This is a genomic window from Bradyrhizobium sp. MI1.4, from assembly GCF_055811315.1.
The window spans coordinates 1-54304 of the sequence record NZ_JBVVPP010000045.1; the positions used below are offsets into that span (position 1 = coordinate 1).

Sequence of the window (54304 nt, forward strand, 5' to 3'; positions counted from 1 at the left end):
TGTGGACCCTTATCCCGGGGTCCCGATTGGATGCCGATCACCCCGAAAACGGGGTCCTTATTCCATGCCGAAACACATCGAAGACAAGTATTCGAGCCACGACCACTAAAAAGCCCGGCACCAGCTGCAGTCCACTGCGCAGGCGTCAGATCGAGTCCTTTGTTGATCGGCAACCTCACGGCTATTTTCTTTCCGAGGGCGGTCCCGGTGAGATCCTCGACTGAAGTTGCAGACTAGTGGTTCCTGGCGCTTTCGTCGACCCGATGGCCGCGGTGCGGGCCTATCTCGAGGCGGAAAGGTCTCCTGAGTTCACAAACGAAGTGCAACACTTCCATCTGGAGGTGTTGCCATGGGGCGGACTTACAAACAGCTCTCCTTGACGATCGATGCGAGATTGCCCGCCTTTCGGCCATTGGCAGCTCGGTCGGGCCCGTCTTCCGCGAAGTCGATTGACACGGCCCCGTCGGCGCCCAGTCCCACAGATCCGTCGCGCGGATCGCGAAGCCCGATCGTGGCCGCCGGCCTCGACGAGGCGGCCTTCTCCGGACATTCGATGCGCGCCGGTTTCATCACGTCGTCGTTGGATAATCGCGTCGATCCGCTGCTGGTCAGAAGTAAGTCCGGCCCAAGAAACTCAAAACGCTGGTGATCTACGACCGCCGCGACAACGAGCTCGAAGATCATTTCGGCGGTGACTTCCTCTAACCTCACGAGAGGCAACCATGAACGCGAAGACGAACGCCAAGCCTCCGGAGATGCGGGCCGATCAGGCGCCGCCGGCAGACGCAAGCGAGGCTGTGACCGAGCTGGGCGGCGTCGAACTCAACGACCGCAAGCGCCCGCGCATAGGCGAGATCAGGGCGGCCGAGGCCGCGTTCCTCGATCTGATCGCCTTTCTCGCGCCCAATGGCAACCCGATCCGCGAGTTCGACCTTTCCAAGACCAAGGTCGAAGAAGCCGCCATGTGGGCGTCAAGGGTGTGGTCGCGCAGTAAAGGGGTCGCACCCGTCTGTTCTGGAGGCATCATGTCAAACCTCTATCGATCTGGTATCTCCGCTTCGGCGAGCTTCCTTCGCCAGCATTCCACTCCTTTCAGGGCAGTCGCTGCTACCCTCTCTCAGGGGAAGAGCACTGCAAGAACGCCGTCGACGAAGGCCTGACACTCAGCGTGTGTTTTGAAGGCGCCCTTGTACTTGCCGAACAGGAAAACCGTTCGGCCGTGTCCCTTTCCGAAGAAGTATTGGCCCACGTGCTGGCCGCTACCATCCTTGAGTTCAATGGTTAGGAGGCTCTGGGCTGATTTGAGGTCCGTTTCGGGTAGCTTAATCTGCACGGTATGTGTCCCCAGGATTGAGCTGCCCCGACAGTTTAGTATGGCCTGCACTGACTATGCATCAGACCGGCCGACTTGCAGGCATCCTTCATGTCTTGATCGCATACGACGTCAGCCTCGCTATGAGCCATACGAAAGATATGCGCTTTGCCGACTGCAGCCTCTGTAAAGATCAGCTTGGAGCCAAGCATGGTCAAGTAGACCTTCTTTCCAAATTTGAGGGAGCGAGGATCGTCCTCAGTTCGGATGGTCAAACGCGATTGCGCTTCATCAAGTGCATCAAGGACGCGAACAACATCGCAGATCCAATAGTCCGGGCCATCGTAGCTACCATGCGGCACTCGCACCGTGCATTGCACAAACACAAAGGCCTCCGGATCAAGCCACTCCAATACTGCTTTTGTCCGACCCGAAATGAGCCACCAGCCGTAGTAGGGCTCCAGGTCAATTGGCAAGCTGCCAGCCGATTTATCAAACACGAACCGCGCAGGCGCGGTAGAAGCCGGCAGACGGAATACCCTGTACGGAGGAAGGATACTTTCGTCCTCGAGCCAATCCCCCCTTTGCCTCCCACGCTGTAGTAGGGACCCATTTCGTAAAAGCTGTGGTTTCGCGCTCTGGGTCGTTTCGCAATAGAAACTGCCCTATCCGCGCCCATGACTACGACCCATTGAACATCATGCCCATTGGGGCACGACGAAGAACGGCCATCAACTGCCAACAAAAAAGCCCGCGGCAACCCCCGCGGGCTCGATCCAAATTCATCTCGATCATGCCATTCTGCCAGTGTTTTGCCCGACGTGTCAAATGACGTATCCTGAATGGGACGCGCGCAACTCTCTCCGCGTATCGTTACAGTCAATTATGCCGAACCATCGGTACAGAAAAGAACGGGCAAGCCTTCGAATCGATCGGAGGCCTGATAACGAGCCGAGAAGCGCTCGCGCGAGTCGCGACCAAACGTATCGCCGTCTTTGACCACAAGCCCGTGCTCAACCAGATAGACGGCAAGACCGTCCACCTTATTGACCAGCGTGGGAAGTGTCAGCTTGTGGGTCTCGAACTCGATTTCACGCTCAGCGAATGCTGACAGCCCCATCGTTACCGCTCCGATGCCTGTCTTTGATCGGAACGGCAATATGTCCACCCACAGTGAGGAAGGATAGTCTGGATACGGCGCAAACGATCGGCTGGACATGTCCAACCATAGATCGGCGGATCGTGCGACCTTGCCATTCCATACAACAGCGCAACATTCCGGCACCGTCGCAATCAATGCGCCGATAGCGGCAGTCGTGAGACGAGCGGCGGGCAACGGACGCTGATTTTGGCCAAGCACAGAGACGATCAGATGCCCTCGATGTCGCGCCGCGGCCGCCTTGGCCTGCGGCCATGTCGTGGAAGCGCGCGACCACAAGCCGGGATCGTCAGGAATGGGCGCCGGCATCGACATGACGGCAACAAGCTCGTTGCCACAGCGAATGAGCGGCGAGTTTGCCTGAGCCTGTTGCGCGTCTCCATTCTCTGCAACCTCAGTTGCCAGTTCAGGATGTCGAGCGCGGAGGGCCTTCGCAAGCGCCGCCATGTCCGGCGTTGCCGGCGTGTCCAAAAGGACCAAAGCGAGCAGTGAATTGCTCATCGGCTACCCCGCACAAATTTTGGGAGCGAGATCAGATACACTGCTCTTCGCCCCGAGGTGAATTTTTGCCTTGCTAGAACAAACGCGAACACTGTCAACTCATCCTCTCGCCCGCATCGGGTGGCGAGCCACACGCACGTTGGTCTGAAATCTTCTCGCGCGTGACGATGACATCGGCTTTGCTGCACTGAGCTGGGCAGCGCTCGAGCCGGCGCAGAGACCACACATTCCACGCTGATCATTCGGCGCGTCCCTTCCCGCGCCAGCTCAGCTCGCTTCTGTCCAAAAGTGAACATTGCCTCAACTTGAGTAACCGGCTCAAACCACTGGACCTGCTCTCGCAATTTAATCCACCGACATATCATATGATATGTCTTCTTCTCAGACGACGGCTGTAAGCTTTATCCATTGGCATCTGCCGGTGATGAGAACGCCCAACAGCGCTCCCGCCCCCACGCGAACGAGGGAGACGTGCATGCAGAAGCGACGACGATTCAAGCAGACCACGACACTCGACGAACGGCTCGCCGCGGAGGCCGCGCGGCTGCGCGAGGAGGCGCGCACGCTCGCGCCGGGGCGCCGCCGCGAGATGCTGCTGCGCCAGGCGCGGCAGGACGAGACCGCCATGCATATTGCCGCCTGGCTGCAATCGCCAGGGCTGAGGCCGCCGACATGACCCAGCAATATCGCGCTTACCTGGTCGGCGACAACGGCGTCTTCCGCTCCGCCGAAGCGTTCGAGGCCGCGTCGGATGCGATCGCCCTCACCTTCGCGCAGCAGTTCACGCGGCACGGCAAGGTCGAGGTCTGGCAGCTCGGCCGCAAGATCGCCGTGCTCGAGCCCGAGTCATCCCCGCCCGGCGTTCTCACGCGTCAATGATCGCGTGATGCCGCAGGCGTCCTGAAGGTCTCGATCGCGAACGAGAACTTGACCTGCATCACGGGACCCCTGGCATCGCGAACGTCGATCGCCATTGTCTGCCTGCCGCCCGCGGCAGGCGCGGAGAGGATAGCATCGCGCGCCATGTCCGCGACCGACTTGGCGGCCTCCGCCTGAACGGCGCGCCAGCTGGCCAGCTCCAAGCCTTCCTCGTCGAGCGCTACACCAGTGTCGTCGCGCAGATCGAAATAATATCGGGGCATTGCAGCATCCTTTGCCCTAATAGGTCCGAAGCGGACAAAGGTTTCCGGAAGTCGCGAAAAAATCTATGCGGGATCAATGGGTTCCGGGAACTTCGCGGTTCCCTCCTGCCGCGTTCGTGCCTCTTCAGGAAGCCGAAAGCGACAGGGCCAAACGACATTCGGCCCCCTCACTCCTCCGCAAGCTTCCCGACGATGTAGGCATCCACCGTTTCCGCGAACGAGCGCTGCACGCCCACCGCAGTGCCATGCTGGTCGAGCGCGTCGCGCTGGAGCACGCGCAGGCCACGGCCGCGCATGCACACCGGCGCGGTGTTCAGATATTGATCGATGGCGCCGGTCGCGAGCGGGATGGCCTTCGGGTCGCCCCTTGCGATCAGAAGCCGCAAGAGGCTCTGGCATTCGGCCAAGCCTGGCATGGGATCAGCGCCTCACGCCTGCCGCGATTTCGCCGGCCGCTTGACCGGCTGGGTGTGGGTGCCGAACAGCGCCAGCAAAAACGCGACTTCTTCCTTCGAACCGACCTGGATCATGATGATCTCCTTTTCGCTAGGTTGGTCGGGCGCAACGGGCGGGGCGTTCGAGACAATCGGGTTTCAGCACTGTTTCAGGCGTGTTTCGTCGCGGCGCGCGATGTCCACGCTCGCCTGAAATAGGAACAGCTTCTGGGATCAAAAAGTTATTCGCGCGTCGGTCCGGATGCACGACCGGCGCCCCCCACGGCCTCAGCTCGCCCCCCGGGCTGGGGCCGTTTCTTTTCGACGCCTTAGTTTCGGCTTTGGCTTTGGCTTTGGTCTCGCCTGGGCGTCTCCCAGAACAGCTTGTTGCACTGGGAGCACCGAAAGATGGCCATCGCGCCGTCCGGTGAACTCACCGCGTCGATGAATGTCATGGGTTTGTTGCACGCAGCACAAATTGGCCGCTGCCTGGTGTCTTGATCCGCCATGCGCGCAAACGCGGGAACGGCGGAAGAGGTTTCTATCGTTCTGGAGGTTCAGGGTGCCAGATCTTCGGAACTTGCTGCTGAAGCAGTGAGATCGATGCCGCGATCTGCTCCCGCGAACGGCGCAGCAATTGTCGTGTCGTTTGGCTTGCATCGAGCTGGTGCATTTTCTGCCGGTCGAGATCCGTCTCGAAGTCCTCGCGGGTGAGCATGACAAGCTCCCGTGTTTCTGCCCATTCGCAGAGTACGTCGAGAGACGATTGAGGACCGTTCATAAGTGAACACAGGGCGGGATGCCCGCCTTCGACCCAGCCGGTCTTCAGGGTCCGCGCTTCTGCGTGACGAGGCGCAGCGCGATGCCGTGCTGCCACGCGCGCACCCTCACCGCGGCTTCACTGCGACCAAGTTCGCCCGCGATCTCGTCCGGCCGCCAACCGGCTTCGGCCAACGCCTTCAGCCGCTCGTGCTCTTCCGCTGTCCACTTCTTCAACAACGGGTAGCGTGATTGCATGGTCGGAAGCTGTCTCGCCTTGCGTGATCGGTGCAGGCGACAAGTGAGCGAAACAGGCGAAGTTCCTATCCGACATTCTTATGCGTTGTTTCCATGAGATCTACAGCGCGCCATCCCGCAAGCGGGCCGACCCCGAGGACGTGCCTCGCTCAGATCCAGACGTCCTCGCGGCACGAATCGCACCGATAGATCAGGACCGAGCGTTCGCGCCTCACGTCGAAGATCGAGGTCAGGCAGCGCGTGCCCCTCTCGCATTTGGGGCACGCCGGCCCCGGCTCGTAATATTGATCCGGCCGCGTTGCCGGGCCTGCTTGCTGTTCACTGCTCATCTCATCCCTCGTTGGAGGATTGAGTTCCAAAGTACCAAAGTGTACATTCGTTCCTATCACGCGGGTGGCGCTTGCGGCCTACGACGCCCCATGATCGCGCGCGCGGATCATCGGCTTCGTCCTGAACCATCAAGCGGGTTTGCCCTGAACGATCAAACCGGCTTGCTGTTGGCGGGCTCTCCCCGCAGTTCATCCAGGCTCTCGACGGTGCAGATGCGCGCGGCGCGGCGGGCCAGTTCGTCGTAGTTTTGCGCCACCTTGCGCAGCACGTCCCGCGTCTCGCGATATTCGCAATTGTCCGCCTTGGTGCGAAATTCTTCCGCCCGCATCCGCCAGTACCGCGGAGGGTGCATCCGCTCGGCGCCCATGGGCCCCTCCCCTCGATTGGTCTGTTCGTGTTCGTTAATGGAGAGCGCGTCCAACAGTTCCCGCGCAGATGTTCTGGCCCCGATCACACGTCCAGATTGCGGCCCGCTGGGACAGCATCTCCCTGGATTGGTCGACTTTAGTTCAAATGCAGCAGGGCGGGTTCGCCAGGATGCAATTGGTTCGCGCCATGCTGGACAATGTCCCCTGCGACCAACGCAATCGGGAAAGGGCCGGAGAGATCATCGATGTATTACGTCGCCACCGCGCTGCTGGTACTATCGGGACTGTTCTACTCCGCGAGCCATCACGAGATCGGCTCGTTCGGCGTCACCATGTGCACCTATGGCAGTACGTTCTGCAACAACCCGCTGATCGTCTTTGCCGGCGCCGCGCTGGCCGGCGCCTGGGGCATGTTCGTCAGCATCAAATAGCCCCGACCGCACGCGCTCAGGAGACAAACGTCTCGCCGGTGCGCGGGTTGCGCACTGGCCGGCCATCGCAGTCCGGTCGCGCTCGGAATGCGTGCAAACGCTGCACCGGGTATTCTTCGATGATGCACTTATACAGGTGTTTTGCCCGACGAGTCAAACGAAATTAGCTTTATCAGAAATCAACGAGGCGCGCCCTACCCGCAGCCGGGGAACCTTGTTCCCTCATTAGCATTTGTGAAGGACGCGCCCCGACCGAGACCCCTCCTGCCATGACCGACGATGCCGTCAGCCCCACGAAATCCGCACCGTCGCTGTTGCAGAGGCTGGGGCCGGGTCTCGTCACCGGGGCCGCCGACGACGATCCGTCCGGCATCGCCACCTATTCGCAGGCCGGCGCGCAATTCGGTTACGGACTGCTCTGGACGGTATTTCTGACCACGCCGTTCATGATCGCCATCCAGCTCGTCAGCGCCCGGATCGGCCGCGTCACCGGCAAGGGGCTGGCGGCCAACGTCATGCAGATCGCGCCGCGCTGGGCGGTGCTGTCGCTCGTCGCCATGCTGGTCGCCGCCAACACCTTCAACATTGCCGCCGACATCGCCGCGATGGCGGAGGCGCTCTCGCTGGTGATAGGCGGCCTCAACCACGAGCACGCGCTGATCTTCGCGGCGGGCTCGACCCTGCTGCAGGTGTTCCTGCCCTATCGGCGCTATTCGCCGGTGCTGAAATTCCTCACCTTGGCGCTGTTCGCCTATGTCGCGACCGCCTTCACCGTGAAGATTCCGTGGAGCACGGCGCTGCTCGCGGCGGTGTGGCCGAAGACGAATGTCAGCGCCGACTATTTCATGATGGTCGTCGCCGTGCTCGGCACCACGATCAGCCCGTATTTGTTCTTCTGGCAGGCCTCGCAGGAGGTCGAGGAGATGAACCAGGGCAAGCGCGACAAGCCGCTGCGCGAGCTGAAGCGCGGCGGCAGTCTCGAGCTGGCGCGCATCCGGGCCGACACACTCTCCGGCATGCTGCTCTCCAACGGCATCGCCTTCTTCATCATCCTCACCACCGCCTCGGTGCTGCACGCGAATGGCGTCACCAACATCAACTCGGCGACGGAGGCCGCCGAGGCGCTGCGGCCGCTCGCCGGCGACTTCACCTTCGCCCTGTTCGCGATCGGCATCATCGGCACCGGCCTGCTCGCAATTCCCGTGCTGGCGGGCTCGGCCGCTTACGGCGTGGCGGAGATCTTCGGCTGGCGCGCGACGCTGGAGGCGAAGCCCGACGAGGCGGTCGGCTTCTACACCATCATCGCCGCCGCCACCATCATCGGCTTCGGTCTGGGGTTCACCGGCATCGACTCGATCCACATGCTGGTCTGGAGCGCGGTGCTCAACGGCATCGTGGCCGTTCCGATCATGGCCATGATGATGCTGATCGTCTCGAGCAAGGCGATCATGGGTCGCTTCAAGGGCCGGTCATGGCTCGTCGCGCTGGGCTGGCTCGGCACCGCGTTGATGGCGCTGGCTGTGCTCGCCCTGCTCGGCTCGTCATTGATCGGCTGACTAGCCTTTGCCTTGCGACAAGGCTGCCGAGATCTGCGAGGCGATGACGAGGGCCGCGAACACGGCCGGCACGCTGATGAAGCGCAGGAATTGGTCGATCGAAAGCATCGCTGTCTCCCCCAAGACAAAAACGTATACGCCCGCCGCGCTATTCCACCCCGTGCGCGACGTGCTGATCGGCCGTCAGAAACTGATCTGAAATGGCGGCTCCACTCATCGTGAGCAGCGCCAGGATCGAAATCACAGCCAGAAATCTCATGGCCGGAGGGTCGATCCCGATTGTGGCCAAAAAAGTCAGAGCATGGCGCCTTTTCAGGACGATCCCGGGCAAGATCATGGCTGTCCCCACCAGATTCCCCGCGTTTCTCGATAGAACGTTCGGAAGGGGCTTCCCTGCACACCTCGCCAGGCTTCACTGCGCAAGGCCGTTAGCCTAACAATCGTGGCTGGACCCGGGCTTGCGCCCGCCAAAGAAAAAAGCCCAGCCGGGCAACAGGGAGCGACATGACCAAATCGTCGAAAGCAACAAGTCTCGAAATTCTCGCCTGCGACGCCGGCTGGAGAAACTACCACTTCGTCAAGCTGACGACCGAGGACGGCATCGTCGGCTGGAGCGAGTTCGACGAAGGCTTCGGCTCGCCCGGCGTCGGTGCTGCGATCCAGCGCCTGTCTGCCCGCGTCGTCGGGCAGAACGTTTTCCGGCACGAGCGCATCTACGCCGAGCTGTTCGCGGCCACCCGCCCTGCCGCCGGCGGCGTGGTGGCGCAGGCGCTCGGCGCGATCGAGAATGCGCTGCTCGATGCCAAGGCGAAATGTCTCGGTGTGCCCTGCTACGAACTGCTCGGTGGCAAGGTCCGCGACCGTGTCAGGGTCTATTGGTCGCATTGCGCAACGTGGCGGATCAATCACCCGTCCTGGTACAAGCCGCCGATTGAGAACCTCGACGGCGTCAAGGCAATCGGACGCGAGGTCCGCGAGAAGAAGTTCACCGCGCTCAAGACCAACATCTTCTCCTATGATGACGGCAAACCGACCGGTTGGCGACCGGGCTTCGGCTCGCCCTTCGCTCCCGAGATCAACGTCGATCGCAAAATCCTGCGCGATCTGCGCATGCATCTGGAAGCGATCCGGGACGGTGCAGGCCCCGACGTCGACATGCTGCTTGACTGCAACTTCAACGCCAAGACCGAGGGCTATCTGGAGATCCTGCGCACCATCGCGGACCTCGACATGTTCTGGATCGAGATCGACAGTTTCAATCCGGAAGCGCTCGGTTACATCCGCAGGCAAAGCCCGCATCCGATCTCGTCCTGCGAGACGCTATTGGGCTTGCGGGAATTCCTGCCCTATTTCCGCGAGCAGGCCATGGACGTCGCGATCATCGACACGCCCTGGAACGGCGTCTGGCAGTCGATGAAGATCGCGGCCGCAGCGGAAGCATTCGAGGTCAACGTTGCCCCGCACAATTTCTACGGCCATCTCTGTTCGATGATGAACGCGCATTTCTGCGCCGCCGTGCCGAACCTGCGCATCATGGAGATCGACATCGATCGCCTGGCGTGGGACCGCGAACTGTTCACGCATGAGCCCGACATTCAGAACGGCCATCTGGTCATTCCGGACCGGCCCGGCTGGGGCACCGATCCGAACGAGGAAGCCCTGCGCGCGCATCCGCCGAAGACCACCGGCGGATTGCTCAACTACGGCCGCAAGGGCTAGAGCGTCTTACGGCGTCACTGGATTGACGGTTGGGGACGTCTTCGGCCCCGGCCGCTCCGGCTCGATCGGGGAGTGCGGTTCGGTCGGGAGAATTTTGGCACCTGCGGCCCGCGCGGCTTCACCCGTGGTTGCGTACATCGCAACATGGGCGGGCTGCGTTTTGGCCCGATTCCATGGTCCGTGATCGACGATGAGCATCGCAGCAATCGTCAACGCGGCCACAATCAACGCGATTACGCCGGGATGGCGAAGCGCTGAGGACATGGAGTTTGCGAAGCGATCCGTTGCCATCGTGGAATCCATAGGCTTTTCCTCTCACAGGTTAATGCAATCGCGTCCTGCGAGTTCCGCCCTTGGCCAAGGCAAGTTCCAAGCGGATACGGAACCTGGTCGTCCCAAGGCGCTCAGTGTTTCACATCCGGCCGCGTATCGCCGACGAACCGGTCGCGGTTCGGCATTTTGACAGCCGCAAGCGATTTGGCATCGAGCGTCGCATCCGCCCCCACCAGCCCGTTCAGGTTCAGGATGTAGCCGGACACCGCATAAACCTCTTCATCGCTCAACGATTGCGGCGCGTTCTGCGGCATCGCGCGGCGGATGTAGTCGAACAGCGTCGGCGCATACGGCCAATAGCTGCCGACCGTGCGGACCGGCTTTGGCGTTGCGATCGTGCCCTGCCCACCGACGAGCCGGTCACCCAGCCCGCCCTCGCCCTTGTCGCCATGGCACGATGCACATTGCTGCGCGAACACCTCGCGCCCATGGCTCACCGAGCCCCTTCCCTTCGGCAGATTGCTGCCGTCGCGCCCGATGTCGATATTCCAGCCCGCAATCTCCGCAGCCGTCGCGGGCCGTCCGAGGCCGTACAGGCTTTGTGCTTGCGCTCCGCTTGCGAGCGCACACAGCACGATGACGACAGCAATGCCGCAAGTCTCACGCCAGCGCATTGGTCACCTCGCCGTCAGCCGCGATGCGCCAAGGCCAGATCGCGTTGTTGTGGTAGAAATAGTTCTCGCCGCGCACCGCGAGCAACTCGGAGAGCGTCGGCTGCACATAGCCGGTTTCGTCGATGGCACGGCTCTGGATCACGGCAGGCTTTCCGTCCCACTGCCAGGGCAAGCGAAAGCGTGTCAACGCACGCGTCAGCACCGGCTCCTGCAATTGCGCGCTTTGCCAACTCTTTCCCTCGTCCACGGACATCTCGACGCGCGCGATCTTGCCATGCCCGCTCCAGGCGATGCCCGTGATCTCGTGGAAGCCGGGCGCGCTCAGACGTTGGCCGCCCGAGGGCCGCGTGATGATCGACTTCGCCTCCATGTAGAACGAAAATTCACGCGCGGTGCCGTCCGGCAGCAGGTCTGTGTATTTCGAGGTCTCCTCGCGCGAGTAAACCGGCTCCGCAGTCACATGCAGGCGCCGCAGCCACTTGACACTCATATTGCCCTCGAAGCCCGGCAGGAAGAGCCGCAGCGGATAGCCCTGCTGCGGACGCAGCCGCTCCCCGTTCTGGCTGTAGACCAGCATGGCGTCCTCGAGGCATTTCTCGATCGGGATGCTGCGCGTCAGCGCAGCCGCGTCGGCACCTTCGGCGACGATCCATTTGGCATCCGGCTTCAATCCGGCCTCCTGGAGCACCAGCTTGAGGCTGAGGCCGGTCCATTCTGCACAACTGACCAGACCCACGAGGTCCGACGCGGTCTTGCCGTAAGGCTTGCTGTAGCCGGGATTGCCGGAGCATTCGAGAAAGTGGACGCGCGATTCCGACGGGAAACGCCTGAGATCATCCATTGTAAAAATCAGCGGGCGCTCGACCAGCCCGTGCAGCATCAACCGGTGCTGGGCCGGATCGATGGTCGGAACGCCGCCATGGTGCCGCTCGTAGAACAGTCCGTTGGGCGTGATGATGCCGTCGAGCTCCTGCAATGGCGTACGGCTGGAGGCCGAGATGTACTGCTTGAGCGTCTTCGAGATGTTCTTGACGACGCCCTTCTCGAACGGTGACGGCGCGCCGTAGGGCTGGCTTCCCATCGGTTCGCCGGGCGCCTTCATCCATTCGGGAATGTTGGGTGGAAGGTTGTCGGTCTCGGCGGCAACCGATGCGCGGGCGCCCAGGACGGTACCACCCGCCACCGCAGCACCGCCGCGCAGAAAGCGGCGGCGAGTCGTCCCCGCGGGTTTATCGTCGGCATCGAACGTGCGGCTCATTTGCGGACCCTCGGCTGAAGCGCGACCCACATGAAACATTCTGCGACGAGCATTTGCAATTCGCACCTGTTTCAAAAACAGGCGATTTCCATCTGGACTGATCTAAATCCGGTGGCGGCGACGGCGGTTATCTTCTTCGCAATGCACAAACGGCTCGTCCGTCACTCGCCCGGCGCGATCGCATTGCTCGGGGTCGGCCGGTCGGCGATCTGCTGGCCGAACAGGCTGCCGATCAGTTCGACCGCGGTGCGCGCGGTGCGGCCACGCTCGTCGAGAAACGGATTGAGCTCGACGATGTCGACTGATCCGACCACGCCGGAATCGTGCAGAAGCTCCATGATCAGATGCGCCTCACGATAGGTCGCGCCGCCCGGCACCGTCGTGCCCACTCCGGGTGCGACGCAGGGGTCGAGAAAATCGACATCGAAGCTGACATGCAGCACGCCGTTGCTAGCCCTGACGCGCTCGATGACGCGGCGGATCAGCACGGCGACGCCGAACTCATCGATCTGGCGCATGTCGACAACCCTGATCCGGCGCGTGCGCATCAACTCCTTTTCGAGCTTATCGATTGAGCGCGCGCCGAACAGGTCGAGCCGATCGGGACCGATCGGGGCACGGGGATCATCGCCGAGCAATCCGTCGAGGCCGGGTTCGCCGCACAGGAATGCCGCCGACATGCCGTGCATGTTGGCGGTGATCGTCGTCTCCGGCGTGTTGTAGTCGGCATGTGCATCGAGCCAGAGCACGAACAGCTCGCGTCCGCGCTCCTGCCAGTGACGCGCCATGGCATTCACAGATCCCATCGACAGCGTGTGATCGCCGCCGAGAAAAATCGGCAGCGCGCCGGTTTTTGCGATCTCGTAGCCTCTGCGGCTCAGGACGCGCGTCCAGCGCTGAATTTCGCGGTAGTGATTGGCCTTGTCTGGGGGCCTGTCGGCGAGGTCCCGGAGCTCGGCCACCGAGAGATCGCCATAATCGACGACCTCGAAATCCAGGCTCTCGAGCAGTGTCGCAAGGCCGGCGGTGCGGAGCGCCGCAGGGCCCATCAGGGTACCGCGCTGCGAAGCCCCCATGTCGATGGGAGCGCCGAGCAAGGCGATGCGCCGGGCTCGATCCGTCGTGGTCCGGTCGGTCACAGCTGTCTCCTGAGATCAGCAAGGTTGAGCCAGCCTAACAGAGATTCGCATCCGTCGTTTCACGGGGGGCGGTCCGCGCAGGGGCGCATCATCTCGGAACAAAAGCTTGCGCGCCGAATTGCTCATTCAAGGCCGGTACCCGCCGTAAAACCACGGCGCCTGTCGCGGATAGCCAAAGGTCATCTGACCCGCTGTTCAAAACGAGCGCTCGCGCGGATAGCCAAAGGTATCGGCCTCCGTCACATGATCAGCCTGGAGGTCGCGCGCTTGAGCACGGAGATCCCGCAGTCCACTTCCCATCCGGGCATGGCCGAGCGCGCCATTGATGCCGCGACGGACGTATCCCGCACCATTGGTCAAGTCGCAGGTGGCCTGCATGCGGCCATCGACCGCATGACCTCTGCAATCGACGACGCACGGAAGCCTGGAAATCCCCTCGCGACCGTCGCCGCAATCACGCGCGAAGCACCGCTTGCCAGCCTGTTCGTTGCTTTCCTGTTCGGCGTCGCCGTGGCACGTCGGCGCTAGAAGGACATCAAACTTGCGCCACTTCGGCTTGGCGCCTGAGAGCTTCCGCGCAACGTCTTTAGCGTTGGGAGGCAAATAGCGCTTCTAGGAGTGCCCTTGGCGTACTTTCGGAAAAATACCCAGCAGGCGTGTCCCCGTCGGTCGCCGCAGAACAGGGCGACCTGCAGCGATTGGATCATCATCGCAATGAGAGCCGGACCTCCCCTCACTAAACCCATCCTAATTGTCGCGCGATAGGCAGCGGCATTTTCGAGTGCCGCAGAATGATTGATCCGCACCAGGTGAATACGATTATCTCCACGACCATTTGCGCATTTTTTGCACATCACCCAGACGCAAAAATTGGAATTGAAGAAGCCAAGCTGCTCGCGAAGCAAATTGCGGATGCTCTCAACGAGGCGGGACTGCAGATTTCTGCCCCCGATCCGGCGAGTCCAGAAGCTGACTAGATGCCGCTGGGCGATCGTCCAGAGCTCATGTGCGCCACTCTTCCTGACCGGAGATCGGCTGACGTTCAGCTGGTTCGTTCCTGGCGCTCAGCCAGTAGGATCCTCAATCACAGCTCCGACTCTTTCGATCCTCTTCGGCACCAGAATTGAGCTGCTTATGACAAGAAGGGCTTGCAGTAGCGGTGCACACCACGGACGAAGGTCGACGCCCGGGCCGCACGTGGGGTAGACCATAAGGCCACCTGCGCCCGTTGGCTGATATCTACTCCTATCGCAGCTGCCGCTAATGGCTCCTGAGTTGTATTGCGGTCTCGACTTTGACGAAGATCAGGTCGCGCTCTCGCCCATCCCAAGTGCGCTCTGTGGATCGACTCCACTGCGAAGCGGGTCATAGGAACAATTCAAAAAACCGTGAGTTTGAATACAAGAAATCCGAAAAGCGAGAAAGCGAGAGAGGGTGATGCGATGACGCGGTCCGTGGAGGAATTAAGACGTGAGTCCGAGCGAAGTCGCGCTCAGTTGGCTGCTACGGTCGATCGGCTGAAAGAGCAGGTCTCCGAGACGGCCGAGGACATCCGCCACAAGGTCTCGCCGCAGCATATCAAGTCGGAAGTATCCGACTACGTCACCCATACGACAAAGGGCTGGGTCGACGGACTGAAACAGCAGCTCATGGACAACCCTATGCAGGCAGTGGCCGCCGGGACCGCCGTGGCGATTCCACTTCTACGCTTGGCGCGCGGTGTCCCCTTGCCGCTTTTGATGATCGGTGCCGGCTTGGCGCTCACCTCGAAAACCGTGCGAGACCGCGCCTCCGAGGTTTCCGGCCCTGCGATGGACAAGGCGGGCGAGGTTTTCGAGGACATGGCGGATCGAGCGCGCGCCATGCAAGGCGATCTCAGGGATCAACTATCTTCCGCCCGCAATCAGGCCGTGAGCATGGCCGACGAGGCGCAAGATTCGACTGCCGGTCTCGCGGCGGATTTACGCGCACGGGCCTCCCAGGCCGCCGAGACGATTGGCGAGAAGCTCAAGAGCGGGGTGGATGCGGCGAAGGACAGTGCCTCCGCAGCTAAGGACGCTGCCGGAAGGGCGCCCGAACAAGCTCGCGCGATCATTAGCGATAATGCCGCGCTAATCGCCGGTCTTGGGGTGGCGATCGGAGCCATTATCGCAGCCGCTCTTCCGGAAACCAAGGTTGAAGCCAAGGCCATGAGCCAGGCGAGCGACGGCGTGAAGCGGGCCGCCGCCGAGGCCGCTCAGTCCGGATTTGACGCGGCCAAAGATGCCGCAATGTCGGCAGCCGACGCGGCAACAAGCAGAGTCGCCGAGGCCGGCCTTGGTGAGCATGCCAGCCGCATGACTCAGAACCTCGCTGACTCGCTCAAGACAGCCGCCGACGACGTCGTCGGAGCCGCTTTCAATCCCTCCCGCAATTCCAATACCTGAAGGAACACACCATGAGCGATCTCGACCTGAGCAGAGGCACGAATTCAAATGAAGATCGGAACGCGGGTTCTCCGAAAAACCTGAAGGACCAAATGGCGGAGGCTGGAGCGACTGTGAAGCAGCGGGCCGACGAGGCCTTCCGGGCAACCGCTGACATCGCCCAGGACAAGTTCAAGGAAGCCGGGGATGCGGCCAAGGACCTTGCTTCGGGGACCATGGACCAGATTCGCGGCCAGGCACGCGAGCAGCAGCGGACTGGAGCCGAGTTCATTGAGCGACTTGCCGGTAATGTTCGGGAAGCGGCTCGCGCCTTCGAGAGCGATGTGCCTTTTGCCGCCCGCGGCATCAACTCCGCCGCGGACTATGTTGAAGATACCGCCGAGAAGATCCGCAACGGCAGCTTCCGCGATCTCCTCGATGGCGCAACCGATTTCGCGAAGCGTCAGCCAGCCGCTTTCCTCGGCGTCTCGGTGCTCGCCGGTTTCGCCGCCGTCCGCTTCTTGAAGGCCTCCGGCGGTGACTCGCCTTCATCGCGGCCTGGAACGAACAGTGGAACGTCCTCGACGCAGGGCGACGAATGGCGCGGAACCACGTCTTCCGCCAAGGCCGGTCACGCATCAATGCAGGGCTCATCGGCGCCCGGCAACAATCCGCAGCGAACAACGTCCTTCAAAGGCGGCAGCGTGTCATGACCATTCAGCATGATATCGAGACAAGCCAGAACGATCTTCGGACCATCTCCACGCTGGTAGCCGAAGCGATGGGCCAGTTCGCCAAGCTGTTCCAGAACGAGATCGACTTGGCCAAGGCTGAACTCAGCGACAGAGCGCAGAAGATAACGGGAGCAGCAGGCCTCCTTGCGGGTGGCGCTCTCCTGGTGATCCCTGCCCTTGTGATGGCGCTGTTGGCGCTGTCCGCGGCGTTGATCTCCGCGGGATGGTCTCAACCGCTTTCCTACCTGACATCCGCGATTGTCGCTGGCGCCATCGCGGGCGTGCTGTTTGCGGTCGGCATCAACCGGCTGGACGCCCGTAATCTTGCGCCGCGGGAGACCATCCGGCAGCTGGAAAAGGACAAGGACACTGTGAAGGGAATGGTCCGATGAGCAGCACGCAAACTGGCTTTTTCGATAGTCTGGTCGCAGCGGCCAAGGAAAATCCCCTCGCCGCCGTCCTTATTGGAGGCGGCGCGCTGTGGCTTATGGCTGGTGACGACAGGATCAAGGGCGCGGCTCGGTCCACGGCGGCTGCCGCGTCCGGTGTGGTCGATAGCGGAGTGAGCACGATGCGGACGACGGCATCGGCGCTCCAGCGCACTGCGGCGCCTCCCACGGCGCCCGAAATGGATCACGTAGGGTCACTCGATGGCGACGATACGTTGCGGTCAGCCAAGGGCGCCGCATCCAGCGTTCTGTCAGACACCGCCGACAAGATGAGGGCCCAGTTTGAGAGCGGCGTAGAGATGGTGCGGGACGGCTTCGCCAAAGTAGGCGACCAGGTTCCGGGCGGCGAAGCCGTCTCAAAAGCAAAGTCGTCGTTGTCTGATATGCTCGAAAAGCAACCGCTGGTGCTTGGCGTCGTCGGCTTGGCCATCGGCGCTGCAGTCGCAGGGGCATTTAGAGCAACCGACATCGAGAATGAGTATGTCGGAGAGACCAGCGATGCTGTGAAGGCCGACCTGAACAGCCGTGTTGGTGCCGTCTCGCAGGCGTTGCGCGAAAACTCCGACACGCTGTTGGCAGAGGTTTCCGATACCGGCGGCGAGGCTCTGGATCGGATCAGGCAGACCGGGATCGATGCAGTCGAAGCAGCCCGTGAAAAGGCCAAGTCGTCCTGATGTGCTGTGGCCACGAAGAGTCGTCGCGACGTCCGCGGCGACTCTTCCGAATTATTCCGCGTAAATCAGTGCATCATCCAGGTGCCCAGCTCGCGCTCCCCGATTCGTGATCAGCGCGCCTCGTAGCAGTAGATCCGCTTCGGGGATGCTGTGCGCGCTGTCGGTAAGGACAGCTCTTGGTCATCGCGACGACCGCTTGTGGTCACAATGCCAAGATCTCAACGTCAGCAACTCTGGTCCGTCATGCCCTGATAAGCGGACCTCTTGGGAGGGGCCGACACTTCGCCGATAGGCCAGATACGGAAGATCGATCAGCTTTCCGGTTTTCCCGTCCCGACACAGCGGCCGTCCTGCGACGGGTGAGCGGTGTTACGGGAACCTTCATCGCAAAGCTCAAGTGTTCAGGCGGCACTGACGGCGGCGCACTCGACTGCGAGGAATTGCCGCTCGAATGCTTCCGCCGGCATCGGACGGCCGAAGAAATAACCCTGGCCCTCCTCGCATCCCATGCTCACCAGGAAGTCGGCCGTCGCGCGATTCTCGATGCCTTCGGCCACGACTGTCAGTCCGAGCTGTTTGCTGAGGCCGATGGTCGACCCGACGATCGCGGCATCGTCGGAATCCGCGAGCAGACCGAACACGAAGGACCGGTCGATCTTGAGCCCGTCGAGCGGAAACTTCTTCAAATAGCTCAGGCTTGCATAGCCGGTGCCGAAATCGTCGAACAGGACGCGGACGCCGAGCTGCTGGATGCGTTTGAACATGTCGAGCACGCGCGCTTCATCATGAAGCAGGATGTCCTCGGTGACCTCGAGCTCGAGCAGCGACGGCGTGAGCCCCGTCGCTTCGAGCATCCCCGCAACCGAATGCGCCAGATCGCCGGAGTGCAACTGCGAGGGCGACAAATTGATCGCGACGCGCACTCTGTCGCCGGACAATTCCCAGGCGCGTGCCTGCCGGCAGGCGGTCTCCATCACCCAGTTTCCGATCCGCTCGGACAGGGCCGAGCTATTGACCACTGGCATGAATTCTCCTGGCGAAACGTAGCCGCGCACGGGATGCCGCCAGCGGATCAGCGCTTCGGCCCCGACCAGGCTGGCGTCGATCAGGCGAACCTGGGGCTGATAGAACAGCTCGAACTCGCCGCGATCGGCGGCAAGTGCCAATTCGCTTTCCAGCGTCAGCCGGTTCTCCAGCTCCTCCCGGATCGCGCTCTCGAAGATCACATGGCTGCCCCGCCGGGTCAGCTTTGCCTTGCTCAGAGCGAGATGGGCATTGCTCAGGAGATCGTCGGCGTTGTGCCCGCCTTCCGGATGGATGGCGACGCCGATGCTGATTCTGACGCGATGCTGCCGCGTGCCGGTCGCAAGCGGCGCTTCGAAGGCGCGCGCGATGCGCTCGGCGAACTCTGCGATTGGCGGGTCGCCATCGGCGCCTTTGCGCACAATGGCGAATTCGTCTCCGCTAAGCCGGGCAACGACAGCGCCGCGCGCCTCGGCTCTCAGGCGACCAGCGACCGCCTGCAGCACGAGATCTCCGGCCGAATGACCCAGCATGTCATTGATGCTCTGGAAGCCGTCGAGCCCGATCACGAGCAGCGCGACCTCGCAAGGGCGCTGCCCCGCATCCGCGATCATGCCGACCAGCCCTGCATGCAGCGTGTTGCGGTTGGCAAGACCGGTCAGCGCGTCGTACTCGGCGAGATATCTGACGCGTTCGGCCTCACGCTTGCGGACCGAGATATCGCGAAGGATGGCTCCGTACTGGAAGCCGTCCGTTCCCTGCCAGCCCGAGAAGCTCGCCTCGACCGGGAAAGTTTCACCGTTCTTGCGCCGCCCTTCGAACTCGACGACGACCGCCCCGCCAGGGACCAGGAGGGCCTGGCGCGCGGCGTCGCGCATGGACGGCCTCGCGTCACCGTCCACCGACACGGCGCACAGCGTTTCGAACGGGCGGCCGATGATCTCGGCGGGCATATAGCCGAAGATCGCACTGGCGCCGGGATTCCACACGGTGATCAGCTGACCTTCGTCGGTGCAAACGAGGCCATCGCCCAGCGACATCGCGATACGATGAAAGCGGCTTTCGGCGATGCGCCCCAAGAGACCGCGGAAATCGATTTCGTCGAGTGCGATCGCCGTCAGATAAGCCACAATCGCGATGTGGAACAACGATGTGTCGATGATGAAGGGCCATCTTGCTTGCACCAGGACCGCCAGCAGCTCGAAAACCGCCCCGGCCGAGATCAGGATTGCGGCGCGAATTCCCGGTCCGAAGCGGCGCCACGAATACACCATCAGCAGGCAGATCCCAGCGAGACCCAGGATCATCCCGGTATCGGAGGTCCAGCGCAGCATCCGGTTCTGGAGGATCGATTCCGCTGCCAGCGCCTGGAGGATGGGTCCGGAGATGATGCGGCCATTCGGAACGCTGAAGCGGTCGCCGAGTTCGAGCGCCGTCGCTCCAATGATGATCTTCTTGTCTCTCAGCTTGTCCAGAGCGGCGGTTTCGCCGCGGAGCACGTCGACATAGGAGACACTCGGAACCGAGTTCGCCCGAATGCTGAAATCGATCAGGAAAGGCGGCCGCCGATTGGCGTTCTGCCCGGCCAGCACGACGGCCATCGATGGCATCACGGCATCGCCGAGCTTCTCGCCGAACGGATAGCGGCGAACGAGCCCGTCGGATTCGATCGCGACATTGACCAGCGCCGGCCACGACTGGTTGCCGAACGGCTTGAGGGGGCGATTGATGTGAGCTGCGCCGCCATTCGGCGCGGGCTGCTTGAAGGACGGCAGGATGGTCGAGCCGCCGGCCTTACGCAACGCGTTGACGAAAGCCTCGTCGGAGGCGGGATCGGATGGCGAGCTGAAATCGACGTCGAAAGCGACGTCCTGCGCCCCCGCGGCCTCTAACCTGTGCAACAATTCCGCGTGCAGCCGGCGCGGCCAGGGCCACACCCCGATCTGGTCGATCGAGGGCGCGTCGATGGCCACCACGACGACGTTGCCGCTCGCGGCACGCGATTGCCATGCGAACCGCAAGTCGGTCAGCGCGTTGCGAAGCGCACCATGCCACCCCGTGGACAGCACGATCGCCAGCGCGGTCACGACTAGAATATGCGGACGATAGCGCGTCACTCCGATCCTCCCGCGCACCTGCTTCTGCAGGTACGCCCCCTCATCCCCTACGAAATCGCCTCAGTGCTTGTTGTGGCCAAAGGCATTGCCGTGGCCATTGCTGCCGTTGCCGCCGCCATTGCCGTTGCCGTTACCGTTGTTGCCCCTGCCGTTGCCGGTGGCGCCGTTGTTGCCGTTACCATTACCGTTGCCGGAATTCCCATTGCCGGAATTGCCGTTACCGGAGTTGCCCTTGCCGGAATTGCCGTTTCCGGAATTGACGTTTCCGGGATTGCCGTTTCCGGGATTGCCGTTGCCAGAGTTGGTCTTGCCACCGGAATTTCCGCTGCCGCCGCCAGAGCCGTCGCTGGACGCACCGGCCGTGGTCGCGGCTATTGTCGTGCTGGCGGCCGAGGAGCTGGTGCTGCCAGCCGTCACGCCGCTGCTCGTGGTGACCGCAGTCTGGCCGGTGCTGTTGGATGCCGTCGTGCTCGCTTTCGAGTCGCTCCAGACCGTCTCGGTGCCGGCGTGCGCGTTGCGCACTTGTCCGGGGGCACCGCCGCCGTGGGCGAGCCCGTGCGTGACCTTGTGGACGTTGAGCTTGACCTCGCCCAGCGAACTCGAGATGCGCACGACGCCGGGCTTTGCAGCACCGCCCTTGGACGCGTGAGCTCCGGCCGCCGGTTGCGATGGCTTGAGCGCGCCGGCCGCCTTGGCGCCCTTGTCGATCGGACCGAGCGCATGGATCGCATGGCCGCTCGCGGCGTTGCGCGGGGCCGACAGACCCGATTTCGGCACCGGGACGCGCTCGATGCTCGGGACGCGCGGCTTGCCGTGCTCGATCGGATTGAACGTTCCGGAGCCGCTCAGAGAGAGGCCGGGCTTGCCATGCTCGAAGACGGTGGCGGCCTGCCCCGGCAGGACCTGGGCGATCTGCCCGGTCTTGAAGTCGGAGACCTCGACCTGGCCGCGAAGCACGCCCACCTTGGTGCTGCCCGCATTCACGGTGACGCTGAACTGGGTACCCTTGACCACGGCGGCAAGATAGGGCGTCTCGACCTCGAAATGCTTGACGTTGCGTTTCTCGACCTCGAGCAGGATCGAACCTGCCTGCTGGATGATGGTGGTCGAGAGACCCTGCTTGGTCTCGGTCGGCAAGCCGACCACCGAGTTGGGAGAGATCAGGATCGTTTCCTCGCCGCGGACGAGCAGGACGCGGCCATTACGTCCGGTGCGAATGGTGTCGCCGGGCTTGAGCGCCTCCTGCTGACTCAAGGACACTTGCTGAGCGCCGCTGGTGGCGACCCAGACCTCGCCGGTGGCCTTGCCAACCGACCAGACGCCATCATCCGCAGCGGATGCGGCGGAAGCCGTTCCCAGCATCAGCGCAGCCGCCAAGGCGCACCGCATTCCAATCTTGTTCAGCATGACGATCCTCAGTCCGCGTTACAGCCGGCCTTGAGGGGTATCCGAAATCACTCAACATAGGATTAGCGGGAAGCGGCCAGCGGAGCGGTCGCGTTAACGGTTCATTGACCATAAAAAACTATGGAAAATCATGTGGCTAACGAACCCTTATAGCAGCAGGGGCACATCTCCGTCGAACTACGGGGACAGGCCCGTCGCGCGCGTTGCGAAGCGGCATCTTGTTACCGCAGCGGTGCTGTTGGCGCCGTTCTTCGCCGGAGCTCCTCAGGCTTTCGCGCAGCAGGCGAACCAGCCGGGTTTCGATCCGCGCCAACCTCAGAAATATTTTGAAAACCAAACCGAGCGGGAATCGCTGAGCCGTCCGCCGGTCAGGCTCCCGACAGTCGACCAGCCCAACACCGGCGGCGATACCAAGCCTCAGTTCATGCTGCGCGGCATCAACGTCAGCGGGGCCCGGGCCGTTTCCCCCGATCGTATCGCCGCGGTCTATCAGCCTTATGTCGGCAAGAAGGTTTCGCAGGCGGATCTCGCCGCGATCGCCGGCGCTATCAGCGATCTCTACCGCGCCGATGGTTTTCACTTGAGCCGGGCGATCGTGCCGCCGCAGGACATTGCCGACGGCCTGCTCCGGATCCAGGTGATCGAAGGCGCCATCGTGCAGGCCGAGCTGAAAGGCGATGGCGCCGAGCAGTTCGGCGTGAGACCGATGCTTGGGCCGGTTCTGGCCGAGCAACCGTCGCGCCTGGCAACGCTGGAGCGCCAGCTCTTTCTCGTCAACGGCAGACCTGGCGTCCGGATCACCGATACCGCACTGGAGGAGATCGGCGGTGCGACCGGCCGCTTCCGCCTCATCGTCTATTTGAAGACGTGGCACGTCTTCTCCTCATTCGGTCTGGACAATCTCGGCTCATCATCAGTCGGTCCGTGGCAGACCTACGCGACCGGCGCGTTCAACTCCTATCTCACACCCGGCGACACGCTGGCGGTCAACCTGTCGACCATCGCCAACGACCCCCGCCAGCTTGGCTTCGCGCGGCTATCCTACGACGCACCTGTCGGCGTCGACGGCGTGCGTCTCGGCGGGTCCGTGCTGTACAGCGCGGTTCGGCCGGGCGATGCCCGCCGCCTCGACAGCGACATCACCACGACCGAGGCCTTCGAGCTGCGTGCCAGCATCGTCCCATTGCAGTCGCAATCCTCCTCGCTGACCCTGACCGCGGCGACGACCTTCAGCAACGTGTCCGAGCATGACCTTTACGGCCCCTGGTACAACGACCACATCAGGACCGCGAGCCTGACCGCAGACTATCGGCTCCAGGATCATTTCGGCGGCACCAATTTCGCGACGCTGACCTACCGCCAGGGCCTCGACATCTTCGGTGCCTCGCATTTCGACGACGACCTGTTGTCGCGCGACGGCGCGTCATCGAACTTCTCCGTGCTGAACCTCTGGTTCACGCGCTACCAGACGCTCAACGACGTCTGGTCGCTCAAGCTCTCCGCTGCGAGCCAGACGGCGTCACGGCCGCTGTTCACCTCGCAGCAATTCTATCTCGGCGGCGCTGCCTTCGGGCGCGGCTATGGCGCAGCTGAGATCAGCGGTGACAACGGTCTTGCCGGCTCGCTCGAACTGCGCTTCGACCAGAAGCTCAATTTCCGCTACTGGACCGGCTATCAGCTCTACGCCTTCGGTGACGCCGGCGCAGTCTGGAACCACGGTTACCGCCTGAGCGAGGGCCTGTCGCTGACCTCGGCCGGAGCTGGCGTGCGGTTCTTCCTGCCGGACGATTTCCAGGCCGATCTCGGCGTGGCCGTCCCCCTGAGCTACCGGGCGCCCGACAACGAGCGCCGCAGCCCGCGCTTCCTGTTTACGCTGTCAAGCGCGTTGCGGCTCTGCTCCGAACGCGGCAAGGGCGGTTGTCTGTAAACGCCCCTGTCCTTCGCGCTGTAGCCCCCGACATGCAGCCCTTTTTTTGACCCCAGGCGCACAGCCTTGCCTAAATTTAATCCCGTAACTTGCTCACGATCGCTCGATCCGGGAGTTCCCAATGGCCATGTTCAGTCAAAAGTGATTTGAGACGGAACCATGAAAAGGGTGTTTGCAGTTCTGGCGTTTCTCTGCGTCCTCGGGGTCGGCCAGTATTTCGTCGTCAGCCGGTTCGCGATCCGCCATGAGGTGTTGACCCTGTTCGACGCCGTCCGCCAGCGGCCGATTGCGGTCGAAATCGCTGTACGGCGCGACTACGAGACCAAGGCCAATCTTGGCCTCTGGAAGCTCCCGCTCGCCATCATCAGCAATGGCAATACCGTCAAGGCCACTGAATATTCCTTCCTGGCCAACGTGCTCGCCGCACGCGGTTATCTCGTCGCCAGCATCCAGCAGGATCTGCCGAGCGATCCGCCGCTGATGACCAAGGCCGGTCAGCAATATGTCGGCCGGCGCGAGGTCTATATCCGCTGCGAGGCCAACATCCTCTTCACCCTGGGCGAGTTGAAGCGGCGGCAGGAGAATGCCGACTACGACCACATCACGCTCGTCGGCCATTCCAACGGTGGCGACGTTTCGATGTATGTCGCCCATCAGCACCCGGAGCTGGTGTCGAAAGTGATCACGCTCGACAATCTGCGAGTGCCATTCGTGCTTAGCGACAACATGAAGATCCTGTCGTTCCGCTCGAAGGATCCGCATTTTGTAACCGATCCCGGCGTGCTGCCGACGCCGGAAGAGGCCAAGGCGCGCGGCATCGACATCATCCATACTGGCGCACAGCATACCGAGATGAGCGATCGCGGTCCCGATGCGGTCAAGGAGAAGATCCAGGCGACACTCGACCGCTTCCTGCGCGACAGCGCCAGCAGCGCGCTCGCCCCGGCCGATACACGAAGCCCGATGATCATGAACCCCGGCGACTATTAGTCCGGCCCCTTTGCGGCAGATCAAGGCTGCCGCAAGCCTACCCCGATAGAAAGAGCCTCGCCATCTCGGAGAGGCACGTGTCGCACTCCATCGAAAGCCTTGATACGAAAAGACTCGATACGACAAGCTTTGGCCTGCCCGCGGCAAGGACGCCGAGATTCGCCCGGCATCTCTATCGCTCGGCTCGCAAGCTGCTGCGGTCGATCATCGCCCGCATCGACCTCTCGCAGTTTCCGGGTTCGTGTTGCGGATGAGGACGGCGTCGCTAGCCAACAACACACAGGGTTGCCCTATGCACCGGCATTTGAGACGAATTTGCCTGCTGGTTGCCGTGGCCTTGAGCGTCGGCACGTCGTCCGCTCTCGCCGCCGACGCAGATCACGGCGCCGACCTTGCGAGGCGCTGGTGCGCCAGCTGCCATGTCGTGGCGAACGGCCAGACTCAGGCGAGCGCCGACGTCCCCTCTTTCGTGTCCGTTGCGCGCAGGCCTGACTTCAGTTCGGAAAGACTCGCCTTTTTCCTGCTAGACCCGCACCCGAAGATGCCGAATTTCCCCTTGAGCCGGATCGAAGCCGCCGATATCGCGGCCTACATCGCATCGCTGCGTTAGCAGAGCGACCGATTGGTCAAGACACCTGCGACAGATGCAAATCCCTGCCTGAGAACCGACAGGGATCAGCGGAAAGGGTGATGGGCGGCGAATGAGGTCCATTCGACGGCCCATCATGGACCAATACCAGTGCGGATATTCACGCCGTGCAAGTCCAATCTGTGGACGCGCCGTGAATACACCGAGAATTAGGACTTGCCCTTCCCCGGTTGCATCAGACTGCCGGTCATCTGGCGCATGTGGTCTCCGGCACTGGTGAACTGGCTGCGCAGGAAATCCGATTGGATTCGCATCGCCTCCTGAAGGTCGGTCGCATGGACGAGCTTGCGGGCATGCTCGAACGCCGACTTCATGTTCTGCTCGGTGAAAGCGAGCGCCTGCTTCGACACGTCCGCCCCCGCGCCCGGAACGGTCGTCATCGATTTGGTGGCGGCTTCGAAAAACATGCCGAATGCCTTTTCCGCCTGGTCAATCGTCTTCTCGGCCAGGTCGCGCAGTTCGGCCGGAACTTCGAGCTTCGGTTCGATCATGGTCGCACTCCTCCCGTTTTCAGAACTGAATACCACACTTGCCGGATCGCCTGCCAGCGTCCAGCCCCGGGGAAGACGTCGCCCGGCGGCCTGCTGTGGCAGGAAAACATAAGGCCGGCGCGCAAGCCGGCTCAGGACAGGGGGTGTTCGGGGAGGGTTTCTTCGGTGGCGAGGTCTTCGACGAGCTTGATGACCTCGAAACGCTGCCGGGGCGCGAGCTTCAGAAAGGCGCGGAGCAGGCGCAGGCTTTCGACGGTGCCGCTTGCAGGCGCGCCGAGCTTGAGGTGCAGCTCAGCTGCGAAATTGAGGTTCTTCATCTCGCACCTATGACAAGCATCGGACTTCGTGATCCAACATCGAGGTCCCAACTAAGAACCCAACGCCACAACTGGATGCCATAACCGGATGCTATGGCGACGGCGCGCCTTCGGCCGGGGGGAAGCCCGGTGTGTTCGCACGCCGAGCTACATGTGCAGCGCGCACACCTGAACAGGTTGCAACTATGTCAAGAAACAACCCCTCCGGCAAGCCTAACGGTTGGCGCAGCGATGCTTCGTCTGCATCGCACCACGGCAATTCCGGATAACAGGAATATGGCCGGCCGTCACCCACCTGCGTCAAGAAGCGGCATCGATCAGGCATACAGCCTCGATTGCCGTCAATCGACGCTGCGTTTCGTGTTGTTTCGGATGTGAATGGACGTTGGTGGACGCGAACCAGTGCTTCTTCAGCGTATACACGTAATTGTTGAATCTGGCGTCGGCGGTTGTATCGTCGACGAAATAGGCGTCGATCTCGCGCTATGGATCGGCAGCCACAGCGCGGCCTTCTGACCAAGAGACAAACTATGACGTTTGGATTTCATCCAAACCCGTCCCCTCGAGCTCTTGGACTTGGACCCGCCTCTTCGCATCAGGATTCATCGGGCCGCATTTGTTTTCGGCCGTGAACCGTTTTCGAGGAGCAAACGACAAAGCGGTGGCGAAACAGTCACGCAAATCACGGGCGCCGTGGCCGATGCATCGATCGATTCGGGCGCCCCAGCACCAAAGGACGACGGCATGCTTTCTCGCTGCGATCTCATCAAGGGCGCCGCAGTCGCGCTTCTCACCTTCTCGACACAAAGCGCGTGGGCGCAGGAGACCAGGATGAACCTGTTCAAGATCGTCACCATCAAGGATGAAATCGTCGTCGGATTGTCGACGGAGGAGCTTCAGGCCCTCGGCGGCAATGATGCGAGCGCCGTTGCACATGCTCTGGCACAGAAGGGCGATCTCACCGTCTGGCAATACAACGTGCATCGCGGTCCGAACGGCGAATTGCAGCAAACGCCGACCGCCAGAATCGGGCTTTTGGCCAACGCCTCGCTGCGGGTCGAGCCCTATGCCACGACCTACCAGATCCTACCGCATCCCTAAGCAGCGGACCGGCGCGCCCGCGACCGTGGTCGCGGGCGCGTTGTCATCTTCGTTGCCCTGCACGCAGTCTCCCCGTTTCCGTCGCAAAGCCATAGATCAGTGCCAGCCGGTCCAGGCATTCACGGAAACGTCGGGCAAAATAGTCGATCCAGCGCTGCGTACGGAGGGCGCGACGCTGGCCGATCTCGTCCATGGTCAGGCCCAGCACCAACACGTCGTGCACTAGCGCAGCGCCGTCTGTGCCGAGTTCGCGCTCGATCCGGTTCAGCCGCAGCACCGCCTGGCGTTGGCTCTCGGTGACCGGCTCGCGCGTACGCGCGCCATCGACATATTCGCGAGTCGGGTCCATTGCCTGAGGGCCTCGCTCGGCCCTCTCCCAATCGTCCTGGAAGGCGCGCCCGCCCCGATACTGCGCCTCGTCGATCTGATGGTGCGCATGCAGCCGGCCGAGCGGATCACTGCGGATCGACCGCACGGCCATGATCTTCTCGCCGGGATCGAGCGCGAGCGGATTGTCCACCTCGACTTCCGCCACCTCCGCATTGAACGGTATCTCACGTGAGCGTCGGTCGTAGACATTCGCCAATTTAAAGGACCTGTTGCGTCGGACACGTGCCACTCGGATACTCCTTGCGAAATTGACGATTGAACGGGCGGTCGTCAGGTCAGGCGGCAGAGACCAGCCTCAGCACGACGGGGCCGGAGACGCGGGCGGATCCAGCTCCGGCGCGGCGCGTCAGGCGCGCATGCGGCGTGCAATAGCTCGAGCCCGGCTCACTTGGATGGCCGCAGAAGGTAATCTCCTCACCGTCCTTGTCGCCGCCATAGGGATAGCGACAGTCCTCGGCAGCGAGTTCGACCAACGGGACCAGGCGCGGCTGGACGCCGACGCAGCGCAATTTGACCTGCGCGGCAGGCTTCATCGCAGATTTCGGCGGCAGGTTCAGTAACGCGGGACGGTGCGGGAGGATAAGACAGGCTCCAGACGGCAGCACCGGCACGATTGACGGGCTCGTCGTCCGCACCTGCACGATCAGCCCGAGCCGCTTAGCGCGGCCGACCACCGCGTTGCGCGTGTAAGCCGTTCCAAACCTTGCGTTAATCTGTCTTCCGATCTTCGCATAAGACATTCCCTTGAGAAAATAGTCGCGAAGCGCGTCGGAGTGCTCCGACGGCCAATGAGCCGGTTCCATGCTGCTGTCCTGTGATGCGCCTCCTCCGATCGCACGACCGCGAGGCGGAGCCTACATTCCGGTATTCCGAAGTCGAAGTCAAGCGATAATTCTGATATTCATAATTGCATCAATTCCGAATTTCGGATTACAAGAGACGGACGATGGACAATCGAGGGAATCACCATGTTGGACGCTGCAATGATCGAACGGGGCCTGGAAAAGACGGGCAAGAGCAAGGGCGGCCTGGCGGCTGCCATGGGCGTACGCCCCGGCGCTGTCTCGGAGATCCTCGGCGGCGAACGCCTGGTGAAGGCTTCGGAAATCATTCCGATCATGGAATATCTCGAGCTCAATCTCGCGCCGATCATGGGCCGCGTCGGGGCCGGTGCCGTGATCGAGCCGGATTATGAGCAGGTTCCCCCCGAAGGCCTTGGCGACATCGCGCTGCCCTTTCCGATCATGGAGGAGACCATCGCATTCGAGATCGTGGGCGATTCGATGCTGCCCAAATACGAGAGCGGCGACGTAATCGTAGTCTACAAGGACCAGCGCCATCCCCTGTCGAGCTTCTACGGCGAGGAGGCCGTGGTCCGGCTCAAGACCGGCGAGCGCTATCTGAAGACCATCGAACGAGGCAAATCCCCCTCCGTCGTCAATCTCAGCAGCTTCAATGCCAAGCAGATCGTCGGCGTGAAACTAGAGTGGGTCGGCGAGATCTGCCTGTCCATGCCCAAGGGGCAGCTGGAGCGGCTGCGCGCCAAGTCGGCGCGCCCGCGCAAGAGGAGCAAGTAGGCTGCAATTTCCGTTTTTACGAAATTCACCTTGACTTGATTCCGTTTTTCGGAAATACTCTGCCGTTCCCGACCATGGGCACGGCAGGATCGTTTCATGCAGTATTTCGTCGTGATGATCGACTATGGGCGCCGCGGCCGCGAGGCAGTGGTCGACCCTGAAATCACCAGGCGCGAGGTCATTTCCCGCGTTGCCTCAGGGGAATATCGGAATATCTCGTTCATCCAGGAAATCGTGGAGAATTCGGTCGAAGACGTGACCGAGGCGATCCTCGCTGAGGCTGCCCTGCCCCGGATCCCGCCCGAAGAGGTCGACCTCCAGGCTCTCCGCCTCGATCACGCCCGCGATCTGCGTAAGCACGAACGGACATAACGCAGGCCCAGGGCCGACCTTTTCCGGTCCGATCGACTCGGAACGGGCTCTGGATTTCTTATTTTGACGCGTTTTCTCTACGCGAACCGGAATCCAGTTCGCTCGAAACGCTCTGCCAGCCTGCGCCACAGCCCGGTCGGAGATCACACCGTGAGGACGGTCGATCCCGTGGTCTTGCGCGCGGCGAGATCGGCATGCGCCTTGGCGGCGTCCTTCAGTGGATAGGTCTGGCGCACCTCGATCTTGACCGCGCCGGACTTGACGACATCGAACAGCTCGCCCGCCATCGCGACCAGGCTTTCACGCTTGGCGGCGTAGGTGAACAGCGTCGGCCGGGTGACGTAGAGCGAGCCCTTCTGCGCCAGCAGACCGAGATTGAGCGGCTCGACGGCGCCGGAGGACGCACCGAACAGCGCGGCGACGCCGAGCGGCGCGAGGCAATCGAGCGACTTCAAGAACGTATCCTTGCCGACCGAGTCATAGACCACCGGCACCTTCTTGCCGCCGGTGATCTCGTCCACGCGCTTCACGAAATCCTCGCGGCTATAGATGATGACATGGTCGCAGCCATGCTCCTTGGCGAGCTTGGCCTTCTCGTCGTTGCTGACGGTGCCGATCACGGTTGCGCCGAGATGCTTGGCCCACTGGGAGAGAATCAGGCCGACGCCGCCGGCGGCCGCATGCAGCAGGATGGTGTCGCCGGCCTTCACCCGATAGGTCTGCCGGATCAGATATTGCGTTGTGAGCCCCTTCAGCATCATCGCCGCCGCGGTCTTGTCGTCGACACCGTCCGGCAGCTTCAGCAGTCGGTCGGCCGGGATCAGCCGCGCCTCGGAATAGGCCCCGAGCGGCGAGGCGCCGTAGGCGACGCGATCGCCGGGCTTCAGATCGGTGACGCCAGGCCCGACCTCCTCGACGACGCCAGCAGCCTCGCTACCAAGCCCACTCGGCAGTTGCACCGGGTAAAGGCCCGAACGATTGTAGATGTCGACGAAGTTGAGACCGACGGCGGTATGGCGGATTCGTGCCTCGCCTGGTCCTGGCTTGCCGACACTGACTTCTTCCCAGACCAGCACTTCCGGACCACCAGTCTTATGAAAGCGAATGGCATGCGTCATGGGCGTTGCTCCCTTATCGTTGAGGTCAAAATCCGAACATCGGATCGAGCTTTGAAATAGGTATTTGGTCCACCCGTCACAGTACAGAGACGTAACAAGAATGTCACAGCGAACGACAAACCTCCGCCGTTCCGCCTCTGTTCGAAAGAGTTGATGTCGGTCTTTCGCCGGCCGGCAGTAGCCTTCGCGCGGGTTTGGAGGTCGTCTGCGAAGGAGAGCCGAGATGCCAGCTTATGTACAGCATCATCAGGATATCGAGATCGCGCCTGTGATTTGCCCTGCTTGCATGGGGTTCCTTCCAATGTATGTACGCGAGGTCGAACCGCATTGGAGTCTTGCCACGATCGACTTCGTCTATGAATGCGCCGATTGCGGCGCCGAGGTCAGACAGACGATCCGCAAGCCGGAGTTGCTGCGGCACTGATCCCGCGGCCGGTTGGCCGCCCGACTATTTGCGTTGAGCGGAAAAAACGCCCATTCGCGCGGGTCTGGCCTCTCCCAAACGAGGCTTGTTCTTTGCCGTGAACGCAGGCAGAACAAGCCTCAATCAAGACCTTTGGGAGCGCCTTTTCGTGGCTGAACAGAAGCCCTCGACAGCGATCGAGGCAGTGGAGAGCGGTCTCGCCGCTCAAGGCTACATCGCGAGCCGGCAGATCGCGACCGCCGTCTATTTGTCGCAACAGATCGAGAAGCCGATCCTGGTCGAAGGACCCGCGGGCGTCGGCAAGACCGAGCTTGCCAAGGCGATCGCGGCCTGGCGCGGCCTGAAGATGATCCGCCTTCAGTGCTACGAAGGCCTCGACGAGGCCAAGGCGCTCTATGAATGGAAATACGCCAAGCAGCTTCTCTACACGCAGATCCTCAAGGACAAGCTCGGAGAAGTCCTTGGCGGCGCGCAGACTTTGCACGCTGCACTTAATCAACTCCACGATTTCGGTGACGTGTTCTTCTCCAAGGAGTTCGTCGAGCCGCGGCCGCTGCTGCAAGCGCTGGAGCAGCCGGGCGGCTGCGTGCTCCTGATCGACGAAATCGACAAGTCGGATGCGGAATTCGAATCGCTGCTGCTGGAAATTCTCTCCGATTTCCAGGTCACGATCCCCGAACTCGGCACCGTCTCCGCGATCACGCCGCCAACGGTGATCCTCACCTCCAACAGCGAGCGCGATCTCGGCGACGCCCTGAAGCGGCGCTGCCTGCATCTGCACATCGGCTTCCCCGAGCAGCGGCTCGAGGAGCGCATCGTCGAGAGCCGCGTCCCCAACATTTCGCAGACGCTGCGGCGGCAGATGGTCGGCTTCATCCACGAAATCCGCTCGCTCGACCTGAAGAAGCTGCCTTCGGTCAGCGAGACCATCGACTGGGCACGCGTGCTGGTGCTCTTGCAGGCCTCGGAGCTCGACACCGAGATCGTCAAGGACACGCTCAACGTGCTCCTGAAATACGAGGCCGACATCGAGGCGGCTCAGCCTCAGATTACGACCTTCATTGCCAAGGCAGCACGTTCCAACGTCTTCGGTTGACCCCGATGCGCGAGAATATCCATCGTTTCTTCCGTGCCGCACGGGGCGCCGGGGTCCATGTCTCGCCGGCCGAAAGCATCGATGCGATGCGTGCGGTCGCGCAGGTCGGCGTCTCCGACCGGACCATCCTGCGCGATGCGCTCCTTCTGACGCTCGCCAAGTCGCAGGACGAAAAGCTCGCGCTCGGAGACTGTTTCGATCTGTTCTTCAGCCAGCCGGAGCCGCGACAGGAACAGCCTGAAGCCGACAGCAACTATGTTTCGGAGGACGCGGATCAATCTCCGTCGTCGGGCGCGGCCAGCGATGCGAGCGCCGGTTCGCCTCCCGCAGAATTGGGGCCCCTCGCGCAGATGCTGCTGTTGCAGGATCGCAACGCGATCACCGCCGCGATCGCCAGCGCCTCAGGTGCGGCCTCCCTATCCGACATCCGCTACTCCACCCAGCGCGGCATCTTCTCCAGCCGCATCCTTGACGCCATGGGGCTCCAGCGGCTGCGCGACGATCTCGACGAGCTGACCGCGACCAATCCGGCACTGGCCGAGCGGCTTCGCGCCGCGCTCGATGCCTTGCGCGAAGCCGTCCGCGACACCGTCGCGCAGGGGCTTGCGCTCTATGCCCGCGAGGAAGCTGAAAACCTCCGCAACGAGATTCTTCGCAACGCGCCGCTTGCCCGCATCGAGCGCCGCCATCTCGCGGAGATGCGCGCTCTCATCCGCCAGATCGCACGTCGCCTGCGCGAGCGCTATTCGAAACCACGCAAGCGCCAACGGCGCGGTCATCTCGACGTCCGCCGCACGCTGCGCCGCAATGCCGCCTGGGGCGGCATCCCCTTTCTCACGGCCTGGAAGCGCAAGCATCGCGATCGGCCGAAGATCGTGGCGCTCTGCGACGTCTCGGGCTCGGTGGCGCAGGTCTCGGATTTCTTCCTGCTCCTGATCCACTCGCTGCACGAGGTGGTCGACGACGTCCATTCCTTTGCCTTCTCCTCGCATCTGATCGAAGTCAGCGACATCCTGGAATCGAAATCGCCGGAAGAAGCGATGGCCGAGATCATGTCCAAGGTCGGCTTCGGCTCCTCCGACTACGGCTCGTCGCTGGTCGATTTCGAGAAGGAGTTTATGAGCACGCTGACGCCGCAGACCACGGTGATCGTGCTGGGCGATGCCCGCAGCAACAATCTCGATCCGCGCGCCGACATCCTGCGCCGCATCTCTGAGCGCTCGAAGCGACTGGTGTGGCTCAATCCCGAAGGACGTCTCGCCTGGGGCTTTGGCGATTCCGAGATGCCGCGCTATGCGACCTTCTGCAGCGTGGTGCGCCAGTGCGCCACCGCGCAGCAGCTCGAGCGCGCGGTGTCCGATATTGTGGCGACTTATCAGTAGGCCTTACCCACAGCCGACGTCAGTTTCGCCCCAGCTCCGTCTGAGCCACATTGCACTCCCGGAAATGATAGGCGATCTCGTCAAGCGCGCGCTGCTCCCATTCCTGAGCTTGCGCAAGCCAGAAAAGCCGGCGCTGCAAATCAAGCGCGGCACGCTCCCGGCACAGGGATTCCTGGATGCGAATTTCGACCAGCCTGTTCATGCACTCCACTCCTGCCGTGTGAAGCCATTCCCCGCGAATCAGCGTAACAGAATCCCGAACCCTTCGTTCTCATGATTTCTGTGCATGTTGCGACGCAGAATGGGACAGCAGCGCTTCCCGTGCAGTGCGGTAGTTCGCGGACCAACATCAAGCCTACATCATCAATATGTGATCGAGGCTCGGACGGTCCTCGTGACCGAGCGGTCTTGACTCTTGTGGCGCAATGGCGTGCAGCAATTTGTGAAGAGAAGTTCTAAACGCCTCACCGAATTCCCGACTCATTGTCGTCGCACGGTCTTCATGCAGCGCCTCTAACAGAGGCGCACGAACGGCACTACGGCTTGAGGCAACATGAGCAACGACATCGACTTCGATCTTTCGCCAGACCAATGGGAGGTTCTGAAGGCGCTTCGCGACCCGGTGTCGAACGGTCGCCTTTCCAAGGCCTATCTCATCGAGAGCCTCGTCAAGTTCGGTCTTGTCGTCGTCTGCGACGGCGTGCCGGTCATGACGCCGAATGGACGCAAGGTGCTGGTACGCGGATCGTGTCGGCTGCTGGATCTCGCGGCGTGACGCGGCCACCCGCGCGCAGAACGTGACTGTGGACCGCAAAATCGTCTGTCCACGTGACCGACGGCACCTGGAACGGTTTCCCGGCGCCGATGCGGATGCCGGTCGCACCGCAAAAAGACCGAATAGACCTCCTCCTCAGCGAAAACCGCGACAATCTGGCACGCTAGTTGCTCCTTTCGACGATCGAGACGTCGTCAAAACGGGGGAGTCACCATGTCGACCATTGCCGCGGCCCCGGCCGCCGAGCCAAAGCCGCTCTACACGTCGCTGTTCGTCCAGGTCCTGGCCGCGCTGATCCTCGGCATCATTCTCGGGGTGGCCGCGCCGGATTTTGCCATCTCGCTCAAGATTCTGAGCGACGCCTTCCTGAAGCTGATTTCGATGATCGTGGCGCCGATCGTGTTCTGCGTCGTCGTGCACGGCATTGCTGGCGCGGGCGACCTCAAGAAGGTCGGACGGGTCGGCGTCAAAGCGCTGGTCTATTTCGAGGTGATGACCACAGTCGCGCTCGTGGTAGGTCTCATCCTGGCCTACACTTTCGGCCCCGGTCATGGCATGAACATCGACCCCTCGACGCTGGACGCCAAGGCGCTCAATACCTATGCCGACAACGCCCACAAGCTTCAGGGCGGCGGCATCGGCTCCTTCCTCCTCAACGTGATCCCGAGCACCTCGTTCGACGCGTTGTCGCGCAACGACGTGCTCCAGGTGCTGTTTTTCGCCGTGCTGTTCGGCGTAGGCCTCGCACTGGTCGGCGGCGAGAAGGGCAAGCTCGTGACGTCGATGATCGATGCCGCCTCGACCGTGCTGTTCCGCGTCATGGGGCTTATCGTCCGCGTTGCTCCACTTGGCGTGCTCGGCGCAGTCGCCTACACCGTCGGCAAATACGGCGTCGGCTCGCTCAAGCAGCTCGTCTCACTGGTGGCGCTGTTCTACGTCTCGGTCGGCATCTTCGTGCTGGGCGTGCTCGGCGGCGTCATGGCGCTTGCCGGTATCAACATCCTCAAATTCCTCGCCTACCTGCGCGAGGAGTTGACGATCGTGCTCGCGACCGCCTCGTCCGACGCCGTGCTGCCGCAGATCATGAAGAAGCTGGAGCGGATGGGCGTGAAGGATTCCGTCGTCGGCCTCGTGATTCCGACCGGATATTCCTTCAACCTCGACGCGTTCTCGATCTACCTGACGCTTGCGGTCGTCTTCATCGCGCAGGCGACCAACACGCCGCTGTCCTTCGGCGACCTCCTACTGGTGCTCGGCGTCTCCCTGATCACCTCCAAGGGCGCGCATGGCGTGCCGGGCTCCGCGATCGTGATTCTGGCGGCGACGCTGAACGCGGTGCCCAGCATCCCTGCGATCGGCCTCGTGCTGGTCTTGTCGGTCGACTGGTTCATCGGCATGGCTCGCGCGGTCGGCAACCTCACCGGAAATTGCGTTGCGACCGTGGTGGTGGCCGCCTGGGAAGGCGACCTCGACCGCGCCAAGGCGGCCAAGGTCCTCGACGGTGGCGAGCTTGTGGACGTGACGGCGGGGTAACGACCGCCGTTCAGTCATTCCACTGGAGGAGCGGCGTTCCATGCGCCCTCCTCCAGACGGAGAGGAAACGCGGAAACCAGGAGTGGGCCACGGCACCCTTGCAGGCCCAGGTGCGATACTTCAGGCCCCGCTCCGAGATCAGTTCCTGATAGCCGCCGTGGACTTCGGTTGCGGTGCGAATGTCCTTCAGAATTCCCTGGGCAGAGGAACGGTAGGTATCGCTGCACGAGAATTCATCATAGTCCAGCATGCGATCCGCGAATTCGACGTTGAACGTCGGCCAGGAGGAACGTCCCTGATAGGCGGGAGCCGCGATCTTGTGGATCATCTTGTTCCGCGGATTATCCGCGGACACCAGGAAGTGGAATGTGCCGGGGATGCGAAAGCGCGGCTCCGCAATGATCAGATCCGCCGTGGCTGCGAACAGCGCGCGCTCGGCCGGCTCGTTCATATCCCAGAAGCCGCGATGCACACTGACGAAATCCAGCGCGACCGAGGACACCGGCGAGCCTCGGGGGCGATCCAGGGAATGCCTGATATAGCCACCCTTGCCGAACAGGCGGAGCAGGTCCCTCTTGTACTGCGCCAGGTCGCGTCCGAGCCGCCGCTTCAGCTCGTTCTCGTCGATGATCCCGAGCCGCACGCCCCACACGAAGGTCGTGTAGACGCAGGCATTGGTGACGAAACGCCTGCGCTCGGCGCGCGTGTCGGTTGCCGCAGAGCGCGGAGCACTGGCATCGCACAGCAAATACGTAGAGCCATCATCATTGAACGGCTCGAGCTCGCTTGCGAGCTGGAGGATCGCGCGCTTCAGATCACCGCAATATTCGGCCAGCAGCAGGCGACCGGCATGCACGCATTGCGACATCGCCAGATAGGATGACGCTCTCTCCTCGGCAGAGATCATCTGCCGCAGGCCGGCCAGAATGCCGAGCAGCGTATCCGAAGGGCGCGAGAAATAGTTCACGCCGAGATACCGGGCGCGCCCAGCCGGGACGATGGTCGTCGTGACGACGTTGGCGCGAACCGCTTCCAGCAGCAGGCGGACGCTCTTTTCGAGCAGACGAGCCCGGCGAACCGCATCCAGCGAATCCATGATGGTGTCGGGGTCGAGGATGTCGGGATAGAACCAGGCAAAGTCGCGCGGATAGTACGCAGAAGCGTGCGGCGCGCCCGTAACGAGAAAGGACTCAGATACCGCAAAAGCACTGTCCATCGAGTGCCGGTAAAGGTCCTCGATAGCCGTGAACGGATGATGCGACTTCCTCAGGAATCGATCACCGAGAAAGTTCACCGCCTGAAGCGCGTTGGCAACGAAGGTCGCCGCCATACCCTGGTAAAATCGGTTTTCGCCATGGGATGGAAAAGAGATGCCGCTGTTCATACGCGCCGTCGAATGTTGTCTCGTGGTCCGGCGGGACGCCGTTACGACGCTAGACCTGTCTGATTCTTATCTCTAGCCGGTGACGTGAGGAGCCGATTTACCCTTGCCGCGGCCGAAATTCTCGATCAGCCCCAGCAACACTCGCGCGCCGGCGTCGGCATCGGCGAGCTCGACATGCTCGTCGGGGTGATGGCTGATTCCGCCGCGGCAGCGAACGAAGATCATGCCGACGTCGGCAATGTCGATCATGGCCATGCCGTCATGCCCCGCCCCGCTCGGCAGCTCGAACACGGAAAAACCTTCCGCTTTGATCGCCTGCGCGATCTGCTCCTTGAGCCAGGGCGCGCAGGGCGCGGTGCGGTTCTCGTGGGTGACGTCGAGCTGAAGTGTCAATTGGCGGCGCTTTGCGATGGCTTCGATCTGCCTCACGACATCGGCGACCGCGCGCTTGCGGTGCATGTCGGTCGGCGCCCGCATATCGATGGTGAACGACACCTCGCCCGGGATGACGTTGGTCGCGCCGGGCCTCGCCTGGATGTAGCCGACGGTGCCGACCAGCCCACCCTCGTCGGTGCGGCAAAACTGCTCGATCGCACCGATGCATTCGGCCGCGCCCGCCAACGCATCGCGCCGGAGCGCCATCGGCACCGTGCCTGCGTGCCCCGCCATGCCGGTCAGCCGCGCGGCAAGCCGTGTCGCGCCCGCGATCGCAGTGACAACTCCGACGGGGAGGTTTTGCGTTTCCAGCACCGGCCCCTGCTCGATGTGCAGCTCGAGATAGGCAAGCAGCTCGCGCCGGGCCCGCGCGGCCGCGCCGATATGATCGGGGTCGAGCCCGAACTGCACCAACGCATCGCGCATCGCGACGCCATCGCTGTCGCGTGTGTTGAGGACGCTTTCGTCAAAAGTGCCGGCCACGGCGCGGCTGCCGAGCAGGGTCGAGGCAAAGCGCACCCCTTCCTCATCCGCAAAACCGACGATTTCGATCGCGAACGGCAGGCGCTTGCCGCGGCGGTTGAGATCGGCGACGCAGGCGATCGCCGTGATCACGCCCAACGGCCCGTCCCATTTGCCGGCATCGCGCACGGTGTCGTAGTGCGAGCCGAGCATCAGGCAGGGCGCGCCCGGCCGCTCCCCTTCGTAGCGCCCGCAGACATTGCCGATCGCGTCGAGACGCGCGCTCATGCCGGCGTCGCGCATCCAGCTCAGGATGAGGTCCGCGGCCTTGCGCAACTCGCCGGTCAGATAGATGCGGGTGAGCTTGTCGCCTTCTTCCGAGATCGCCGCGAGCTCGTTGATTCTTCGCACGATCTCTTCGCCGAGCGAACCATTATGAACGGCGGTACCAGCAGCCATCTCGGCGGGCTTTCCATCTCTTGGGACCGCGGCGACGGCGGTCCTGGCGGCAATCGATTCAAGTTCGGTGCCAGCGAAATCACGCTGTCGACATCGTTCCGATCAGCGCGTGGTTAGCATGAATGCGGTTGCCGGCAGACCACCCGACCCTCGTCATGCACATGTCCAAGCCGGTTAAGACTGCTTAACTCCATTGCATACAATTATAAAATACTGCCTATATTTTCATCTGCTGCTTTCCTGATCAAGCTCGGATCACCGAAAATAGCAAATTGCTCTCAATAACTTAAGTGGAAATCCTCCCTCGGTAGCCTCTGGCACGAAGCTTGCGACAATCTATCCCGGGCTCCGCCAGACCGGCGCAGCGCGAGATGAGGCGGTGCATCCGCCAAGGGGAGCAAGCAATGGAATTTGGCAGGGTCTCACGACGTCATTTGTTGCAGGGCGGCGCGGCCGTCACCCTCGGTGCGGCGACGGGCATTCGTCCGGCCTTCGCGGCCGAGACCACCATCGGATTCATCTACGTCGGCTCGCGGGACGACTATGGCTACAACCAGGCGCATGCGCAGGGCGCGGCGGCGCTGAAGAAGATTCCCGGCCTCAAAGTCGTGGAAGAAGAGAAGGTGCCGGAGACCGACGCGGTCGAGAAGACGATCGAGTCCATGATCAATCTCGACGGCGCCACCCTGCTCTTCCCGACCTCGTTCGGCTACTACAATCCTCACATGGTCAAGATGGCCAACAAATTCCCGAAGCTGCACTTCGAGCACTGCGGCGGCCTGTGGAGCGACAAGGACCCGAAAAACGCCGGCAGCTATTTCGGCTACATCGATGAAGCCCAATACATCTCGGGCATCGTCGCCGGCTATAGCTCCAAGAGCGGCAAGCTCGGCTTCGTCGCCGCGAAACCGATCCCGCAGGTGCTGCGCAACATCAACGCCTTCGCGCTCGGCGCGAGGCTTGCCAATCCCAAGGCCACCACGCAAGTGATCTTCACTGGTGACTGGTCGATGCCGGTCAAGGAAGCCGAGGCCACCAACAGCCTGATCGATCAGGGCGTCGACGTACTGACCTGCCATGTCGACGGTCCGAAGACCATGGTCGAGAACGCCGCGCGTCGGGGCGCCATGGTGTGCGGCTATCACGTCAACCAGTCGCCGCTCGCGCCAAAAGCGTATCTCACGGGCGCCGAGTGGAACTGGGAAGCGCTGTACCCCAAGTTCGTCAAGATGATCGCCGCCGGCGAGAGCATTCCGAACTTCTATCGCGGCGGCCTCAAGGAGGAGATCGTCAAGACCTCGCCCTATGGCGAAGCGGTCTCCGCCGAGGCGCGCAAGCACGCCGACGACGTCAAGGCCAAGTTCTTGTCCGGTGACGGCTACGCCATCTTCAAGGGAGGGCTGGTCGATAACAAGGGCAAGACGGTGATCGCGGCCGGCACCGATCGCGGCCAGAAGGATCCCGAACTCGAGAAGATGGACTATCTCGTGGAGGGCGTGGTCGGGGCGACTTCGTGACGACGGAAGCTGCAGATCTCGCTGAAGCGGTCGGGACCGTTGCCCCGGCCGCCGATCCGGGATTCCTCCAGCGTCACGGCGGAGCGATCGAATATATCCTGATCCCGGGCGCGGCGCTGGCCGGCGCGCTCGGGGTCTTCGGCATCTTCGTCGCAATGTTCGGCAAGAGCCCGCTCGACCTCTATTTCTACATGTACTACGGCGCGTTCGGCACCTGGTTCTCATGGCAGAACACGTTGACGCGCGCGGCGCCGCTGATCCTTACCGCACTCTGCACGGCGCTGCCCGCGCAGCTCGGCATGGTTATCATCGGCGGCGAAGGCGCACTCCTGATCGGCGCGCTGTCGGCAACCAGCGCAGCACTGGTGCTTCAGGGCATGCCGCCACTCATCGTGCAGATCGCCATGGTCGTCGCCGGCGTGATCGGCGGCGGCCTCTGGGTCATGCTTTCGGGCGCGCTACGGCAATATCGCGGCGTCAACGAAACAATCTCGAGCCTGCTGCTCGTCTATATCGCGCTCGCGGTCCTCAACCATCTCGTCGAAGGCGCAATGCGCGACCCCGGCAGCCTGAACAAGCCGTCGACCCGCGAGATCGGCGCGGCCAACATGATCGGATCGATCCCCGGCACGGATGTGCATTGGGGTCTCGTGTTCGGCCTGATCGCCGCGTTCGCCGCCTATATCCTGATCTATCACACTGTGTTTGGCTTCGCCGCGCGTGTTGCCGGCGGCAACATCCGCGCTGCGAAGATCGTCGGTCTCAATGTCAGCAAGCTGATCCTGATCGTCTGCTTCCTCGCCGGCGGCGCCGCGGGCCTTGCAGGCATGGTCGAGGTCGCCGCGGTGCAGGGGCGCACCAACGCGAATCTCGCCGCAGGCTACGGCTTCACAGGGATTCTCGTCGCCTTCCTGGCGCGGCAAAATCCGCTCGCCATTATCCCCGTCGCGATCCTGCTCGGTGGTATCAGCGCCAGCGGCGGGCTGTTGCAGCGCCGCCTCGGACTGCCGGATGCATCCGTGCTGGTGCTGCAAGGCATCATCTTCGTCTTCGTGCTGGCCAGCGATGCGCTCTACGGCCGCATCGGGTTTCTGAAGGGAAAGTCCTGAGATGGCAGACGGCTCGATCGGACTCTGGACCGTCCCGCTCGCCGTGCTCGGCGGCGCCATTCGAGTCTCGACCCCGTTCCTGTTCGTGAGCCTGGGCGAATGCATCACCGAGCGCTCCGGCCGCATCAATCTCGGCCTCGAAGGCACGCTGGTAATGGGCGCGATGAGCGCCTACGGGATTTCCTACCTTACGGGATCGCCGTGGCTCGGCGTGCTCGCCGCTGGCATCACCGGCGCGCTTCTGGGCGCGCTGCATGCCGGCATCTGCTCGTTGCCGCGCGTCAACGACATTGCGGTTGGCATCGCCTTGATGCTGTTCGGCACCGGGCTTGCCTTCTATCTCGGCAAGCCGCTGATCGAGCCCACCGCGCCGCGGCTGCCCGCGATCGATTTCGGCTGGTGGAGCGACATTCAACAGGTGCGCGCGGCACTACGGGTCAACGTGTTGTTCCTGATTGGTGTCGCGCTCGCCCCAACTCTCTACTGGGCCTTCCGGACCACGCGCTGGGGCCTCCTGATCCGCACCGCCGGCGAGAGTTCGGACGCCGCGCGTGCGATGGGCCACTCCGTGCTGTTGATCCGCTTGCGCGCGACCATGGTCGGCGGCTTCCTCGCCGGCATCGGTGGCTCCTTTCTGTCGCTGTTCTATCCCGGAAGCTGGAACGAGGGCCTGTCCTCGGGCCAGGGCATCACGGCCGTGGCGCTCGTGATCTTCGCGCGCTGGGACCCCTTGCTGTGTCTCTGGGCCTCGCTCGCTTTCGGTGGCGCCGCAGCGCTGGGACCCGCGTTGCAATCGGTCGGCGTCACCTCCGGCTACCACCTCTTCAACGCAGCCCCCTACCTCCTGACGCTGGCGATCATGATCATCACCTGCTCGCCGAAACGCACGTTGACCGGAGCCCCGGCCGAATTGTCGATCACCCGCTAGAGAGCGAAATCATGCCCGAGCGCACCATCAAGTCCGAACCCTATGCATGGCCCTATAACGGCGATCTGCGCCCCGAGAACACCGCGCTCATCATCATCGACATGCAGACCGATTTCTGTGGCGTCGGCGGCTATGTGGACAAGATGGGCTATGATCTCTCACTGACGCGGGCGCCGATCGAGCCGATCAAGAAACTGCTGACGGCAATGCGCGCTCAAGGCTTTCACATCATCCATACCCGCGAAGGCCACCGTCCCGATCTCTCTGATCTTCCTGCCAACAAGCGCTGGCGTTCCCGGCAGATCGGCGCCGGCATCGGCGATCCCGGCCCATGCGGCCGGATCCTGGTGCGCGGCGAGCCCGGGTGGGACATCATCCCCGAGCTCGCGCCGCTGCCCGGCGAACCCATCATCGACAAGCCCGGCAAGGGTTCGTTCTGCGCCACCGATCTGGAGCTGATCCTGCGCGTGCGCGGCATCGAGAACATCGTGCTCACTGGGATCACCACCGACGTCTGCGTTCACACCACCATGCGAGAGGCCAACGACCGCGGCTTCGAATGCGTGCTGTTGCATGACTGCTGCGGTGCGACCGACAAGAGCAACCACGAGCACGCGCTGAAGATGATCAAAATGCAGGGTGGCGTGTTTGGCGCGGTCTCGACCGCCGACGCCTTCATCGGAGCGATTTCGTGATCGTCGGCGAAACGTCGCCGCCATCGGGCGCCTTCGGCGTCGATGCCATCGCCATGAGCATGCGTTTCGGTGATTTCCTGGCGCTGGACAATGTCGCGCTGAAAGTGCGGCCGGGTTCGTTCCATGCGCTGCTCGGCGAGAACGGCGCCGGCAAGTCGACGCTCGTCAAATGCATTATGGGCTATTACCACGCCACCGAGGGTGACATTCTCGTCGGCGGGCGCGAGCAGGCGATCGGCAATCCGAAGGACGCCCACGCCCTCGGCCTCGGCATGGTCTACCAGCATTTCACGCTAGTGCCGGCGATGACGGTCGCCGAAAATCTGGTGCTGGCGCGCGATGACGTGCCGGCTGTCGTGAACTGGCCGAAAGAGATGAAGGAGCTCGAGGCCTTTCTCGCGCGCATGCCATTCAAGGTACCGCTCAGCGCAAAGGTCTCCGACATCTCCGCGGGCGAGCGCCAGAAATGCGAGATCCTCAAGCAGCTCTACCTGAAGCGTCGCTTCCTGATCCTGGACGAGCCGACCTCGGTGCTGACCCCGGCGGAAGCCGACGAGGTGCTTGGCATGCTCCGCGACATGGTCGTCAAGGGCGAGCTGACCATCCTGATGATCACGCACAAGTTCCGCGAGGTCATGGCCTTCGCCGACGACGTCACGATCCTGCGCCGCGGCAAGCTCGCCGGCGCCGGCAAGGTGTCCGAACTGACGCCGGACGCCATGGCGCGCACCATGATCGGCGCCGAGGAGCTGACGCTACAGCCGCCGCGCACCGGTGAGGCCGGCAAGGCGAGGCTGGAGCTGGCGAAGATGCGCGCGCGCGACGACGCCGGCGCCATCGCCGTGCACGACGTCTCCCTTACGGTCCGTGCCGGCGAGATCGTCGGCATCGCCGGCGTCTCCGGCAACGGCCAGCGCCAGCTCGTCGAGGTGCTGGCCGGGCAGCGCGGGGCTGAGAGTGGCGAGATCCGCGTCGCCGGCGATCCCTATCACGCCAGCCGCGAGGAGATGCGGCGGCACAATATGTCACTCCTGCCGGAGGAGCCGCTGAAGAACGCCTGTGTCGGCGGCATGAGCGTCGCCGACAACATCGCCTTCCGCGAATTCGACCGCGCGCCTTTCGCTAGCCTCGGCTGGTGGCTCAACCGCGGTGCCTTCCGCGTCGACGCGCGGAAGAAGATCGCCCAGTACAAGATCAAGACCCGCACGCCCGACACGCCGATCTCGGCGCTGTCGGGCGGCAATGTCCAGCGCGCCGTGCTGGCCCGTGAGCTCGGCGGCGACGTCGAGGTGCTGATCGCGGCCAATCCCTGCTTCGGGCTCGATTTCGCGGCGGTGGCGCAAATCCATGCCGAGATCATGGCCGCGCGCAACCGCGGCGCCGCGGTGCTGTTGGTCAGCGAGGACCTCGACGAACTCCTTGAACTCTCCGATCGGCTGGTGGTGATGTTCCACGGCGAATTCGTGTATGAAGCACGGACCAGCGAAGCCGATCTCACCGTGGTCGGCCGGCACATGGCGGGGCATTGACCAGGGAAGAGCGATGAGCGGCGGGTCCGAGCGTGACGAGCACTTCCTTCGCCTTTCCTTCGCGGTCGCCCGCCGTTCCCTCACGCACGGCAACCATCCCTTCGGCTGCATCGTGGTCGATGCCGAGGGCAAGGTCCTGATCGAGGCTGAGAACGGCTACATGCCGGATCACGACGGCACCGCGCATGCCGAGCGCCTCGCCGCCACGCAGGCCTGCCGCACGCTTGGCCGCGAGGTGTTGGCGAGAGCCACGCTCTATTCCTCCGCCGAGCCCTGCGCGATGTGCGCCGGCGCGATCTACTGGGCCGGCATCGGCCGTGTCGTCTATGGCCTCAGCGAGCACCGCCTGCGCGGCATCACCGGCGATCATCCGGAGAATCCGACGCTCGACTTGCCCTGTCGCGAAGTCTTTGCCAGCGGCCAGCGGCCGACAGAGGTTGCGGGGCCGCTGCTCGAAGACGAGGCCGAAGCGCTGCACGACGGCGTGTGGACGAAGTAGCAAACACCAATTCAATTTCGTAGAGCGGATTGCGCCTACGGCTCATCCCCTACCGTCCTGCCCACAAACGAAGATGACGCCGCGGAGGTTTGACGCGGCGCCATCGTCGTTCACCTGAAGCGTGTCAGGTGGCTAGAATTTCACAGTGACACCGGAGTAGAGCGAGGACTCGGTGCAGGAGCCGGTGCTCACCCTCGCGCCACCGGCCAAAGTAGTGCAGGCCACGGCGTTGTTGTGATCGAGGCCGAACTTGTTCTGCCAATAGCGATAAGCGACCCAGACGTCGACGAAGTGCGAGTACTTCTCACCCCACACCGCCTTCGAGGCATCGAGGGTCAGGCGGATCGGCTCGGAGTTGAACTCGACCTTGGTGGGATAGACGCCGTTGGCGACGCTGGCGGGAAGCGGCTCAGTGTCGGTGCCCTTCTTGCCGTACCACGCCGCGCGGCCGCTGATCGAGAAATACTGCATGTTCTGCGGCAGGAAGCCGAGGTCCATATAGTAATTGGTTTCGATCGCCCAGGTCGGCTTGAACGACGTGTTGCCGTCGGCAATACACGGAGCGGACCAACCGGCGCCGCACTGCGAGAAGGAGTTGTGGTTGGCGAACTCCCAATACACCAGCGGCGCGACGTTGAAGTAGCCCTTATAGGGAAGATCGAAGGCAAACTGCAGACCCGCGACAACGTCGCGCTTGGCGGCGCCGAAATACCGGTTCTCCGTGTTGGCATCCATGCCAACCTCGAACGAGATGTTATGCAGCGGGCCCTGAGTGAAGGCCTTGGTGTTGAAGATCTCGTTCCAGCCGAAGGTCGAGCGGAAAAGACCGTAGATTTCTGTCGCGCCGGCACAGCTCGTCGGCGTCGCTGCGAAGCCCGCAGCCGGCGACACGACCACGCCTGTGGCGGTGCAGGGGCCTGCCGGATCGTTGTGGTCCGACTTGAACATCGAGATGGTGAAAAAGTTCGTGCCGTAAGTCCAGGCATCGAAGTGGGTGAAGGAGTACACCTGCTTCGTCGTCTTGGCGTTGATCACACCGTTGGTGTTGGTGAACGCTCCGGGCTGCGAGGCATCGAAGATGTAGGAGAAGGTGACGCGGTCGTCGATCACCAGGAAGAACGGAAGGTCGGCCGCCTTCTTGGCAGCCTTGACCGGCAGATCCGCCGCCTGAGCCAGGCCACCGGTAGCAACTATAGCAAGTGACAGCGCGCCTGCAGCAATTGCCTTGAAACGAAACGACATCCTGAATACCCCCAAGTTTGGACACGTAAAAATGAACGTCCCTTGGGTGCGACACTTGCGCCGATCTCCCGGAGTGAGAAGCCTCAACTTGTTTCAAGGCATGCCGCTTGTTTGCACAGGGCGCGGCGTTTCACCGGCCGATTTGGAAGGCCAACCTCACCGCCACGCCGTCGGCCGAGAGCGACCCATTGCCGGATATCCCCGTTTGATTTCGTTCGCCTTTTCATGTCGACCGGACAAGGCAAACAAGATGGGTGGAAGCTACTGTCGCGGTGTTCGCAAATGCATACGCGTGCTGGCGCGTCTCTGCTTAACTTCACGCCAAGCCTGCATAGCGGGTTCCGATTTGGCTTGAGCCGTCACAAATTTGCAACAGGCGTCACACGCAAGCCGGGACTGCAAAGGCTGCTCGGAAGGTGTCTGAGGACGATCGCCGCCGGCGAGAGCCGAGACTCGCCGACACCTCCTGCCTGCCGAAGCGTTGAGCAAGGGATGACGCTTTTTCACACCTTACGCGGCGGTTCAAACTAGCCCAGTATTGAGGCACTTCACCCCATGCAAGCGCATCAGCGAATGTTGGATCCCACGGCTAAGAGCCTGCATTCCGGCGAGTCCCCGCTCCTCAGGACGGTCGGGCTCACCAAGCGCTATGGCGATTTCCTCGCCAACGATGCCATCGACATCGATATCTGGCCAACGGAAATCCACGCACTGCTGGGCGAGAACGGCGCCGGCAAGTCGACGCTGGTCAAGGCGATCTACGGGCTGATCCAGCCCAGCGCTGGCCAGATTTTCTGGCAGGGCCAGCCGATCGTGCTGTCCGGTCCCTCGGAAGCGCGCAGCCGCGGCATCGGCATGGTGTTCCAGCATTTCTCGTTGTTCGACAATCTCACCGTCGCCGAGAACGTCGCGCTCGGCCTCGACGGAAGAGAATCCTTCAAGGACATGTCGGCGCGGCTTGAGCAGGTGTCGAAGACTTATGGTCTGCCGCTCGATCCCAAACGCGAGGTCTGGCAATTGTCGGTCGGCGAACGCCAGCGCATTGAGATCGTTCGCGCGCTCATGCAGGATCCACAATTCCTGATCCTTGACGAGCCCACCGCGGTGCTGACGCCACAGGAAGCCGACCAGCTCTTCATCGTGCTGGAGCGGCTCAAGGCCGAAGGTCGCGCCATCCTTTATATCAGCCACAAGCTCGAAGAGGTAAAGCGCTTGTGCGACACGGCAACGATCCTTCGCGGCGGCAAAAAGGTGGAGACCTGCAATCCCAGGCTTGAGACCGCCGCTTCGCTGGCGCGCATGATGGTCGGCGGTGAGATCAAGGAGGTGAAGGCGGCCGCCGGCCGCCAGACCACGGTGCCGCGTCTCGTCGTCAACGACCTCTCGCTCGCCCCTGGCGAGGCGCATGGCGTGCGGCTCGAGCACATCTCGTTCGAGCTGAAAGGCGGCGAGATCCTCGGCATCGCCGGGGTCGCCGGCAACGGCCAGGACGAACTTTTCGCCGCGCTGTCCGGCGAACGCCTGTCGAAGGATCCCGGCACGATCGTCATCGAAGGCCTTGCTGCCGGCCATCTCTCGATCACGCAGCGCCGCAAGCTCGGCGCGGCATTCGTTCCCGAGGAGCGGCTCGGCCACGGCACCGCGCCGCGCATGAAGCTTTCCGAGAATGCGCTTCTCACCGGGCACGCCGCCAGCGGCATGGTCCATCACGGCTTCATCGATACTGCCGCCACCCTGAAGACGGTTGACCGCGCAACCGAGACCTTCGACGTCCGCAAGACCAAGCGCGATCCGGAAGCAGCATCCCTCTCCGGCGGCAATCTGCAGAAATTCATCGTTGGACGCGAGATCCTGCGCAATCCCGCGGTGCTGGTGGTGAGCCAGCCGACCTGGGGCGTCGACGCTGGCGCTGCCGCCGTCATCCGACAGGCGCTGCTTGATCTCGCAACCGCAGGCGCCGCCGTGCTCGTCACCAGCCAGGACCTCGACGAGCTGGCGGAAATCGCCGACCGCATCGCCGTGATGTTCCATGGCCATCTGTCCGCACCGCTCGCCACCAGCGAGGCGACGCGCGAAAAACTAGGCCTGTTGATGGGCGGCAGCACGCTGGAGCCGAAGGAGGCCGCGCATGCAGTTGGTGCTTGAGAAGCGCGCCGAACGCTCCAACACGATCGCGCTGATCTCGCCGCTGATCGCGATCGGCCTCACGATCGTGACCATGGTCATCCTGTTCGCGATCCTTGGCAAGAATCCGCTGCTCGCGCTGCACGCCTATTTCGTCGCGCCTTTGACCGACAGCTATTCGCTCCAGGAAATCGCGGTGAAGGCGACTCCGCTGGTGATGATCGCGATCGGACTATCGCTCTGCTATCTCGCCAATGCCTGGAACATCGGCGCCGAAGGCCAGTTCCTGCTTGGTGCCGTCGCCGGAAGCTGGATTGCGGTGAAGACGCAGGGCACCGACGCCGGCGTCTGGGTGCTGTCGGTCATGCTCGTGCTCGCCGCCGCCGCAGGCGCGCTCTACGCACTGATCCCGGCAATCTGCAAGGTGAAGTTCGGCGCCAGCGAAATCCTGACTAGCCTGATGCTGGTGTATGTCGCCGATCTCTTCCTCGACTATCTCGTGCGCGGCCCCTGGCGCGATCCACACGGTTTCAACTTCCCGACCACCGCCGAGTTCGATCCGGTCGCAACGGTACCGCTGCTGATCGAAGGCGGCCGGCTGCATCTCGGCTCGATCATCGCCCTTCTCGTTGTCGCGGCGGTGGCGATCCTGCTCGGGCGCACCATCAAGGGATTCGAGATTCGCGTGGTCGGTGCGGCGCCGCGCGCCGCGCGGTTCGGCGGCTTCAATTCCAACCAGTTGATCATCCTGACCTTCGCCGTCTCGGGCGCGCTGGCAGGCCTCGCCGGCATCATCGAGGTTGCAGGTCCGGTCGGACATCTCCAGCCCGGCATCTCGCCGGGTTACGGCTTTACGGCGATCATCGTCGCCTTTCTCGGCCGGTTGAACCCCCTTGGAATATTAATTGCAGGCCTTTTTCTCGCGTTGACCTTTATCGGCGGCGAGCAGGCGCAGATCGCGATGAAGATCCCGTTGGACGTGACAAAGGTTTTTCAGGGCATCCTGCTGTTCTACGTGCTCGCCTGCGATTCCCTCATCCTCTACCGCTTCAAGCTGGTTTTCCCGAACCGACAGGTGGCTTGTGGAACTCATTGAAGCCATCATCCTCGCGGTGCTCGCCGCCTCGACGCCGCTCCTGATCGCGGCGACCGGCGAACTCGTAACCGAACGCTCCGGCGTGCTCAATCTCGGCGTCGAGGGCATGATGATCGTCGGCGCCGCATGTGGCTTTGCAGGTGCATGGCTGACCGGCTCGATCTTTATCGGCGCGCTGTTCGGCATCGTCGCCGGCACGTTGATATCACTGGTCTTCGCACTGATGGCGCTCGGGCTTGCGGTCAATCAGGTTGCGACAGGGCTGGCGCTGACCATCCTTGGTGTCGGACTCTCCGGCCTCATCGGCGCTGGCTTCGTCGGCGAGCGCATCACGCCGGCGCTGCATCTCAACATTCCCGGTCTCACGGATATTCCGCTGGTTGGCCGCGTGTTGTTCGGCGAGGACGCCTTCGTCTATTTCTCGCTGGCGCTGGTCATCGGCGTCTGGTGGTTCCTGTACCGTACGCGGCCGGGATTGATCCTGCGCGCCTGCGGCGACAACCACGTGTCTGCGCATGCGCTCGGCTATCCCGTGCTGCGCATCCGCACCTTAGCGGTGATGTTCGGCGGCGCCTGCGCAGGACTTGCCGGCGCTTATCTGCCGCTCGCCTATACGCCCTTCTTCATTCCGGGCATGACCGCAGGCCGCGGCTGGATCGCGCTGGCGCTGGTGGTGTTCTCGTCCTGGCGGCCGGGCCGCCTCGTGGTCGGCGCGTATCTGTTCGGCGCGGTGACGATCCTGCAACTGCACGCGCAGGGCTGGGGCGTCGGCATTCCCTCGCAGTTGATGTCGGCGCTGCCTTACCTTGCGACCGTCATCGTCCTGGTCCTGCTCTCCCGCGCGCGCACGGGCGGATCGACCGCACCGGCTGCGCTTGGCACCGTGTTCGTGCCTGACCGCTAGCGTTTCATTTCCGCGGCGTGCGCGATGGGGCGCGCACGGTGCGGATCGTGGCTTTCCCCTGATGTTTGGAGATTGATGATGAGGAAATCACTTCTTGCGCTGGCTGCCGGGCTCTTGCTTGCCGGGAGCGTCAGTGCAGCCTCCGCCGCCGACAAGCTGAAAGTCGGATTTATCTACCTCGGCCCGGTCGGTGACCTCGGCTGGACTTATCAGCATGAGCTGGCACGCCAGGCGCTGGTGAAGGAGCTCGGCGACAAGATCGAGACCACCTTTCTCGAAAACGTGCCTGAGGGCCCCGACGCCGAACGCTCGATCGAGCAGCTCGTCCGCGCCGGCAACAAGCTGATCTTCACCACCTCGTTCGGCTACATGGATCCGACGCTCAAGGTCGCGAAGAAATATCCGAACGTGCATTTCGAGCATGCGACCGGATACAAGCGCAACCCGAACATGTCGACCTATTCGGCCAAATGGTACCAGGGCCGCTACATCCAGGGCCTGATCGCGGCCAAGATGTCGAAGTCCGGCGTGCTCGGCTATATCGGCTCGTTCCCAATTCCCGAGGTCGTCTCCGGCATCAACGCGACGATCCTCGCCGCGCAGACCATCAATCCGAACATCAAGGTCAAGATCATCTGGGCCAACACCTGGTTCGACCCGGGCAAGGAGGCCGACGCCGCCAAGGCGCTGATCGACCAGGGCGCCGACATCATCATGCAACACACGGATTCGCCCGCGGCAATGCAGATCGCCAGCGAACGCGGCAAGCTCGCTTTCGGCCAGGATTCCGAGATGATCAAGTTCGGGCCGAAGACCCAGCTGACCTCGATCCTCGATACCTGGGGTCCCTACTACATCGCCCGGGTCAAGGCCGAGCTCGACGGAACCTGGAAATCCGAGGACAGCTGGGGCGGCCTCGATAGCCACATGTTCGCGATGGCGCCCTACACCAACATGCCTGACGACGTGAAGAAGATCGCCGAGGATGCCCAGGCGGCGATCACCGCGGGCAAGCTGCATCCGTTCAAGTGCCCGGTCCTTGGGCAGGACGGCAAGGAGGTCGAGTGCAAGGGCGGCGCCAATCTCGACGACGGCCAGATCCTCGGCATGAATTTCTATGTCAAAGGCATCGACGACAAGCTGCCGGGCAAGTAGCACGCTTCTTGCATCGCCTAATCACCTGCTCCTCCCGGAGGAGGTTCGGAGGGGGTGGCCAGAAGCACCCGGCACTTGTGGTCGCCCCCTCTTTCTATCTTCGCCTAGGTACTATCCCGCCTGCATGGCTCGCGCCGCCGAACTGTGGCGGTGGATGAGGTCTGCCACATCAAGACCGGGGATCGCGCCATCGATCACGGCCCATTTTCCCGCCACCATCACCCTGTCGGCCCGATGCGCGCCGCACAGCACCAGTGCGGCCAAGGGATCGCCATGGCCGGAGAAGCGCAGCTCGTCGAGCCTGAACAGCGCGAGATCTGCCGCCTTCCCGACGGCGATCTCGCCGAGTTCCGGCCGGCCGACGCAGGCCGCCGAGCCCTTGGTGGCCCAGCGCAGCGCATCCTTGTGACTGACCTTCGTCACCCCGTAGCGCGCCCGTTGCAGCAGGAACGCGGCCCGCACCTCCTGCATCAGGTTCGATCCGTCGTTCGAGGCCGAGCCATCGACGCCGATGCCGATGCCGACACCAGCCTCCTCCATCTCGCAGACGGGACAGCAGCCGGAGGCCAGGAGTTGGTTGCTGCAGGCGCAATGACTGATCGTCGTCTTCGCCCTGCCGAGCCGCTTCATCTCTTCTGCATTGAAGAAGATGCCATGGGCGAGCCACGTCCGCGCATTGAGCCAGCCGCATTGTTCGAGATAGTCGAGCGGACGGCAGCCATACATCTCCTGGCAGAATCTGTTCTCGTCCTCGGTCTCGGCAAGATGGGTATGCAGGCGCACGTCGAGCTTGTCGGCCAGAACGGCGGTGGCGCGCATCAGGGACGTCGACACCGAGAAGGGCGAGCAAGGTGCGAGCGCGATCTGCACCATCGCATCCGCGCCGCGCTGGTGGTGCCTGGCGACGACGCGCGCGCTGTCCGCGAGGATGGTGTCCTCATCCTGCACGACGCTATCGGGCGGCAGACCGCCGTCGCGCTGCGACAGGTTCATCGAGCCGCGCGTGAGCAGCACGCGCACACCGAGCCGCCTGGCCACCGCCACCTCGATATCGACGGCGTCTTCGAGCCCTGCCGGAAATACGTAGTGATGATCCGTCGTAGTGGTGCAGCCCGACAGCAGCAGTTCGGCCATCGCCACCGTGACAGCGAGCTCGAGCGCATCAGGCGTCAGCTTCGCCCACACCGGATAGAGCGCCTGGAGCCAGGGAAACAGCTCGCGGTCCATCGCCGCGGGCAGTGCCCGCGTCAGCGTCTGGTAAAAATGGTGATGGGTGTTGATGAGGCCGGGCAGCACGACGTGGTCGCCAGCATCGAACACCGCGACGTCAGCGGTTGCGGGCGCACCGCCGGCCGGCACCAGCTCGACAATTCGGCCGTCCCGCACCACGACGCCGCGCTCGGCGCCATCGGCGAGGATAGCCAGGGGATCCCTGATCCAGATCGGCTTTGCGTCGCTCATGAATCTGCTCCTCCTCACATCCGCTCCCGACAGGCCTGCAAGGCAGGGGCCGGCCCGATTGCGCTTTTGCTGCGACTTGTTGTTGCGACTTGGCGCTCGTCTTGCAAGACTTTCTCCGAGCTCGATTCACTCGTTGGAAGCGTTGGCGTCGCCATGGACTTGAATACCATCACAGCGGTCGCCCATCCGCAAACGCGCGCGCAGCTGCCCGTTTGGACGCCAGGTGATGCTTGGCTCGCGGGCGGCACCTGGCTGTTCTCGGAGCCGCAAGTTCACCTGACTCGGCTCATCGATCTCACCGACCTCAAATGGCCAGCGCTGACGGTCACCGAGAGCCATTTCAGCATCGCGGCCACCTGCACCGTTGCGCAGCTCGATGGATTCGCCTGCCCACCCGACTGGTTCGCGGCACCGCTGATCAGCCAGTGCTGCCGCGCCTTCCTTGCTTCGTTCAAGATATGGAAGACGGCGACGGTCGGCGGCAATCTCTGCATGTCGCTGCCGGCGGGACCGATGATCTCGCTCACCGCGGCGCTGGAGGGCGTCTGCACCATCTGGAAGGCCGGCGGCGGCGAACAGACGATGCCCGTCATCGACTTCGTCACCGGCAACCAGCGTAACCTTCTGGCGCCGGGGGATCTGCTCCGGCAGATCGATATTCCGATCGCCGCGCTGAAGCGTCGTACGGCCTTCCGCCAGATCTCGCTGGCGCCGGTCGGCCGCTCGGCGGCGCTCCTGATCGGCAGTCTGGATGCCGATGGCACGCTGGCGCTCACGGTCACCGCATCGACGGTGCGGCCGATCCGGTTGTCCTTTCGCGAGGCCCCCGACACGAAAGCGCTTCGCGACGCCATCGCGCAGCAGATTACGGACGATCTGTACCACACCGACATCCACGGCAAGCCGCTCTGGCGCAAGCACATGTCACTGCGGCTTGCCGAAGAGATCCGCGACGAACTCCTCGGAGCACCGTCGTCATGAGCTTCGAGGTCAATGGCACGACGTTTCCGCAGGAGCCACGCGCCGGCCAGTGCCTGCGCA

61 protein-coding genes (1 of these 61 cut by a window edge) are annotated in these 54304 nt (G+C 62.8%); 35 read left to right on the top strand and 26 right to left on the bottom strand.

Going from position 1 to position 54304, the window contains the following annotated elements:
* Positions 1-360: 360 nt before the first annotated feature.
* The gene (locus AC0L23_RS31025) at positions 361-684 is read right to left on the bottom strand and encodes a hypothetical protein (protein WP_473357722.1); all 324 of its coding nucleotides are present in this window, start codon (positions 682-684) and stop codon (positions 361-363) included.
* 38 nt (positions 685-722) lie between these two features.
* On the opposite strand from AC0L23_RS31025, the gene AC0L23_RS31030 reads away from it, so the two are divergent.
* Entirely contained in the window at positions 723-1160 is a 438-nt protein-coding gene (locus AC0L23_RS31030) for an Acb2/Tad1 domain-containing protein (RefSeq protein WP_085395280.1), read from the top strand.
* A gap of 208 nt (positions 1161-1368) precedes the next feature.
* Here the strand turns inward: AC0L23_RS31030 and AC0L23_RS31035 are convergent, their stop codons facing one another.
* Together AC0L23_RS31035 and AC0L23_RS31040 are read right to left on the bottom strand one after the other, a co-directional pair.
* Entirely contained in the window at positions 1369-1869 is a 501-nt protein-coding gene (locus tag AC0L23_RS31035) for an imm11 family protein (RefSeq protein WP_085357207.1), read from the bottom strand.
* A gap of 326 nt (positions 1870-2195) precedes the next feature.
* Positions 2196-2972 (bottom strand): DUF4261 domain-containing protein, encoded by a 777-nt coding sequence (locus AC0L23_RS31040; RefSeq protein ID WP_085384810.1) that lies wholly within the window; start codon positions 2970-2972, stop codon positions 2196-2198.
* A gap of 475 nt (positions 2973-3447) precedes the next feature.
* On the opposite strand from AC0L23_RS31040, the gene AC0L23_RS31045 reads away from it, so the two are divergent.
* Positions 3448-3648, top strand: a complete 201-nt coding sequence (locus tag AC0L23_RS31045; RefSeq protein WP_018454858.1) for a hypothetical protein — start codon at positions 3448-3450, stop codon at positions 3646-3648.
* Positions 3645-3851 (top strand): hypothetical protein, encoded by a 207-nt coding sequence (locus AC0L23_RS31050; protein ID WP_085361080.1) that lies wholly within the window; start codon positions 3645-3647, stop codon positions 3849-3851. The genes AC0L23_RS31045 and AC0L23_RS31050 overlap by 4 nt, the downstream gene beginning before the upstream one ends.
* Here the strand turns inward: AC0L23_RS31050 and AC0L23_RS31055 are convergent.
* From AC0L23_RS31055 to AC0L23_RS31080, 6 genes are all read right to left on the bottom strand, one after another.
* On the bottom strand, positions 3845-4114 hold the full coding sequence (locus AC0L23_RS31055; protein ID WP_085361079.1) for a DUF6894 family protein: 270 nt from the start codon (positions 4112-4114) through the stop codon (positions 3845-3847). The two genes, AC0L23_RS31050 and AC0L23_RS31055, sit on opposite strands and share 7 nt — an antisense overlap.
* A gap of 167 nt (positions 4115-4281) precedes the next feature.
* Positions 4282-4530 carry a hypothetical protein gene (locus tag AC0L23_RS31060; RefSeq protein ID WP_085350655.1) on the bottom strand — a complete coding sequence of 83 codons (249 nt, stop codon included), beginning with the start codon at positions 4528-4530 and terminating at the stop codon, positions 4282-4284.
* A gap of 559 nt (positions 4531-5089) precedes the next feature.
* On the bottom strand, positions 5090-5266 hold the full coding sequence (locus tag AC0L23_RS31065; protein ID WP_166517529.1) for a hypothetical protein: 177 nt from the start codon (positions 5264-5266) through the stop codon (positions 5090-5092).
* 107 nt (positions 5267-5373) lie between these two features.
* Positions 5374-5565 (bottom strand): hypothetical protein, encoded by a 192-nt coding sequence (locus tag AC0L23_RS31070; protein WP_027519295.1) that lies wholly within the window; start codon positions 5563-5565, stop codon positions 5374-5376.
* 149 nt (positions 5566-5714) lie between these two features.
* Positions 5715-5894, bottom strand: a complete 180-nt coding sequence (locus AC0L23_RS31075; protein ID WP_085350653.1) for a hypothetical protein — start codon at positions 5892-5894, stop codon at positions 5715-5717.
* 152 nt (positions 5895-6046) lie between these two features.
* On the bottom strand, positions 6047-6262 hold the full coding sequence (locus tag AC0L23_RS31080; protein WP_085384813.1) for a hypothetical protein: 216 nt from the start codon (positions 6260-6262) through the stop codon (positions 6047-6049).
* 246 nt (positions 6263-6508) lie between these two features.
* On the opposite strand from AC0L23_RS31080, the gene AC0L23_RS31085 reads away from it, so the two are divergent.
* Together AC0L23_RS31085 and AC0L23_RS31090 are read left to right on the top strand one after the other, a co-directional pair.
* The gene (locus AC0L23_RS31085; protein WP_473357723.1) at positions 6509-6694 is read left to right on the top strand and encodes a hypothetical protein; all 186 of its coding nucleotides are present in this window, start codon (positions 6509-6511) and stop codon (positions 6692-6694) included.
* A gap of 269 nt (positions 6695-6963) precedes the next feature.
* Positions 6964-8250 (top strand): NRAMP family divalent metal transporter, encoded by a 1287-nt coding sequence (locus AC0L23_RS31090; RefSeq protein ID WP_085384814.1) that lies wholly within the window; start codon positions 6964-6966, stop codon positions 8248-8250.
* A gap of 148 nt (positions 8251-8398) precedes the next feature.
* Here the strand turns inward: AC0L23_RS31090 and AC0L23_RS31095 are convergent, their stop codons facing one another.
* Positions 8399-8587 carry a hypothetical protein gene (locus AC0L23_RS31095; protein WP_085350650.1) on the bottom strand — a complete coding sequence of 63 codons (189 nt, stop codon included), beginning with the start codon at positions 8585-8587 and terminating at the stop codon, positions 8399-8401.
* A gap of 167 nt (positions 8588-8754) precedes the next feature.
* Here AC0L23_RS31095 and AC0L23_RS31100 point away from each other — a divergent pair, with 167 nt between their 5' ends.
* On the top strand, positions 8755-9969 hold the full coding sequence (locus AC0L23_RS31100) for a mandelate racemase/muconate lactonizing enzyme family protein (RefSeq protein WP_473357724.1): 1215 nt from the start codon (positions 8755-8757) through the stop codon (positions 9967-9969).
* Between the two features lie 6 nt (positions 9970-9975).
* Here the strand turns inward: AC0L23_RS31100 and AC0L23_RS31105 are convergent, their stop codons facing one another.
* From AC0L23_RS31105 to rocF, 4 genes are all read right to left on the bottom strand, one after another.
* Positions 9976-10272 carry a hypothetical protein gene (locus AC0L23_RS31105; protein WP_018454872.1) on the bottom strand — a complete coding sequence of 99 codons (297 nt, stop codon included), beginning with the start codon at positions 10270-10272 and terminating at the stop codon, positions 9976-9978.
* Positions 10273-10373: 101 nt separating this feature from the next.
* Positions 10374-10916: a c-type cytochrome gene (locus tag AC0L23_RS31110; protein ID WP_085395293.1), complete on the bottom strand. Its 543-nt coding sequence runs from the start codon at positions 10914-10916 to the stop codon at positions 10374-10376.
* On the bottom strand, positions 10903-12174 hold the full coding sequence (gene soxC, locus AC0L23_RS31115; protein WP_085395295.1) for a sulfite dehydrogenase: 1272 nt from the start codon (positions 12172-12174) through the stop codon (positions 10903-10905). Before soxC ends, AC0L23_RS31110 begins: the two co-directional genes overlap by 14 nt.
* A 161-nt stretch (positions 12175-12335) precedes the next feature.
* The gene (gene rocF, locus AC0L23_RS31120; RefSeq protein ID WP_026232832.1) at positions 12336-13313 is read right to left on the bottom strand and encodes an arginase; all 978 of its coding nucleotides are present in this window, start codon (positions 13311-13313) and stop codon (positions 12336-12338) included.
* A gap of 243 nt (positions 13314-13556) precedes the next feature.
* On the opposite strand from rocF, the gene AC0L23_RS31125 reads away from it, so the two are divergent.
* The 6 genes from AC0L23_RS31125 to AC0L23_RS31150 all read left to right on the top strand — a co-directional run bounded on the left by AC0L23_RS31125 (position 13557) and on the right by AC0L23_RS31150 (position 17575).
* Positions 13557-13841 carry a hypothetical protein gene (locus AC0L23_RS31125; RefSeq protein ID WP_473357725.1) on the top strand — a complete coding sequence of 95 codons (285 nt, stop codon included), beginning with the start codon at positions 13557-13559 and terminating at the stop codon, positions 13839-13841.
* 263 nt (positions 13842-14104) lie between these two features.
* Entirely contained in the window at positions 14105-14290 is a 186-nt protein-coding gene (locus AC0L23_RS31130; protein WP_247789793.1) for a hypothetical protein, read from the top strand.
* Positions 14291-14755: 465 nt separating this feature from the next.
* The gene (locus tag AC0L23_RS31135) at positions 14756-15739 is read left to right on the top strand and encodes a DUF3618 domain-containing protein (protein ID WP_473357726.1); all 984 of its coding nucleotides are present in this window, start codon (positions 14756-14758) and stop codon (positions 15737-15739) included.
* 92 nt (positions 15740-15831) lie between these two features.
* Complete coding sequence (locus tag AC0L23_RS31140) at positions 15832-16431, top strand: hypothetical protein (protein WP_473357727.1); 600 nt, start codon at positions 15832-15834, stop codon at positions 16429-16431.
* A complete protein-coding gene (locus AC0L23_RS31145) occupies positions 16428-16844 on the top strand; it encodes a phage holin family protein (protein WP_085361068.1) in 417 nt (138 codons plus the stop codon). The genes AC0L23_RS31140 and AC0L23_RS31145 overlap by 4 nt, the downstream gene beginning before the upstream one ends.
* Positions 16841-17575: a hypothetical protein gene (locus AC0L23_RS31150; RefSeq protein ID WP_368507381.1), complete on the top strand. Its 735-nt coding sequence runs from the start codon at positions 16841-16843 to the stop codon at positions 17573-17575. Before AC0L23_RS31145 ends, AC0L23_RS31150 begins: the two co-directional genes overlap by 4 nt.
* Before the next feature lie 401 nt (positions 17576-17976).
* Here the strand turns inward: AC0L23_RS31150 and AC0L23_RS31155 are convergent, their stop codons facing one another.
* Complete coding sequence (locus AC0L23_RS31155) at positions 17977-20715, bottom strand: EAL domain-containing protein (RefSeq protein ID WP_473357728.1); 2739 nt, start codon at positions 20713-20715, stop codon at positions 17977-17979.
* A gap of 60 nt (positions 20716-20775) precedes the next feature.
* On the bottom strand, positions 20776-22122 hold the full coding sequence (locus tag AC0L23_RS31160) for a FecR domain-containing protein (RefSeq protein ID WP_473357729.1): 1347 nt from the start codon (positions 22120-22122) through the stop codon (positions 20776-20778).
* Positions 22123-22252: 130 nt separating this feature from the next.
* On the opposite strand from AC0L23_RS31160, the gene AC0L23_RS31165 reads away from it, so the two are divergent.
* The 3 genes from AC0L23_RS31165 (at position 22253) to AC0L23_RS31175 (ending at position 25649) form a co-directional block, all read left to right on the top strand.
* On the top strand, positions 22253-24049 hold the full coding sequence (locus AC0L23_RS31165) for a ShlB/FhaC/HecB family hemolysin secretion/activation protein (protein WP_473357730.1): 1797 nt from the start codon (positions 22253-22255) through the stop codon (positions 24047-24049).
* Between the two features lie 159 nt (positions 24050-24208).
* Positions 24209-25039, top strand: a complete 831-nt coding sequence (locus AC0L23_RS31170) for an alpha/beta fold hydrolase (protein WP_247372826.1) — start codon at positions 24209-24211, stop codon at positions 25037-25039.
* A gap of 292 nt (positions 25040-25331) precedes the next feature.
* Entirely contained in the window at positions 25332-25649 is a 318-nt protein-coding gene (locus AC0L23_RS31175) for a c-type cytochrome (RefSeq protein WP_085350637.1), read from the top strand.
* 188 nt (positions 25650-25837) lie between these two features.
* On the opposite strand, the gene AC0L23_RS31180 is transcribed toward AC0L23_RS31175, so the two are convergent.
* Positions 25838-26179: a phasin gene (locus AC0L23_RS31180; protein WP_007601491.1), complete on the bottom strand. Its 342-nt coding sequence runs from the start codon at positions 26177-26179 to the stop codon at positions 25838-25840.
* A 131-nt stretch (positions 26180-26310) separates the two neighbouring features.
* Entirely contained in the window at positions 26311-26496 is a 186-nt protein-coding gene (locus AC0L23_RS31185) for a hypothetical protein (protein ID WP_007612798.1), read from the bottom strand.
* Between the two features lie 744 nt (positions 26497-27240).
* On the opposite strand from AC0L23_RS31185, the gene AC0L23_RS31190 reads away from it, so the two are divergent.
* Complete coding sequence (locus AC0L23_RS31190; RefSeq protein WP_473357743.1) at positions 27241-27597, top strand: hypothetical protein; 357 nt, start codon at positions 27241-27243, stop codon at positions 27595-27597.
* 43 nt (positions 27598-27640) lie between these two features.
* Here the strand turns inward: AC0L23_RS31190 and AC0L23_RS31195 are convergent, their stop codons facing one another.
* Both AC0L23_RS31195 and AC0L23_RS31200 read right to left on the bottom strand, forming a co-directional pair.
* The gene (locus tag AC0L23_RS31195) at positions 27641-28216 is read right to left on the bottom strand and encodes a hypothetical protein (protein WP_446480119.1); all 576 of its coding nucleotides are present in this window, start codon (positions 28214-28216) and stop codon (positions 27641-27643) included.
* A 46-nt stretch (positions 28217-28262) separates the two neighbouring features.
* Entirely contained in the window at positions 28263-28790 is a 528-nt protein-coding gene (locus tag AC0L23_RS31200; protein ID WP_473357731.1) for a GcrA family cell cycle regulator, read from the bottom strand.
* Between the two features lie 165 nt (positions 28791-28955).
* On the opposite strand from AC0L23_RS31200, the gene AC0L23_RS31205 reads away from it, so the two are divergent.
* Positions 28956-29564: a S24 family peptidase gene (locus tag AC0L23_RS31205; protein ID WP_007612810.1), complete on the top strand. Its 609-nt coding sequence runs from the start codon at positions 28956-28958 to the stop codon at positions 29562-29564.
* 96 nt (positions 29565-29660) lie between these two features.
* The gene (locus tag AC0L23_RS31210; RefSeq protein ID WP_085395314.1) at positions 29661-29936 is read left to right on the top strand and encodes a hypothetical protein; all 276 of its coding nucleotides are present in this window, start codon (positions 29661-29663) and stop codon (positions 29934-29936) included.
* A gap of 143 nt (positions 29937-30079) precedes the next feature.
* Here AC0L23_RS31210 and AC0L23_RS31215 read toward each other — a convergent pair whose 3' ends face one another.
* Entirely contained in the window at positions 30080-31054 is a 975-nt protein-coding gene (locus AC0L23_RS31215; RefSeq protein ID WP_204511912.1) for a quinone oxidoreductase family protein, read from the bottom strand.
* Between the two features lie 223 nt (positions 31055-31277).
* Here AC0L23_RS31215 and AC0L23_RS31220 point away from each other — a divergent pair, with 223 nt between their 5' ends.
* From AC0L23_RS31220 to AC0L23_RS31230, 3 genes are all read left to right on the top strand, one after another.
* Positions 31278-31478 (top strand): hypothetical protein, encoded by a 201-nt coding sequence (locus tag AC0L23_RS31220; RefSeq protein WP_085350632.1) that lies wholly within the window; start codon positions 31278-31280, stop codon positions 31476-31478.
* Positions 31479-31626: 148 nt separating this feature from the next.
* Entirely contained in the window at positions 31627-32574 is a 948-nt protein-coding gene (locus AC0L23_RS31225) for an AAA family ATPase (RefSeq protein ID WP_007601482.1), read from the top strand.
* Between the two features lie 5 nt (positions 32575-32579).
* Positions 32580-33956 (top strand): vWA domain-containing protein, encoded by a 1377-nt coding sequence (locus tag AC0L23_RS31230; protein WP_473357732.1) that lies wholly within the window; start codon positions 32580-32582, stop codon positions 33954-33956.
* 19 nt (positions 33957-33975) lie between these two features.
* On the opposite strand, the gene AC0L23_RS31235 is transcribed toward AC0L23_RS31230, so the two are convergent.
* On the bottom strand, positions 33976-34158 hold the full coding sequence (locus tag AC0L23_RS31235; protein ID WP_473357733.1) for a hypothetical protein: 183 nt from the start codon (positions 34156-34158) through the stop codon (positions 33976-33978).
* Positions 34159-34509: 351 nt separating this feature from the next.
* On the opposite strand from AC0L23_RS31235, the gene AC0L23_RS31240 reads away from it, so the two are divergent.
* Together AC0L23_RS31240 and AC0L23_RS31245 are read left to right on the top strand one after the other, a co-directional pair.
* Positions 34510-34731, top strand: a complete 222-nt coding sequence (locus AC0L23_RS31240; protein ID WP_018456680.1) for a hypothetical protein — start codon at positions 34510-34512, stop codon at positions 34729-34731.
* A 213-nt stretch (positions 34732-34944) separates the two neighbouring features.
* Positions 34945-36264, top strand: coding sequence for a dicarboxylate/amino acid:cation symporter (locus tag AC0L23_RS31245; protein WP_018456682.1), 1320 nt, complete (start codon positions 34945-34947; stop codon positions 36262-36264).
* 10 nt (positions 36265-36274) lie between these two features.
* Here AC0L23_RS31245 and AC0L23_RS31250 read toward each other — a convergent pair whose 3' ends face one another.
* Both AC0L23_RS31250 and AC0L23_RS31255 read right to left on the bottom strand, forming a co-directional pair.
* The gene (locus tag AC0L23_RS31250; protein WP_473357734.1) at positions 36275-37648 is read right to left on the bottom strand and encodes a hypothetical protein; all 1374 of its coding nucleotides are present in this window, start codon (positions 37646-37648) and stop codon (positions 36275-36277) included.
* 72 nt (positions 37649-37720) lie between these two features.
* A complete protein-coding gene (locus AC0L23_RS31255; RefSeq protein WP_204511914.1) occupies positions 37721-39004 on the bottom strand; it encodes an allantoate amidohydrolase in 1284 nt (427 codons plus the stop codon).
* 404 nt (positions 39005-39408) lie between these two features.
* Between AC0L23_RS31255 and AC0L23_RS31260 the strand changes: the two genes are divergently transcribed.
* Genes AC0L23_RS31260 through AC0L23_RS31285 form a run of 6 tightly spaced genes read left to right on the top strand, consistent with a single transcriptional unit; the run spans position 39409 to position 45281 of the window.
* Positions 39409-40521 carry a BMP family ABC transporter substrate-binding protein gene (locus tag AC0L23_RS31260; protein ID WP_247478464.1) on the top strand — a complete coding sequence of 371 codons (1113 nt, stop codon included), beginning with the start codon at positions 39409-39411 and terminating at the stop codon, positions 40519-40521.
* Positions 40518-41630 carry an ABC transporter permease gene (locus AC0L23_RS31265; RefSeq protein ID WP_247375636.1) on the top strand — a complete coding sequence of 371 codons (1113 nt, stop codon included), beginning with the start codon at positions 40518-40520 and terminating at the stop codon, positions 41628-41630. Before AC0L23_RS31260 ends, AC0L23_RS31265 begins: the two co-directional genes overlap by 4 nt.
* Before the next feature lies 1 nt (position 41631).
* Entirely contained in the window at positions 41632-42558 is a 927-nt protein-coding gene (locus AC0L23_RS31270) for an ABC transporter permease (RefSeq protein WP_247372376.1), read from the top strand.
* Between the two features lie 11 nt (positions 42559-42569).
* Complete coding sequence (biuH, locus tag AC0L23_RS31275) at positions 42570-43253, top strand: biuret amidohydrolase (protein WP_018456689.1); 684 nt, start codon at positions 42570-42572, stop codon at positions 43251-43253.
* Positions 43250-44782, top strand: coding sequence for an ABC transporter ATP-binding protein (locus tag AC0L23_RS31280; protein WP_247338204.1), 1533 nt, complete (start codon positions 43250-43252; stop codon positions 44780-44782). Before biuH ends, AC0L23_RS31280 begins: the two co-directional genes overlap by 4 nt.
* A gap of 13 nt (positions 44783-44795) precedes the next feature.
* On the top strand, positions 44796-45281 hold the full coding sequence (locus tag AC0L23_RS31285; protein WP_085361054.1) for a nucleoside deaminase: 486 nt from the start codon (positions 44796-44798) through the stop codon (positions 45279-45281).
* 132 nt (positions 45282-45413) lie between these two features.
* Here the strand turns inward: AC0L23_RS31285 and AC0L23_RS31290 are convergent, their stop codons facing one another.
* Positions 45414-46523: a hypothetical protein gene (locus AC0L23_RS31290; RefSeq protein WP_473357735.1), complete on the bottom strand. Its 1110-nt coding sequence runs from the start codon at positions 46521-46523 to the stop codon at positions 45414-45416.
* A 573-nt stretch (positions 46524-47096) separates the two neighbouring features.
* Here AC0L23_RS31290 and AC0L23_RS31295 point away from each other — a divergent pair.
* The 4 genes from AC0L23_RS31295 (at position 47097) to AC0L23_RS31310 (ending at position 51802) form a co-directional block, all read left to right on the top strand.
* On the top strand, positions 47097-48668 hold the full coding sequence (locus AC0L23_RS31295; protein WP_473357736.1) for an ABC transporter ATP-binding protein: 1572 nt from the start codon (positions 47097-47099) through the stop codon (positions 48666-48668).
* Positions 48652-49743 carry an ABC transporter permease gene (locus AC0L23_RS31300; protein WP_473357737.1) on the top strand — a complete coding sequence of 364 codons (1092 nt, stop codon included), beginning with the start codon at positions 48652-48654 and terminating at the stop codon, positions 49741-49743. The genes AC0L23_RS31295 and AC0L23_RS31300 overlap by 17 nt, the downstream gene beginning before the upstream one ends.
* Complete coding sequence (locus AC0L23_RS31305; protein WP_247297941.1) at positions 49730-50647, top strand: ABC transporter permease; 918 nt, start codon at positions 49730-49732, stop codon at positions 50645-50647. The genes AC0L23_RS31300 and AC0L23_RS31305 overlap by 14 nt, the downstream gene beginning before the upstream one ends.
* Before the next feature lie 78 nt (positions 50648-50725).
* Complete coding sequence (locus tag AC0L23_RS31310; RefSeq protein WP_473357738.1) at positions 50726-51802, top strand: BMP family ABC transporter substrate-binding protein; 1077 nt, start codon at positions 50726-50728, stop codon at positions 51800-51802.
* A gap of 111 nt (positions 51803-51913) precedes the next feature.
* Here the strand turns inward: AC0L23_RS31310 and AC0L23_RS31315 are convergent, their stop codons facing one another.
* Positions 51914-53263 carry an 8-oxoguanine deaminase gene (locus AC0L23_RS31315; protein ID WP_473357739.1) on the bottom strand — a complete coding sequence of 450 codons (1350 nt, stop codon included), beginning with the start codon at positions 53261-53263 and terminating at the stop codon, positions 51914-51916.
* A gap of 153 nt (positions 53264-53416) precedes the next feature.
* On the opposite strand from AC0L23_RS31315, the gene AC0L23_RS31320 reads away from it, so the two are divergent.
* Together AC0L23_RS31320 and AC0L23_RS31325 are read left to right on the top strand one after the other, a co-directional pair.
* Positions 53417-54244 carry an FAD binding domain-containing protein gene (locus AC0L23_RS31320; protein WP_473357740.1) on the top strand — a complete coding sequence of 276 codons (828 nt, stop codon included), beginning with the start codon at positions 53417-53419 and terminating at the stop codon, positions 54242-54244.
* Positions 54241-54304, top strand: the 5' portion of a protein-coding gene (locus tag AC0L23_RS31325) for a molybdopterin-dependent oxidoreductase (protein WP_473357741.1). Its footprint extends 2663 nt past the window's final position; 64 of the gene's 2727 nt are visible here — the first part of the coding sequence; the start codon lies at positions 54241-54243; its stop codon lies off the right edge, out of view. The genes AC0L23_RS31320 and AC0L23_RS31325 overlap by 4 nt, the downstream gene beginning before the upstream one ends.

Excerpts from the sequence above, each read along its gene's own strand:
- AC0L23_RS31090 (WP_085384814.1), top strand. The coding sequence starts at position 6,964 with ATGACCGACGATGCCGTCAGCCCCACGAAATCCGCACCGTCGCTGTTG.
- AC0L23_RS31140 (WP_473357727.1), top strand. The coding sequence starts at position 15,832 with ATGGCGGAGGCTGGAGCGACTGTGAAGCAGCGGGCCGACGAGGCCTTC.
- AC0L23_RS31135 (WP_473357726.1), top strand. The coding sequence starts at position 14,756 with ATGACGCGGTCCGTGGAGGAATTAAGACGTGAGTCCGAGCGAAGTCGC.
- AC0L23_RS31185 (WP_007612798.1), bottom strand. The coding sequence starts at position 26,496 with ATGAAGAACCTCAATTTCGCAGCTGAGCTGCACCTCAAGCTCGGCGCG.
- biuH (WP_018456689.1), top strand. The coding sequence starts at position 42,570 with ATGCCCGAGCGCACCATCAAGTCCGAACCCTATGCATGGCCCTATAAC.
- AC0L23_RS31065 (WP_166517529.1), bottom strand. The coding sequence starts at position 5,266 with ATGCTCACCCGCGAGGACTTCGAGACGGATCTCGACCGGCAGAAAATG.
- AC0L23_RS31045 (WP_018454858.1), top strand. The coding sequence starts at position 3,448 with ATGCAGAAGCGACGACGATTCAAGCAGACCACGACACTCGACGAACGG.
- AC0L23_RS31130 (WP_247789793.1), top strand. The coding sequence starts at position 14,105 with ATGATTGATCCGCACCAGGTGAATACGATTATCTCCACGACCATTTGC.
- AC0L23_RS31245 (WP_018456682.1), top strand. The coding sequence starts at position 34,945 with ATGTCGACCATTGCCGCGGCCCCGGCCGCCGAGCCAAAGCCGCTCTAC.
- AC0L23_RS31285 (WP_085361054.1), top strand. The coding sequence starts at position 44,796 with ATGAGCGGCGGGTCCGAGCGTGACGAGCACTTCCTTCGCCTTTCCTTC.
- AC0L23_RS31310 (WP_473357738.1), top strand. The coding sequence starts at position 50,726 with ATGAGGAAATCACTTCTTGCGCTGGCTGCCGGGCTCTTGCTTGCCGGG.
- AC0L23_RS31220 (WP_085350632.1), top strand. The coding sequence starts at position 31,278 with ATGCCAGCTTATGTACAGCATCATCAGGATATCGAGATCGCGCCTGTG.
- AC0L23_RS31160 (WP_473357729.1), bottom strand. The coding sequence starts at position 22,122 with ATGCTGAACAAGATTGGAATGCGGTGCGCCTTGGCGGCTGCGCTGATG.
- AC0L23_RS31070 (WP_027519295.1), bottom strand. The coding sequence starts at position 5,565 with ATGCAATCACGCTACCCGTTGTTGAAGAAGTGGACAGCGGAAGAGCAC.
- AC0L23_RS31230 (WP_473357732.1), top strand. The coding sequence starts at position 32,580 with ATGCGCGAGAATATCCATCGTTTCTTCCGTGCCGCACGGGGCGCCGGG.
- AC0L23_RS31170 (WP_247372826.1), top strand. The coding sequence starts at position 24,209 with ATGAAAAGGGTGTTTGCAGTTCTGGCGTTTCTCTGCGTCCTCGGGGTC.
- soxC (WP_085395295.1), bottom strand. The coding sequence starts at position 12,174 with ATGAGCCGCACGTTCGATGCCGACGATAAACCCGCGGGGACGACTCGC.
- AC0L23_RS31125 (WP_473357725.1), top strand. The coding sequence starts at position 13,557 with ATGATCAGCCTGGAGGTCGCGCGCTTGAGCACGGAGATCCCGCAGTCC.
- AC0L23_RS31110 (WP_085395293.1), bottom strand. The coding sequence starts at position 10,916 with ATGCGCTGGCGTGAGACTTGCGGCATTGCTGTCGTCATCGTGCTGTGT.
- AC0L23_RS31315 (WP_473357739.1), bottom strand. The coding sequence starts at position 53,263 with ATGAGCGACGCAAAGCCGATCTGGATCAGGGATCCCCTGGCTATCCTC.
- AC0L23_RS31255 (WP_204511914.1), bottom strand. The coding sequence starts at position 39,004 with ATGGCTGCTGGTACCGCCGTTCATAATGGTTCGCTCGGCGAAGAGATC.
- AC0L23_RS31055 (WP_085361079.1), bottom strand. The coding sequence starts at position 4,114 with ATGCCCCGATATTATTTCGATCTGCGCGACGACACTGGTGTAGCGCTC.
- AC0L23_RS31030 (WP_085395280.1), top strand. The coding sequence starts at position 723 with ATGAACGCGAAGACGAACGCCAAGCCTCCGGAGATGCGGGCCGATCAG.
- AC0L23_RS31205 (WP_007612810.1), top strand. The coding sequence starts at position 28,956 with ATGTTGGACGCTGCAATGATCGAACGGGGCCTGGAAAAGACGGGCAAG.
- AC0L23_RS31270 (WP_247372376.1), top strand. The coding sequence starts at position 41,632 with ATGGCAGACGGCTCGATCGGACTCTGGACCGTCCCGCTCGCCGTGCTC.
- AC0L23_RS31025 (WP_473357722.1), bottom strand. The coding sequence starts at position 684 with ATGATCTTCGAGCTCGTTGTCGCGGCGGTCGTAGATCACCAGCGTTTT.
- AC0L23_RS31060 (WP_085350655.1), bottom strand. The coding sequence starts at position 4,530 with ATGCCAGGCTTGGCCGAATGCCAGAGCCTCTTGCGGCTTCTGATCGCA.
- AC0L23_RS31260 (WP_247478464.1), top strand. The coding sequence starts at position 39,409 with ATGGAATTTGGCAGGGTCTCACGACGTCATTTGTTGCAGGGCGGCGCG.
- AC0L23_RS31295 (WP_473357736.1), top strand. The coding sequence starts at position 47,097 with ATGTTGGATCCCACGGCTAAGAGCCTGCATTCCGGCGAGTCCCCGCTC.
- AC0L23_RS31290 (WP_473357735.1), bottom strand. The coding sequence starts at position 46,523 with ATGTCGTTTCGTTTCAAGGCAATTGCTGCAGGCGCGCTGTCACTTGCT.
- AC0L23_RS31050 (WP_085361080.1), top strand. The coding sequence starts at position 3,645 with ATGACCCAGCAATATCGCGCTTACCTGGTCGGCGACAACGGCGTCTTC.
- AC0L23_RS31300 (WP_473357737.1), top strand. The coding sequence starts at position 48,652 with ATGCAGTTGGTGCTTGAGAAGCGCGCCGAACGCTCCAACACGATCGCG.
- AC0L23_RS31145 (WP_085361068.1), top strand. The coding sequence starts at position 16,428 with ATGACCATTCAGCATGATATCGAGACAAGCCAGAACGATCTTCGGACC.
- AC0L23_RS31190 (WP_473357743.1), top strand. The coding sequence starts at position 27,241 with ATGCTTTCTCGCTGCGATCTCATCAAGGGCGCCGCAGTCGCGCTTCTC.
- AC0L23_RS31215 (WP_204511912.1), bottom strand. The coding sequence starts at position 31,054 with ATGACGCATGCCATTCGCTTTCATAAGACTGGTGGTCCGGAAGTGCTG.
- AC0L23_RS31080 (WP_085384813.1), bottom strand. The coding sequence starts at position 6,262 with ATGGGCGCCGAGCGGATGCACCCTCCGCGGTACTGGCGGATGCGGGCG.
- AC0L23_RS31095 (WP_085350650.1), bottom strand. The coding sequence starts at position 8,587 with ATGATCTTGCCCGGGATCGTCCTGAAAAGGCGCCATGCTCTGACTTTT.
- AC0L23_RS31210 (WP_085395314.1), top strand. The coding sequence starts at position 29,661 with ATGCAGTATTTCGTCGTGATGATCGACTATGGGCGCCGCGGCCGCGAG.
- AC0L23_RS31100 (WP_473357724.1), top strand. The coding sequence starts at position 8,755 with ATGACCAAATCGTCGAAAGCAACAAGTCTCGAAATTCTCGCCTGCGAC.
- AC0L23_RS31180 (WP_007601491.1), bottom strand. The coding sequence starts at position 26,179 with ATGATCGAACCGAAGCTCGAAGTTCCGGCCGAACTGCGCGACCTGGCC.
- AC0L23_RS31250 (WP_473357734.1), bottom strand. The coding sequence starts at position 37,648 with ATGAACAGCGGCATCTCTTTTCCATCCCATGGCGAAAACCGATTTTAC.
- AC0L23_RS31150 (WP_368507381.1), top strand. The coding sequence starts at position 16,841 with ATGAGCAGCACGCAAACTGGCTTTTTCGATAGTCTGGTCGCAGCGGCC.
- AC0L23_RS31085 (WP_473357723.1), top strand. The coding sequence starts at position 6,509 with ATGTATTACGTCGCCACCGCGCTGCTGGTACTATCGGGACTGTTCTAC.
- AC0L23_RS31165 (WP_473357730.1), top strand. The coding sequence starts at position 22,253 with ATGTGGCTAACGAACCCTTATAGCAGCAGGGGCACATCTCCGTCGAAC.
- AC0L23_RS31075 (WP_085350653.1), bottom strand. The coding sequence starts at position 5,894 with ATGAGCAGTGAACAGCAAGCAGGCCCGGCAACGCGGCCGGATCAATAT.
- AC0L23_RS31240 (WP_018456680.1), top strand. The coding sequence starts at position 34,510 with ATGAGCAACGACATCGACTTCGATCTTTCGCCAGACCAATGGGAGGTT.
- AC0L23_RS31235 (WP_473357733.1), bottom strand. The coding sequence starts at position 34,158 with ATGAACAGGCTGGTCGAAATTCGCATCCAGGAATCCCTGTGCCGGGAG.
- AC0L23_RS31105 (WP_018454872.1), bottom strand. The coding sequence starts at position 10,272 with ATGGATTCCACGATGGCAACGGATCGCTTCGCAAACTCCATGTCCTCA.
- AC0L23_RS31320 (WP_473357740.1), top strand. The coding sequence starts at position 53,417 with ATGGACTTGAATACCATCACAGCGGTCGCCCATCCGCAAACGCGCGCG.
- AC0L23_RS31175 (WP_085350637.1), top strand. The coding sequence starts at position 25,332 with ATGCACCGGCATTTGAGACGAATTTGCCTGCTGGTTGCCGTGGCCTTG.
- AC0L23_RS31040 (WP_085384810.1), bottom strand. The coding sequence starts at position 2,972 with ATGAGCAATTCACTGCTCGCTTTGGTCCTTTTGGACACGCCGGCAACG.
- AC0L23_RS31200 (WP_473357731.1), bottom strand. The coding sequence starts at position 28,790 with ATGGAACCGGCTCATTGGCCGTCGGAGCACTCCGACGCGCTTCGCGAC.